The sequence below is a fragment of the Comamonas brasiliensis genome (assembly GCF_018292285.1).
Classification (GTDB): Bacteria; Pseudomonadota; Gammaproteobacteria; order Burkholderiales; family Burkholderiaceae_C; genus Comamonas; species Comamonas brasiliensis.
The window spans coordinates 280166-337836 of the sequence record NZ_JAANES010000006.1 but is presented as its reverse complement, the minus strand read 5'-3'; the positions used below and the strand labels follow the sequence as shown (position 1 = coordinate 337836).

Genomic DNA, 57671 nt, shown 5'->3' with positions numbered 1-57671 from the left:
ATCGCAACAGGTGCAAACCAGATTGCGACAGGCAACACAGACCTGAGCCAGCGTACCGAAGAGCAAGCGTCCAACCTTGAGGAGACTGCGGCGTCGATGGAAGAGATGAATTCCACGGTGCGCCAGAATGCCGACACCGTGCGCACGGCCGCTCAGCTCGCAAATGCCGCCAGCTCGACGGCAGGCCGTGGTGGTGAGGTGGTGCGTCAGGTCGTGCGCACCATGGAAGACATCACCGCCAGTTCGCGCCGCATCAGCGACATCATCGGTGTCATCGACTCCATTGCCTTTCAGACCAATATTCTGGCCCTCAATGCCGCAGTGGAAGCGGCCCGTGCCGGTGAGCAGGGGCGTGGTTTTGCCGTGGTCGCCAGTGAGGTTCGCACCCTGGCCCATCGCTCGGCACAGGCTGCCAAGGAAATCAAGGATCTGATCGGAGAAAGCGTGTCCAAAGTTGACGCCGGCGCCCATCAGGTGGATCAGGCTGGCACAACCATGCGGGAAGTCGTCGAGCAGGCTAGGCGCGTCGCCGAACTCCTGGACGAGGTGGGTGCGGCCACGCAAGAGCAGGTGCAGGGCATCTCTCAGGTCAATGTTGCAGTGAACCAGTTGGACCAGGTCACGCAGCAGAATGCGGCCCTGGTAGAGGAATCCTCTGCCGCTGCCGACAGTCTCAGCAGCCAGGCAGCGCGTCTGGTCGAGCTGGTCAGGGTCTTTCGTTTGGGTGGGGCAGTCACTGACACTGCGGTTCCCGTTCGCCCAGGCGCGTCCGTGACGGTGACGCCGCAACAGGCGAAGGCACTCGCTGCTTCAGCTCGTACATCCGCCATCCCACGCGTTGTCACCAAGGCCACGATGCTGGCGCCCGCCGCGGCACCTGTTCGGGCGCCCAAGGAACCCGTAGCGTTGAGCGGTTCATTGGACGACTGGGAGAGGTTCTGACTCACGGGTTGACCTGGGCTGGCTGAAGGCCAAGGAGCGGCCAAGGAGTGCAGCAAGGCGCCTTGTTCCTGGTTTTCAGTTCTGGTTCAGGGCCTGGCTCGAAGGAGAAGCTCGCCGACAGCTCCTGGGTGATCAGCAAAGCCCGGCAAAGATGGACAGGCCTTTTCGGCACCGTGCCGATCCAGCCGGCGCGGCCCGGTTTGGCCGCGTCCTTGAACTCCCGTTTCTCCTTCTTGCCTTTGGCGCGATGTGTCATGAATCGCTTCGAGGCGCATATCTATCAAGAGCAAGCAACCATCTCTATGACCCAGGCTGTGCTGCAAGGGCCATGAGTTGTTGGTGGTTGCGAGTGGCGTGCGTGGAATTTCATTGGGACAAGGAAAAAGCCCGCGAGCGGCTGCTGCGGGCTTGAATAGAGCGCCGACGACCTTGCGGGTCATGCCTGGGGAAATTGGTTGAGGGAGGGAGGGCCCAGGCTCGGCAAAACTGTTGGATTGCGTCGAATTCTGCTTGAGGCCTTTGGGGCAAACAAGACGAGTTCGGCTTACCTAAAAGTGGTGATGTGTTGTCTGGCATGGCCACCGTCGCTCACGATGCGGAATCTGCTCCGCGCTCTCAATCGGCGGTCGCCTTGGCGCACTCCTAAGCGACTCACCTGCACCAGTCGTCAGGCAGGATGGCTCCACTCAGCTTTGCGCAGGCGCGCCACAGTTGCCGCATGCTGGCTAATTGCTCACGTTTTTCGTCTTCAAGGTGAGTGCCATCTTTGGTTGATAAAAAAAGCGCCTCTTTGGAGGCGCTTTGCCGAGCGATTGACTGGATCAGCGCTGCTGCTGCTTGAAATCCAAGCCTTTCTGTACAGCATCTCGCATGCGCTGGTCCCGCTCGTCGCCAGAAACAGGCTTGCTGAGGCGGTCCTCAATTTTCACTTTGGACTCAGGGAATGCAGGAAGCTCTGAGCGAGTGGCAGCGCCTTTACCCGCTGGAACTTTTGTTTGGAATTGCCGTTGTGAGCAATTGATAACGTGTAAGGGTATCTACCACATAGATGCCCAAGCTAGTCCCACGGCAGTCAACCTTCACAGCGTTTACCTTTGAACCAAGGCCGCAGTTCGTGGCCTTGTTCATAAGGAGAACATCATGAATACTGATCAAGTCAAGGGCACGTTGAAGGACGCAGCAGGTAAGGTTCAGCAGAAGTTTGGTGAACTCGTTGACAGCCCCGAGCAGGAAGCCAAGGGCATCGCAAAACAGGTTCAAGGCACTGCCCAGAAGAAAGCCGGTGACTTGAAGGAAGCGATTCACGACGCGGCCAAAAAGTAAGCTTCTCAGGTTGCAATGAACACAGCTCGCTTGGTACGCCAGCGGGCTGTGTTCATTCTCTGGTCAAGGTGTAGGCCACTGAATAAAGATTCATGCTGTAAATTTATACATATGTGCTAGAATACGCCGGTCGGGGAAAGAAGCTGGCGCCTAGGAATGGTGGTCGGCCCCCGACGCGGAATATCGCGAGGTGGAGCAGTCTGGTAGCTCGTCGGGCTCATAACCCGAAGGTCGTTGGTTCAAATCCGGCCCTCGCAACCACTCAAAGCCCTGATCGGAAACGGTCGGGGCTTTTTGCCATCTGGCTGTCATATCTCGAGCAAAAGATGCGTGTCGCTGGGTTCAGGCTGAAGCACTGAAAGATGGCTTGACCCCTGGCGCTAATTCCCAAGCCTTGGTCATCATGCCGAGGCTTCTTTGTTGCTCCGGTGCGCTTGCAGGTGCGGCTGTCGGTACTCGGTTTGACGGGATGCGTCGAGGCTTCTGAGCGACATCCGCGGCCAGCGCTGGTTCATGTCCAAGAACGCGTGATGCCTGGTCATCATTGAAGAGCGAGGCGCACCGCCGTCGCCAGGGTGGCACCGGGTGAACGGGTGCTGGCGCTGGGAGCGAGACTAGTGGGTTTGGCATAAAGGCCACTGGGTGGCGAGCGCAGTCCCTCCCATGCCGCAGGGCATCGTCGAAAACAGACCGCAGGCACCGAGCCCGACCCACTATTGGGTTCCTGGTCACTGGATATGGCGTGGAGAGGTGGGCAACTGGTTCTGGATCAAGGGCCAGTGGCACCAGCATCGAAGCTACCCAGTTCCGCAAGCTGCCTTGCGACGGAACTGAGCGGCAGCCTCTGAGTTCAGTGGCCGACTCCGCTGACCCATTGTTTGCGATGGGCCTTGGCAATCTCGGTCGGCTGGCAGCTCAGTCAATCTGCCGTGATTTTTCGTTCACGGATGATACGACTCCACTTTTCATTCTCTGTCGAAATGAATTTGGCTAGTTCTTCACGTGAGGTAGGGGCTGCAGTTTGACCGTGCTTGAGCAGGTTCGCCCGCACGTCAGGCGCATTCAGCACCTTTACGAGTTCAATGTTCCATCTGTCCAGCAATGGCTTGGGTGTTTTTCCAGGCGCGACGAACGCATACCAATTGGTGGCATTGAAGCCGGGATAGGACTCTGCAACGGTGGGTACATTGGGCAGGTAGGCCGGGCGTGTCAGGCCGGTGGTCGCCAGCGGAATGAGCTTGCCGGACTCGATATGCGGCAGTGCCGTAGGCGGCGCGGCGTAGAAAGAGCTCACGCGTCCTCCCAACACGTCCTGCAAAGCCGGTGCTCCGCCCTTGTAGGGAATGTGAACCGTATCGATCTTGGCAATGTCGTTCAGCAATTCTCCCGCCAGGTGAGCTGCAGAGCCGGGGCCCGTGGAGGCAAAGTCCAACTTGCCCGGTTCGCGTTTGGCCGCGGCGACAAACTCCCCCAAGGTCTTGATGCCTTTGCTTGCAGGCACGACAAGAACATTGGGAAAGGTCACGCCCATGGTGATGGGGGCGAGATCTTTGAGAGGGTCGTAGCTCACTTTCATGAAGTGAGGTGAGATGCTCAAGGGGCCGATGGAGCCAAACAACAAGACGGAGCCATCGGTGGCCCCATGAGCGACCTGGGCATGTGCCAGGTTGCCGCCTGCGCCAGGTTTGTTATCTACGACCACGCTTTGGCCGATGTTTTCGCCGAGTTTCTTGGCAATGATGCGGGCCGCGATGTCCGCCGAGCCACCGGCGGCAAAGCCGACCACCATGGTGACAGGCCGTTTGGGCGGGAATTCCTGGGCGTAGGCGCCGGCAAGCGGCAGGCAGGCTGCCAATGCGGCAGCCAGGACGAGAGGGCGTCTTTGCATGTTGTCTCCTGGTCGAGTCGTAATCAACTCTGTGCAAGCAGCCATCGTAAATTTCAGAGACTATTCTGTGAATTGCAAGATATAGGTAGACTATTGCATGCTGCGCATCAAATTCGATATCTCCGAGTTACAGGCCTTCGTAGCCACTGCTGAAAATTCAAGCTTTCGCATCGCTGCAGAGCGTCTTTGCCTATCAGCGCCGGCGTTGAGCCGAAGAATTGAGCGCCTGGAAGACGCTTTGGGAACCAGGCTGCTTGAGCGCACAACCAGACACGTTCAGCTGACCGCAATTGGCCAAGAGTTCCTCACTGAAGCGCGCGCTGCGCTAGAGGGGCTTGAGACTGCAGTGCAGCGGGTTAACGATCAGACCCTACCTCGTCGGGGATCGGTGACAGTGGCTTGCATCCCATCGGTTGCAAACCATCTCCTGCCGAATGCACTGCGTGCCTTTGCTGCCGAGTACCCGGAAGTTCAAGTCCATGTCATTGATGAGAATGCAAGCCATGTCCTGGATGCCGTAGTACGAGGTCGAGCAGATTTCGGCGTGAGCTTTACTGGAAGCCAGGAGCCCGGAATCCAATTCGAGACCTGGACGCGTGAGCGATACGTGCTGGCGATGCTGCACAGTCATGCATGGGCATGTCGCTCAGAGATTGCATGGACCGAGCTCGCCGGAGAGCGCCTCGTATCGGTATCGCATCAGAGCAGTAACCGCCTGCTATTGGACCAAGTCATGGCAGGCTTGCCGGATCAGCCAATGGCCTGGTATGAATGCAACCACGTCACCGGTGCACTCGCTCTTGTAGAGGCAGGGTTGGGCATGGCAGCCATTCCGCAGCTTGCACTGCCAGAGAATCATCCGAAGATCCGTGGTGTGCCGCTGACCGAGCCTCAGTTGTGGCGCACTTTAGGCTTGATAAAGAAGCGAGGGCGTGTGCTTAGTCCTGCCGCTGAATCTCTGAAGACTCGCTTGCTCGCTGCCCATGTGGATCTCTGAATCTCCATGCTGTTGATTTCCATCCGGAAGAGATGCGTCAGGCCCAAACACACGGGCCTGCAATTTGCCAGAAACTCTCAAAAGTGGGGATACTGGAGGACGTCAAATGGGGGCTACTCATAAAGCTTGGGCCCACTTCGTGAACGCATCCAAACGGCGCTGCATATCTCTTCGGTAGAACACAGCGATCAATGGTTCAACGATCCATCCTAGAAGAGCAGGACGGGCCTTGAAGTTGTAGATAAAGCGAACTTCCGTCTTTCCGTCCTGTAGCGGTTTAAAGCGCCACGTCCCACCGAAATTGCTGAGGATCCATGGCCCCTTGGTCATTTGGACCGCGGCGTGCGTAGGGGGAGAAAACGCTATGTACTTCGATTCAATGACTGAGCCACTTCGATTCTTGCAATAAGACATGATGCCAACCGCCGCAGTTTCATGGCCCCCAATGAGGTATGCCTCGCAAAGATATCTATCCCATTCGAGTCTGCGTGTGTAGTCCTGAGAAAGCCAGAAGAGCACTGCAGCTGGCTTTGCGATGATGGAGGAAACGAAGACGCGCATATTCAGAGGGACAGTTCAATTCAGACGAACGCTGTCGCTGGCGATGCCTTCCAATATTTGAGTGGGCTTGAGCTTGGAATTCAGTCCCGGCGGTGGCTTCTGAGCGCGAGCAGAAGTTGGAGATCAACTGCTTCAACCTATGACTACAGGCGAGTTGTCAAGTCGCCACTCCAAACTGGCGCACCTAGATAGTGATCGTGCCTGTCAAATAACGAGCACAGTGACCGGCCACTTTGACGTTTGAATCGGTCACCTCGCAAAACAGGGTGCCTGTGCGCTGTGATGCCTGGTGCGCAATCAGGACCTTCTTATGGAGTTTCTCGGACCAGTATGGAGCAAGTGCTGCGTGTATGGAGCCGGTAACCGGATCTTCATCACCGCCGTTTGCCGGCCAGAAATAGCGGCTGACAAAATCGTAGGGCGCACCAACATCCGCAGGTGCCGTAACCACCACGTCCAATGGGCCCAAAGATTGGAGCAGTTCCAGGTTGGGTTTGACCGACCGGACGCTGGCTTCGGACGTATAGACAGCCATATAAGCCTGTTGATTCACCCAGACATTGTCGGGCGAGGGGCTTAGACCCTTAAGCAGGGCAGCAGGAACTTCGCTCAAGTGGCGCGCATCTCGGCGTGGGAAAGTCATGACGATGCGTCCCGTGTCCTCTTGTGTAGCGGTGACGTTGCCGACTGCCGCGGCCCAGAATGTGATGTTGCGTAGCTCTGGGTCAGGTTCAAAGAGAACAAAGGCGCTGGCTAGCGTTGCATGGCCACAGAATGCGATTTCCTTGAGCGGAGAGAACCACCGGATCTCATAGGCATTTCGCTCAGCGCTCCAAACCAGGAAGGAAGTTTCGGAGAGGTTGTTTTCCGTCGCGATGGCCTGAAGTGTGGGTGCCGCGAGCCAATCTTCGAGCAAGACAACTGCAGCCTGGTTGCCTTTGAACTGCACGGATGTGAATGCGTCAACGATGTGGATGGGAAGTTGCATGGTGAACGGGCCGATGAGGCGATTTGGGTGATCTGCTTGGTGCATGAACTTGCAACTGCGCTTGCTGACCCGCACTGCATCATTCCTGCGCCCAGCATGATAGTCGGGCCAGGCGAGGCCACTGTCGGCCGTCAATGGCGCTGGATGAAGCCGGTCATCAATTCCTTTGCCGAGGGGGCTGTGAACTCTCGGTACGTTGCCCCTGCAGATAGCTGCGCGAAGCTGGTTCATCACGCTACCGGCATCGTGGCACGTCGCTCCACACATCGGAACGGAACTCTAAACATCGAGGAGGCCATTCATTGCTGGCTGCACTAATCCGCAATGAAAGCTTGTTCAACCAGGCTCTCGAGCGCTGTATTGCGAACGTCTGCTGTTGGCCGCCAGTATCACTTTTTGCCCGCCACCAATAGCAGCCTTTGAGCAATTGGCTGATGCCGGTCGAGTGACCGTTGTCGTGGAGCGGATCAAGCTCACCAAGCCCGCCAAAAGCCGACTTGAGAAACACATAACGAGCGACTGCCTGCACTTCGAAGGACTCCGCTTCGAGGCCGCGACCCTAGACCGTTCCACAAGGTCTGAGGTCAAGGGCAGGGTTTGCCAAGACAGCCAGGCGCACTTGTATCAGTTCCAGCAGCGCCCTGACACGCCCCGTCACGGAATGGCGATGGCTGTATGCCCCCAGCAATTGCAAAGGTGCAGGACTGAGGTCCAGTGGTACTTCCTGCAATCGGCCCGCAGCAAGGTCTTCCTGGCAAGGATAGGCCGCCACAATCGCGAATCCTATGCCTTGCCGTGCGCCAGCCACGGCCAGTTCTCCGCTGTTGACGCGGTAGCGGCTGCGGACCGGTACCTTGACGATTTCGCCCGCAGCATCCTGAAACTGCCAGGGCTGGCCCTTCAGTGCACTGAGGGTGGTGATGCAGGGCAGAGACTTCAGTTCGCGCACATGGCGTGGCATGCCGGTCCTGGCCAGCAAGGAGGGGGCGGCAACCACGATGCTGAGCAGTGTGGCCAGTTCGCGGGTGATGAAAGCGCTGTCCTCCTGATGGCCTCGGTGGAAGACGATGCAGAGATCAACGTCCTCTCGAAGCACCTCCAGTCCTGTCATCCGGGTATCGCATTCGAGCTCGATGCCTGGATGGAGGCTGCAGAATTCGGCGAGGATGGGAGCAAGCAGTCTTGGTGCCTCCCCGGGCATGCATATCTTCAGAGGGCCACGCAGTTCTCGCTGTACCGCAGCAAGCTCATCCTGCGTGGCAAGCAGCGTGTCAAGCAAGGGCTTTGCGCGTTCGTAGAGCAGTCGGCCGGTTTCCGTCATGCGCAGATGGCGGGTGCTTCGCTCCAGCAGGCGTGTGCCAAGTCTGCGCTCCAAGGCGGCAACGTGGCGGCTGACGTTGGACGATGGCATGGCCAAAAGACGTGATGCGCCGGCAAAGCTCTGCTCATCAACAACTGCCGCATAGACACGGACAGTATTCAGATCAAGTGCATCGCGCATTGATTATCCCGATTCAGGTATGAAAACGTTCCATTTTTGCATGCTAGTTCTCTGCAGTGGCGAAATCTAAGATGCTCTTTTGCCCGATGTGAGGAGGTGGGGCGTGCACCGGGCACTGTATGAACAAGGAGATCTTCAGCGTGGAAATTGGAATACTTGGCGGCGGCATTGCGGGCCTGAGCGTGGCATTGGCTTTGCGCAAGCAGGGTCACAACCCTAGGGTCTATGAGCGCCGTGCGGAGCCGGCAACCATGGGGGCCGGCGTGACGCTCTGGCCCAATGCCAGCTTTGTGCTGGAAGAACTGGGACTGCAGCAAGACATCGAGGCCATCGGCGGTCGACCGCTGACCATGCGTCGCCAGGATGCTGCGGGAAATCCCCTGGGGGGTCTCGATATCGGCTTGCTTGACCGGACGATGGGATACCCAACCTACACGGTGCTGCGCAGGCACTTGCAGGAGGTGTTGCTGGACCATGCGGCACGGGCGGGGATTCCTGTGGAGTTCGGCCGCCGGGCAGTGGCCATTGAGCTGGATGCCCATGGCAACGCCGTGGCGCATTTCGAAAATGGCGCGAGCATCCGCCCGGATCTGCTCATTGGCGCCGACGGCCGCATGGAGTCGGTGGCGCGCAAGTTTGTCGCGGGTGACAACACACCTGTCTACCAGGGCTTCGTTAACTGGATCGGCGTGGCGCAAGCGCCGCATGCGCTGGTGGACGACATTTCGATTCAGGATTTCTGGGGGGCGGGCGAGCGCTTTGGTTGCGTGCCAATTCGACCCGAGCTGGTGTATTGGGCTGCGGCGCAGGCGCGGCCCCTCTATGAGGCCAAGCCCACTGCAGATATGCGCAACGAGGTCGAGAAGCTGTTCGCGCAATGGTCTGAGCCGGTCTCGGCAATCATCCGTGCCACGCCCGAAAATGCCATTCGGCTGATTGCGGTGCATGACCTGGAGCCGCTGCATACATGGAGTCGATCGAATGTGCTGCTGGTCGGGGATGCCGCACACGCGCCCTTGCCGACGTCGGGGCAAGGCGCCTGTCAGGCGCTCGAGGACGCATGGCATCTGGCCCGGTGCCTGGATGGTGCGAGCGGAGACCTGGAAGAGACCTTCCAGGCGTTTACGAACATTCGCGCTCCTAAAACCACAAGGCTGGCGGAGCAGGGCCGGATCTTCGCACGCGGCTTGTTCGCCATGGATCCTGAAACCTGTCGCATTCGCAACGAAAGAGCCAAGGCGTCCGATCCTGTGCTTGACGTGCAGATTCTGGCAGCCGGATGGGGACAAGGGCTACCGATGCTGGATGGCGCTGATAGCACATCAGCGGAGGGAAGCGGCGTTGGCAGCCTGTACCGCATTGAATGACGGGTGTCCGTTATGCAACTGGGCGTGCTGCAGTTCGGCAAGCGTTATCCGGACGGCCCGCTCCAACTGGCAGCTTCATTACGTCCTTACGCATGTACAGTAAGAGCCTTTGAAGACCGTTGAAATCCAGCAGTGAAAGCAGTTTGTCGTCATGAGCAAAGCAAACTCCGCACAGTCCGTTCGTATACGAATACTGGTGGTCGATACCCCACCTGAAGTTTGGTTCGCAGTGCAGCGCGGGAAGTCGGACTTGCTCGATCCATTGGACGGCCAGCAAGAGTCTCTTCGATTCGAGTTCTCGCTTCGCTTGGGATCACCCCTCGCAACGGGCGCAGTCAATTTCCTGGGTGAGTTCGCGCAGGGCCCTTCTTCCGAACGTTTCGTTTACATCAATTCCGGCACTCTTGCGGGGCAGGTTGGCTCGCCCTGGACTCGTCGCGCCAAGCTGAAGCTGGCGTCTATTCCCCAGGAAGTCGTTGACGCCGTGCTCTCCTCTGGAGGAGTCATTGAGGCACGCGTTCAAGGGACGATGGGAGACGGCGGCCCTGTTTGCGCTTCGCTGAAGCCGCATGCAGTCGTCTGGGCGGTAGCAAACGATGCGGCCTAGCCTTCGATCAATCTGCTCGTGCATGCTTTCTCCAGAATGAGAAAAATCCGCTATTGCGGGCTGTGAGTGTTGGTGGCTGGCGAGGCCGATGTTCGACCTGCGCCTCCTTTGGAGACTAGTCTGGTTTTGTTGTCTGTTTGGATTGGCTGTTTTTTGTCAGCATGGGAATCACGCTCAGGATAAGAAGCGCAAAGATTGTGCTGATGACTGCTGTTGCCTCTTCACCGAGTCCTGCACATACGCCGATGGCAGCCGTGAGCCAAAGTCCGGCAGCAGTAGTCAGGCCCTTTACATGAGGAGCTGAATTCTCACCATCAGATTTAAGGATCGCCCCGGCGCCGAGAAAGCCGACGCCAGTGATGACCCCTTGCACTACTCGTGCAGCATTCGCTGTATCCACACCAGACTGCAGCGACACCAGCACGACCAAAGATGATCCCATTGCCACCAGCATATGGGTGCGCAAGCCAGCAGCTTTTCCGTTGGCCTCACGTTGCCAGCCGAGGAGCCCACCCAGGACGGCCGCCAGAAACAGGCGAACCACGATTCTTGTCGCTTGGGCAGCGTCTGGGACATCTGAAAACTCACTGGCAATGGTGCTGGTGATGGTGTTGAGCGTGTCATTCATTGATGGGTCCTTTGATCGGTGCACAACCGGCGATGAAACGAAGTGCAGGCAAGCATGCAAAGCCATTTTTGTCGGGCTGTAGAAATTGAGGAGTAGGTAGAGGTCTCCAGAAAGCAAAAAAGCCCGCTCAGTGGCGGGCTAAGGGATTGGATGGTTTGTGTTGTTTGCCAAAGGTTTACGCAGCAGGAATGGGCGCTTTACACCGAGGCAATAAAACGGACTCTGCGGAATCAGCCGCGCAGTACAGGAGACCCGGATGCCTTACATCGCAAATTTCTTTGGTGTGCAGCTGATTGCGCTTGTTGTCCTGTATGTCTGGTACAAGCTATCCACGCGTTGAGCGGGTCGGTTGAGTACAGGTCGGTTTCAGAAAGCCAAAGCCCGCTCAGTGGCGGGCATGTACCAGCAACGAAAAGGCTAGATGCGTGCTCTGACTGCTTGTGAATACTTTTCAAGTTGGTCGAGCAGGTGCTCATACAGCGCATCAGTTGCCATTGAGTTCAATACATCTGCCTTCACTGATTCGGCGCGCTGATGGAAGTTGGTTTGCAAAGTGCTCAATTGTTTGTCATCTAGCGTTTTGATCAGTGCAACGAGGAGCGCTTCCTGCGCCAAAAGTTGTCCTTTCATCGCTCTCATTTGAGTACTTTGGTTTCCGAGAAACTCCATTCGATCCTTCTTAATTCGTGATTTGCATCAAGGATCGGGAATTATGGTGAGCGCAACTGTCTTGAAGTTGACACTCTCCCTTTGTTGGGTGACACAAAAGTTGCCATGACGTGTGCAAAGACTGCTGAGGTTGATCCAGTGTTCACGCCGCCATCTTTTTCATCTCCTGCAAGTGGACGTCCAGCCGACCCGTCTTGATGGCCATCTTCTTGCATTGCTGGGCAGCCTCTTGAAGGATGTAGGACTTGCTACGCACTGCAGTGCGCTTGGCAGTGCGAAGCCATGCAGCCTCATCAAACGCTCCGGCCCTTTGCCGCCTGCCTTCCGAAGCCTCTCATGTGCCTGCTTTGCCTCGTCCAGCAGACCGGGCGCGATACCTGAGATTCACCAGCCCTTGTGCATAGACGCAGCATCTGCTTGGCGGCCAGGCGCTCAAGCTCCGCTCCTTGGGCACGCATGGCTGGCATTTGAGTGGCAGAAATAGGATCGCCGTTGTGGTTCACAAAAGTCAGGCTCATGGAGGTCTCCAAAGAAAAAACTGCTCAATGGCGGGCCATTCAGATTTAAAAGTTGGCGGTTGGGGCCACTGAAAATTGCGGCTTAAGCGTTGCGGCTCCCGTCATGGATAACGCGCTGCTTGTTGTGGGCTGGGGTGATGCGGTACCTTACAGGTTGGGTCGATTGCGCCGACATGGTAGGTCTGATCGCTTTGCTCCTTCAGGAGCGAGATTTTGCTCAGACTGCCGTGGATCTCAACGCGCAGGTTCCCAACTAGGAGCTGGCCATGGAAACGATTGAGCAAATGGCTGAAAGACACATACGCGAGTCCGAAGCTGATCTGATTCATATCGATGTGTTGATGAAGCGTGCACAGAAGATGAGTGCAAACGCCGCAGATCAAGCAGAAGCCGAGATGCTTTTAGTGCAGGCCGCCAAGCAGCGCGCAAAGCTAGATCAACATTTGACAGCCCTAAGAAGCCAGCAAGAGTCTGACCACGAGAAGCTGGCCGAGGAAGGGGCGCGCTTCAGAGAGGCGCTTGGGAAAATACGGTCGAATCTCGAAGTAATGCTAGCTTCCTGGCTGTGATTGCGCAGTGCTCGCGCTGACAGACTGTGACTTACACGATGTCGGCGGCTATCGGTCGTGCGGTAGCCCTTGAGCGGCATAGCTCCAGAAAAAAACCACCGAATTGGTGGCGGATGGGGATAGGTGGGTGCTGAAGTCGCGGCAGCACTTTCAGGCATTGCAAAGTCTTGTCATCCAGCCACTCGGCATGCATGCTCAAGCAGGCGAACTCATCGCGCTGGTTCTGGGCGATGGTCTGGGGCTCATCGGCCTGGGCACCCGGAACGGCAAGCCAGACCCAGGCAGATGGCAACGATCAAGATCAGGGCTTCGGACTGATATATTGAAATGCAACAACACTTAAGAAACCATCATGCCCGGCTTTGAAAACTGGATTGCCTTCGGCCTTATTTCCCTTGGTATGGTCCTCACTCCAGGACCAAACATGGTCTATTTGATTTCCCGCTCGATATGCCAGGGACGTACCGCCGGGCTTATTTCCCTAGGCGGAGTTGCTCTCGGTTTCGTGTTCTACATGATGTGCGCGGCACTGGGCATTACGGCAATCGTCATGGCGGTTCCGTATGCCTACGACGCGTTGCGCATTGGCGGGGCTCTGTACCTGATCTATCTGGCATGGCAAGCCGTAAAGCCAGGCGGCCGCTCTCCGTTCGAAGTCAAGAATCTTCCGCAGGACGGCCCAAAGAAGCTGTTCCTTATGGGGTTCCTAACCAACCTTCTCAACCCGAAGATCGCCGTCATGTACCTGTCGCTGCTGCCTCAATTCATCACCCCTGAACATGGCAGCGTGCTCTTTCAGTCCTTGGTTCTGGGCTTCACCCAGATTGTGATCAGCGTGAGTGTGAACGCCACCATCGCCATGCTTGCAGGATCGATAGCAGTGTTTCTCTCCGGTCGGCCGACGTGGATCTTGGCCCAGCGATGGTTGATGGGAACGGTCCTTGCTGGCCTGGCCGTTCGTATGTTGACCGAAGCAAAAAAGTAGCAATTTGACGAGCCACCTTAGGTCGTATTGCGACCGCCACAGATCGGCCTAAAGTGGACTGCGAAGTGAAGGGCAAGCAGTCACATGAAGCACCTTTCACTTCATCCGACTGGCAACCGCAAGGTGACACTTTCCTCGATGCGCTCATTTTGAAAATGACTCATACCGCAGGCAACACACGTATCAATTTATGTTTAGGGCTCACCCACGTTGCCCAAACATCAAGTCAACTCCAGCAGTCAACTCATTGACTGGTAGCCGCCGCAAAGCATTGCGCGCGTCAACAAGGGCCGAGTAGCCGTGAGCTCAATATGTGGGCTGGCTCATGGAACGTGTTCGTTTCCTTTGGCTACTTTTAGCCCGACTTCATGGACTAAAGTCAATCCTTTAGCTGATTATCGAGAGTCAACTGAGGGTCGGCCTGAGCCGGTGCTGCCAGCTAGAAGCAGTCACCTCCGACCATTGCCATGCCTCGATTCGTATTGATCCAAGTGAAAAAATCATTGAACCCTTCATTGAGGGATACCGCATGAAAGCGTTTATCCCATTCTGCATTGCCTCGCTGTGCTCCGTAGTATCTGCTCAGACCAGCGTGCCCTCGGGCCGCATAATCCCGACTCCCATCTACGGCGTCACCGTGGACGATGTGAGCAGGCTTGGCGACATCACGCGCAGTCTATCGTCGCTGGCCTACCGGCCTACCACGCGCATCGTCTTCGATGAGTTCGTGAACCCGGACTATTACCGCAAGCCAGCAGTGGAAATCTCCAAAGTTTCCTATGTGATGGGTGAGATATTGGACTCGTACTACGTCAAGCAGTACAGCGTGGATGGATACATTCAACGGACTAATCAATACCTCAATGCGTTGTCCGATGTAGTGGATATTTGGGAAGTAGCCAACGAGGTCAACGGCGAGTGGCTGGGGGCCAATGCCGATGTGGTGGCGAAGATGACCAACGCCTACAACATCGTGAAGGCACAGAACAAGGCGGCCGCGATCACGCTCTACTACAACCAGGGCTGCTGGTCTCAATCCTCCAATGAAATGTTCAAGTGGGCGGAGGCCAATGTCCCTGCCTATATGAAGCAGGGTCTGGATTACGTCTGGATTTCCTACTATGAGGATGACTGCAATGGGCTCAAGCCCAACTGGCAGCAGGTGTTTGACAAGCTGCGCGTGATGTTCCCCAATTCCAAGATCGGGTTTGGGGAAGTGGGTACCTCACGCAAGACCAAGAAGGCCGAGTACCTGACCCGCTATTACACGATGAAGATCACTACCCCGAATTACGTGGGCGGTCACTTCTGGTGGTACTTCAGGCAGGACATGGTGCCCGTCACCAAGGAGCTGTGGACTACCCTGAATGCGGCGATCAAGGCGGAGCCCCGGTAGGTCGGTGAAGCCTCCTCGTTTTCCTGTGCCACCTGAAACAGAGGGTGGGGAAACGTTTGACACGACACGCGACAGGGGGAATGCGGCCTAGCGATTCATGTGGGCGATGGTGGCTGTAGCGATGCAGTCAGCCATCGGTCATCGAGTGCACTTCCTGCAACGATTCAAAGACATAGCAGTCGATCACCCCCGTTTTTGCAGGTGCGGTTGAAATGGGTGTACCGGCAACATTGATCATCTGTGCCAAATGCTCACTATTAGTGCGCCGACAGTTTCGATCAAGGGTTGACGGAGAAGATGATCATCCCTGGCTAACGAGGTCGTGCCCTGGCAGGCTCCTTTCACAGCCGCTGTGCACCTCCAGGCGACAGCTATAGAGGAAGCGGCGACCAGCATGCCGCCAACGAGAGGTGCAAGAGGGTCAGGCGGGTGCTCTCAAACTGCCATACCTCGCGCTGCCATGAACTGCTGCCCCACAGCCGTGACCACCTCGGCGCGGGCCGCCGTGCGCAGTTGCACCAGGGCGATCTGGCGGCTTTCGGCTGCCTGGGGAATGGGCACTACCCGCAGCTGCGGGTTCCTGTCCCAGGCATGTCTGGCCAGAAGAGGCAGCATGGCCACGCCCATGCCGTCGCTCACGAGTTCCACGATAGTCTCGATCGAATTCAGCTCCATGAACTCCTGGGGCTTGGCGCGCAGTCGGCGCAGCGTGCGTTCGACCAGTTCGCCCGTATGTTCGGTACGGTCAAACCGTATGAACGGATAGCGCTCCACCATGGTTTCAGGATCGGCCAACCGGGAGGAACGCGAGGTCAGCAGCACCATGGGCTCGGCGTACAGCGGTGTCCAGACCAGGGACGGGCGCTTGAGGGCCGGGTCATGGACGACGACGGCAGCATCGAGTTCATGATTTTCCACCTGGGCAATCAGCCGGTTGGACTTTCCCGATACCACATGCAGGTCCACAGCAGGGTGGTGGCGCTTGAGCTCCAGCGTGGCACGCACCAGCTCGCTCAGCGCCGAGACGATGGAGCCGAACTGCACGGTGCCGGCCAGCGGCGCGTTTGCCTGGGTGCCATGCTTGGCCTGCTCGTATAGCGCTACCAGCTGCGTGGCTATGGGCATCAGCGCCCGCCCCTGCTCGTTGAGCGCCACCTGCTTGCCCGCACGGGTGAAGAGCTTGCGCTTGAGGTCGGCTTCCAAGGTGCGCATCTGCAGACCCACGGCGACCTGGGTCAGGCCCACGCGATGTCCGGCAGCCGTGAACGAGCCTTCGGTGCAGACGGCCAGAAAAGTGCGAAGAATCCGCAGGCTTGACATAAATGGTTTTCTTTCAAGAGACGGAAGAAAGTCCAGCTTTCACAAAGTTCTTTCTATCATCAAAATTCTTGTATTCAAACCTGCAAGCTGCATTAAATCTGGAGTTTCCTATGCGTGCACACATGTCCCGCCGGCTTTTCACCTGCTGCGCCACTTTGCTGACCTGCGGCGCCACGGGTCTGGCGACGCCGGCCCTGGCCGCCGATGTCTGGCCTTCACAGCCGATCAAGATTCTGGTGGGCTTTGCCGCGGGCGGTGGCAATGACATCGTTGCGCGCATTCTGGCCAAGGAGCTGCAGCAGAGCCTGGGCCAGGCCGTGGTGGTCGAAAACAAGGGCGGCGCGGGCGGCCTGCTGGCCAACGAAATCGTGGCCAAGTCGCCCAAGAATGGCTACACCCTGCTGCTGGGCTCCATCGGCAGCAACACCATCGCCCCGGTGCTGGCCAAAAAGCTTTCCTACGACCCACGTAAGGACCTGGAGCCGATCAGCCTGGTGGCCGAGTCGGGGAACGCGCTGCTGGTGAACGCCAAGCTGCCCTACACGTCGGTCAAGGAAATGATCGACATGGCGCGCAAGGAACCGGGAACCATCAACTACGCCTCTTCCGGCAACGGCTCGACCCTGCATCTGGCCGGCGCACTGTTAGCCCAGCAGGCGGGCGTGAACCTGGTGCATGTGCCTTACCGCGGCAATGGCCCTGCGATTGCCGATGTCGCCGCAGGCCAGGTCCATGTCATCTTCTCGGGCATTCCACCGGCCATCACCTCCGCCAAGACCGGCAAGACCCGCATTCTGGCAGTGACCACCAAGGAGCGTGTAAAAAGCCTGCCCAACGTGCCCACCGTCGCCGAAGCGGGCCTGCCGGGCTATGCCTTCACTTCCTGGTACGGTCTGTTTACCACTGGCGGCACGGACCCTGCGATCGTAGAGAAGCTCGCCAAGGAAGTGCGCAAGATCATCGCCCGTCCCGATGTGCGCGCGCAGTTCGAGGCCCAGGGGCTGACCCCCGAAACCAGCGACCCCAAGGCGTTCAAGGAACAAATCGACCGGGAGCTCACACGCTGGACCCGTGACGTCAAGGTTCTGGGCATCACCATCGACTGAATCCCGAAGGGTCAGCGCCCGTGTCAGGAACTTCCATGAATCTCCCTTTTTCTCCCGGCAACCCTTACCGCTCGGTGCGGGTTCCCGTTTTTGCACGCAATGGCGTGTCAACCTCCCACCCCTTGGGTGCGCAAGCCGGCTTGCGCATGCTGTGGGCCGGCGGCAATGCCGTCGACGCAGCCATCGCGGCAGCGGCCGTGATGGCCATCGTCGAACCTGTCAGCAACGGACTGGGCTCGGACGCGTTCTGCATTCTGTGGGACGGCGCGCAGCTGCACGGCCTCAATGCCTCGGGCCGTGCCCCCCAGGGCTGGACGCCCGAATATTTCGAAAAGAGATACGGCAAGCAGGCCAAGCCCCCGCGCCGCGGCGTGGACTCTATCACCGTACCCGGCGCCGTCAGCGCCTGGGTCGCCTTGCACGAGCGTTTTGGCAAACTGCCGTTCGCCAGCCTGATGGAGCCTGCGGCTGAAATCGCCGAACGCGGCTACCTGGTACCGCCCGTGGTGCAACAGAAGTGGGCTGCGGGCGCTCCCGAGCTGCAAGCTCAGCCGGGATTCTCCCAGAGCTTTCTGCCCTCCGGCCGGCCACCTGTCGTAGGCGAGCTATTTCGCTTCCCGGCGGCCGCACGCGCGCTGCGCGTCATCGGCGCGAGCCAGGGCAAGGCGTTCTATGAAGGCGAGATTGCTTCGGCGATCACTTCCTTTGTCCAGCAGCACGGCGGTTGCCTGAGCATGGCGGACATGGCCCAGCACAAAGCCGAATGGGTCACACCGGTGGCCAAGGACTACCGTGGCTACACCCTGCACGAGATTCCGCCTGGCGGCCAGGGCATTGCGGCGCAGATCGCGCTGGGCATCCTGTCGAATTTCGATCTGGCCAGCCTGCCCCTTGATGGCGTGGCTTCGCAGCATCTGCAGATTGAGGCCATGAAGCTGGCGTTCGCCGATGTCGACCGCTATGTGGCCGATGCCGGTATGGAAGTGACTACCGCGCAAATGCTCGATGACGCTTACCTGGCGTCGCGCGCCAAGCTCATAGATCCCCTGCGCGCACAAGATTTCAAGGCCGGTAATCCGGTGCAAGGCGGCACGATCTACCTGACCGCGGTCGATGAGAGTGGCATGATGGTCAGCTTCATCCAGAGCAACTTCGCGGGCTTTGGCTCGGGAGTGGTCGAACCCAGCTTCGGCATCAGCCTGCAAAACCGCGGGTATGGGTTTAGCGCCGACCCGGACGGCCCCAACCGCGCGAACCTGGTGGGCCCGGGCAAGCGACCGTTTCACACCATCATTCCCGCCTTCCTGACCAAGGATGGTCAGCCGGTGATGAGCTTTGGTGTCATGGGCGGCAACATGCAGCCCCAGGGCCATATGCAGACGCTGGTACGCATGATCGACTACCGCCAGTCGCCCCAGGCCGCCTGTGACGCACCACGCTGGCGCTACAACACGGGCCTGGCACTCAATGTCGAGGCCGGTATGGATCCGGCCACCGTGGCTGGTCTGCAGGCCCTGGGGCATCGGCTGGAGGTCATTGATGATCCCTACCAGGACTTTGGCGCTGGCCAGTTCATCTGGCGCATGGGCGACCCTGCTGTCGAGGGCTACCAATTCGCCAGCGATCCACGCCGCGACGGGCTGGCTGCAGGCTTCTAGCAGCAGGTTTCCCGCTCCAGGCATGCCAGCCCTGAGTTTTCAGCCTTGATCGCAACGACCTGCGCCAGGGTGGAGCGAAGCATAACCAGGCCCTCAAGCGCAAAAATTGGCTCCTGGAGGAGTACAGGCAGGGGAGGGCAGAGGGGTTGCTGACGTTTGCTGTCCGCAGAAGGTGTACTGCTGGCGCGGCTGTTCAGCCGCAGTTCTTTCTCCTTGGCAGAGGCCCTGTGGCATAAATCAGTTTTGGTTCAGGCAACCCCTGACCCCGGACGTGGCTATGCCACAGCCATCGTTTGCGGATAGCCACGTTCAGTGAGCCGGTTCAGAATGACTGCCCGGATATGCAGCTCATTGACCTGTCGCTCGAATGTGCGTGACGTGACCCGCTCACCCAGTCGCTTGCCTCCACGCATCTTGGTGTCCACCAGGCTGCGTCGGTGATAGCCACTCCAGCTTTTCCATAACTTACGTCCAAAGCGCATGCATGCGGCCATTGCCGCATTGCGAATGCAGTCAGCCAGCAGCAGTCCGCTACGCAAAGGTGGTGACCGACGCCTCAAGGCAGGCGGTCTGGCATGAAAACCCATGTTGAAAAGTCCTTCGTTACTCACGGACACGCGCCGCAGGCTGCTGCGAAGCAGCCAGCAAAGGGCGGGCGACGACTGCACACAGGGAGCAGGCCGACCAGACCAGTACCCAGCCCTGCAGCGACAGCAGATGCGGAATCAGCATAGGGACGGCAAAACACACGATGAACACGCTGGTGTTGGCCATGCCCAAGGCCGTGCCGGCGCGACCGGCTCCTGCTAGGCTTGCAAGCTCGGTATAGGCCACACCATGCCAGGCAGAAACACAGATACCGGCACTGGCCGTCAAGACGAGCAGCAAGAGCGGGCCCGGCGCAAGCCAGCACGCTGTCGCAAGCGCCGCAAAAAGCAGCATGCTCAGCCAGCTGCAGGCACTCAAATAGCTCTGGCGGTTGTGATGGCGGTCCGTCCAGCGACCACTCCATATGCGCATCGCCATGGCTGCGCACTGGACGAATGCCATGACGACGGAGACCCGTGCAAGCTCGGCCTGGGCGAAGTCGTGCAGAAAGACCGTGCCGAAAGACAGCACTGCGAATTGCGGCGCGCACAGCATGCCAATGCCGGCCACGGAGCGCCAGGCGCGAGCATCGCGCAATGGACTGGAGCCGTTGGCGAGTTGGTGCTGTGCATGCAGCGCAGTATGCGGCGGCTCGTGCACCCATGTGGCGACGAGCAGCGCAGAGAGCAGGCAGAAGCTCGCCAGCACGGCGAACACGGCAAGAAAGCCGCCATGCAAGGCCAGCGCAGGTAGCAGCAGCGCACCGATGGCGCCGCCCAGCGGAACTGCAGTCTGGCGTATGCTCATCGCCAGGCCTCGCTCGCCATCCGCAAACCAGGTCATCACGGCCCGCCCGCTCGCACCGTTGAGGCTGCCGCCCAGCAGACCGACCAGCACCAGGCCACCCGCCAGCCATTGCAGATCGGGCACGTGTCCAGTCTCAGGCGTTGCCCAGACGGCCATCGCAGCCAATGCGAGCGCTGTGCCGATCAGGCCGGTGAGCAGCACGGGGCGATCCCCCCAGCGATCGGTCAGCAAACCCCAGGGCAGCTCGCTCAATGCGATGCCCAGGCCCATGAGGCCCAGCATCAGGCCGAGTGTGCTGGTATCGAGCTGATACGAGGAGCGCATCATCACTGCCGTCATAGGGATTCCGCTGAAGGCAGTCGAAAAAGCGGCATTGGCGAGAACGCCTGCGGCCAATACCTTCCAGCGATGGTTTGGAGGATTGACGGACAGCGCAGGCAGTGAGAGACAGTCGAAAGAGTTCATGCCGCGCAGTGTGCTGGCGCTAAATCATTTTGAAAATCAAATAATATTGAAGCAACCATCCCGATTTTTGGGATGATTGAAAGGGCTTCTGTGTCTCGTGTGCTCTACGACTTGGATGTGCTGCGCAGTTTTTCAACAGGGGTCGCGCTTGGCAGTTTCGCGCGTGCCGCGGAGAAGCTGGGGCGCTCGACTTCGGCGATCAGTGCCCAGTTGAAGAAGCTGGAGGCTCAATGCGGCACGCCGCTGCTGCGCAAGGCCGGGCGTGGTCTCGAGCTCACAGAGGCTGGTGAGACCCTGCTGGCCTATGCGCACCGTCTGCTGGACCTCAATGACGAGGCCGTGGCGGCGGTCAGCGGCAGCCAGCTGCGAGGACTGATCCGGCTCGGACTTCAGGAGGACCTCGGCGAAGCACTGTTGCCGGCCGTACTGGGCCGCTTTGCCAGGGCGCATCCCCAGGTGCGTATCGAGGCCTGCGTGGCGCGCAGCGACGAGTTGCGTGAACGCTTTGCTCAGGGACAGCTGGATCTGGCAATGCTCTGGAATGTCGGCGCGGATCTGTCTGGCATCCATGCCGAAACCGTGATGCGTCTGCCTCTGCATTGGATAGGGCCTGCCTCGCCCGAGGTACTGAACAGCCTTGGCTGCTTGCAGCCGGATCAAGAGGGCAAGCTGAAAACACTGGCTCTGGTGATGCTGGAAGAGCCTTGCCCGCTGCGCGAGCTGGTCACAGCCGTGCTGCAGCGAGCCGGGATTGCCTGGCGGCACGCCTTCAGCAGTGCCAGTCTCGGACCGATCTGGGCTGCGACCTCAGCGGGCCTGGGGCTGTCGGTGCGCACGCCCTTCGGCCTGCCGCCACATGTGCGCAGCTACGCGCCAGAGGAAATCGGCTTGCCGCATCTGCCCACCATGGACCTGGTGCTTGGGCGTTCCCACTCTCTTTTGGATCCATCCGCAGAGCGCTTGGCTACTTTACTGGTCGAGGCCGTACGTGCGCACACAATCTTTCCGGCCACTGAGGCTGTGCCATCGTCCTTCAACGAGCTGAGACTCAAACCTGGCCTCCCTGATCCTGCGGCAGTCCAACAGGGTTGCCAATGAGTTGGCAGTATCCGGTGCGTCGTGCTCGATCCTCTGCGGCTGGATCTGCCTAATTCGCTCCGTGTGCTCGGATGACCGCTATGTAGCTAACTGGTAGGTCACGACGCACACATGAGCAGCAACTGCCGTTTGAACTGACTGCTTCAGGCGATTGCCGTCATTGATACAGCCAAGTCCACCAGCCACCCCATGACACTCTCGGCCGCTCGAGCCTGCGAGCATGACCTCTGCGGGGGCGCGCGCTCATACCTTGGCGAGGAAGGCCGCCGCATCACCCGCTTCGCACTTCCAGTCTGCGAAGACCCCAACCAGATTGCATTCCACGCAGCGGCAAGCGATGTAGTACCAGCGCACATCATGTGTGCCCTCGTACACGGAGACGCCGGACATCAGCTCGAATACCTCGTTCTCGCACACGCACTCGTGCGCCTCGGGGGCGGCCTCTTCAATGTAGTCCGCGCTGTCGCCCATCAGGTGTTTCTGCCCGCAGTCGGTGCAGGTGCGGATTGCCACGCCGGCTTCTTCATCGGTCTGCAGCGCAAAAGTCCGGCACCCGCAATTGCATTTGGACGAGGCAAACCGGACGGCCTCATGGCGATTCGCAACGCTGTAGCTGCGCAGCTCGGCTTGGGTGTCGCCGGACGTCGTCCCGTACCAGAACTCGCCTTTCTTCGTCAGTGCCATTGATGCTGTTCCATTCTTCAAGGTGAGTTTCCCGGCAGACCTGACGCCAAGTTTGCCCAATCATCTGGATTTTGCCTGAAGGCGCGGTGAATCGTCGCCGAGGGGCCGGGTCGCGGTGGTCTCCGACAAGGGCTGCGGAAATCCTTGAATACCGATTCTTGGAGATTGCAGCCCAGAGTCCATCAAGTTCAGCTGTTGATCGCCGCCGACATTCGATGTTGAAGCCCCTACGTTAGCTCTCGGCTTGAAGCTGTCGGCCAAGCAGCCTTCGCGAACGGCTGCTTCTGGCCGAAGCCGGGCCTGTCCACTTGTGAGCGCAGCATCACAAAGCCGACCTTCGGGGCTGCGCCTTGAGCGTTCGGTTCAGGCTAGGCAGTCAACGGGTGCGGGCCGTCATCAATCGGCCAACAGTGGACGTTACGATGAGGCGCACAATTGGTGCCCTCCAAATGCAAATGATAGATATAGAAGCTTCTTATGTTCTCCTCTGATGCAATCTATGTTCAGGTCTTCGCAAATCGCTTTGTCGCTAGAAATATTGACTCCGGTGTCGTGCAGGAAACTCAACGGGACCAACAGTTCGCTTCGCCACGTATGTTGATTGCTGACTTCTCGACAGCGCAACACCAGCTCAAAGAACTCGTAAAGTCAGTTCGCCGTGGTCTACGCTCTCCGGAAATTCTCATTCATCCCATGGAGCGCATCGAAGGTGGTGTTACCCAGATCGAATACCGGGTCTTCGAGGAGCTTGGTTCCGGTGCGGGGGCATCGCGTGTTGGGGTGTATACGGGTTTTTCTCTTTCTGGCGAGGATGTGCGGAAGGCAATCCGTGATTACAAACACTAGGACACCAGCTCTCCAATGCCATAGCGGTAATCCTCTCGCAACTCCAGCGCTCTGAAAAATGAAAGTCTGAAGCTGTTGGCAATGATGCAAAGGACCGCTTAGGGTCGTTTACGGATCTGGATTCTGCCGAGGTTCGCGCAAGGCTTTACGCCAATCCCACGACGCGATTGACTCGGGATCTCGCCAAAGTCCAACTTTTCGAGCCTTCGCTTCTTGCTCTGCAAACTCGTCTTGCCGCGCTCCTGAGATGACTGTTCGCGATACCACCAAGCTATGCCCTGCGTGACCATGAGCAGACCTGTATCGAGTGTGCGCGGTCCGCTGGGTGCTGATGCAGGAGCTACCTCAGTTGAGCAGACTTGTCTCTTGTGCCGGTCTATCTTGGTGCAGCGCAGCTCTGCTTCTTTCCGAAATGTCAGCTCGGCTAGTGCTTGCCGGGCACGCTCGCCAAATGGTTGCTTGCGCTTAGGGGCGTCAATGCCCTACAGCCTTACTTTGACCTGTTCATATTGGCCGGGATCGCCACATCGGGCGGTCAGGGTGTCGCCGTCTGAGATGCCTACGACAAGGCTGAGGAAGGTGGCAGCAAGCATCGCTACACTTTAGCTGCAGACGAAAAAGGGGCAGCTTCTTTAGAAGCTGCCCCTTTTGGCCCCAGTTTTCTCGCGGAACCCGCATGAAAACTAGTTATTTTGGTGCCGGAGACATGAATCGAACACGCGACCTTCTCATTACGAATGATTGGGTATTGGTATTTATCGGCGTAGAATGAGGCTCATTGGCACAGCAAAAACAAGGACTTACGGTATTTTTGGATTGCGAACCTGTTTATTTGTACATATCGATATTTGCTGAATTTGCCTACAGATTGCCTACAGATTGCCTACAGATTGCCTACAGATTTCCAGAAGGGGACGAGGGCACGCCATGAACGCAAACAGCAACCGTGTACGACTTACCGCCGGGCGCATCGCGGCATTCACCTGCCCTGTGCAGAAGTCGCAGGCATTCCTATGGGACACCGAGGTTCCCGCCCTGATGCTGCGCGCGACGCCGTCGGGGCGCAAAACCTATGCCTTTGAGTCGCGGCTGTTTGGCAAGACTCTGCGCATAGGCATCGGCCCGGTGGAATCTTGGACGCTGGAGCAGGCCAGAGAGCAGGGGCGCAATTACTCCGTTCTGGTGGACAAGGGGCAAGACCCGCGTGAGCTGGAGATCGAGCAAAAGGCGCAAAGAGAAGAACAGCGTCAGCGGGCAAAGGCCGAAGCCATCACTGTGGGAGATGTGTGGCCCCGCTACCTTGAGAACGGAAGACCTAAACGTCGCGATGCCTGGAAGCCGCGTTATTTTGAAGACCTGCAGAAGATGGCGGCCCCAGGGGGAGTGCCCAAGAAAAGAGGGCAGGGCCTCACCCGGCCCGGCCCGCTCTACCCGTTGCTGGCGTTGCCGTTGGCGGCTATCAATGAGGACTCGCTCAAACGGTGGCATGACAAAGAGGCCAAATCCGGCAAGCACCAGGCCGCACGCGCCTTGATGATGTTCCGTGGCTTTCTTCGCTGGTGTGCCTCACAGCCAGAGTACCGAGCTATGACCGACCGCGAGGCAGGGCAGGCGCCGGCCATCGTGCAAAACCTGCCGGCCATGACCCGCCGCACCGATGCGCTGGAAACTGCGCAGGTCGAGGCGTGGTGGTCGGGCGTGGAGCAACTGGACAACCGCACCGCCAGCGCTTATCTGCGAGCACTGCTACTGACAGGCGCCCGCCGCGAGGAAATGGCGGCTCTGCGCTGGAAGGATGTTGATTTTCGTTGGCGCAAGCTGACTCTGTCGGACAAGGTGGAGGACAGCAGAACCATTCCATTGACGCCATACCTGCGTCACCTGCTGCTGGCGCTGCCCAGAACGGGCGAGTTTGTTTTTGCCAGCTCCGGGGATAAGGGCCACATTGTTGACGTGCGGGCCAGCCACGCAAAGGCATTGAAATCTGCCGCCATTGAGCGACTGACCTTTCATGGGCTGCGTCGCAGTTTCTCGCTGCTGGGCGAAGCCGCCGGTGCGCCAGCCGGTGCGATTGCCCAGGTGATGGGGCACAAGCCAAGCGCCACAGCAGAAGGCTACCGTCCCCGCAGTGTCGATGCTCTGCGCCCGTTCCTAGAGCGTATCGAGGCATGGATTCTGGACCAGGCCGGAGTGCAGTTCGACACCAAGGCAGAACCTGGGCAGTTGCGCGCAATGCACTAGAGCGGGCTAAGCCTGGTGAGTGAGTCACGGCGACCAGCGCCAGCCAGGAGAATTTACGCGCGCGACCTTACTATTTTTAGGTGGTACAGGTGGTACAGGTGGTACATCGTTGATTTATAAGGAGTTTTCTGTACCACCTGAGAAAATTTTGGTGGTACATGGTGGTACAGGCAATAAATACATAGCTCTATAGCTATCAATGCACTAGCAAAAACACCGTTTTCGGCATTTACATGCGCCGATTCAGCATCAAATTGACGATGCCGTCGCCATGAAGCAGAGGCCGCATCCAACTGGCTGCATTCCTTGGTGAGCAAGGGCTCCAGCGCACCAGCTTGGACGCATGCGAGAAGCACCTTTGTCGACGATGCGCTGCTTGCGTCAACTTGGAGTGGTTGAAGCAATACGTGCCTCATGCCAGATATGTTTATTGTGGTCCCCGGCATTCATTGACCATCATTGCGCTACGCGATGACCGGCCTACTTCTCCTGGCCACCGGCCGCAAACGACACGTTGCAGCCATTAGTTCCTGGTCAGCCGGTGTCCGCTGTGTAGCGTTTGAAGCCCGTCGTTGCGACTGGCCGAATTCACGCTAATCGCCACAAAGCGGTCGCTGGATTTTGCGACCGCGGAACGCACGAAGGTCAACTGCACAAGGTTTTGGGGCCGAAGAACTTGTGCACGGCAGCAGCGCCGCACCGCTGACTGGACCTGCCGAGGGCTAACTCGCGCTTTCGACCCTGAGCTGACATTGAGCAACATGATCCCAAAGCGACCGTTCAGCCTTGAACCTTTGCCTGAAATGTTGATGTCCACGCCGAAGTGACCCTGCGGCATTGGGTACCGCAGTCGGGCACCGTGCAATCAAGCTTGGCAAACCGCAACAGACTCTCGGCCAAGCCTGCGACTTGACTCCATCGAACGATGTAGCGACACCCTAATTGACGAAGATCAATCGGAAATACCCATACTCTGACCATACTTGTATTGATGCGACAGCAACAATAATGTACAAACTGTCACAAACGACGAGATGAAGGGGGGAGAAACCTATGATGAACGCAATCCGCAGTAAAACGCAAGGAATAGCCGAAGTAACAAGCATCTTGGCTTGGGATAGCAGCTTTAGCTCCTAAGCTATAGCCTGCAATGATTATCCCCGCCACTCGCCTCAAGTTCTATCGACGCGTCAAAGCATTGACGCCGCTTGTCGAAGACAGTCCCGATTTGGTAGAGCGTCTTGTCAAAGGCCTGTTGCACCTCTGGCAGCAAGTCTCCTATCCAAGCCTTGTCGCTGACCGTATTCCCTACGGGAGCAGCGGATTCCTGGTGGAAGAAGCAGTCCAAGACTTCGCCAAATGGCTTTCTGAGGAGCCTTTCAACGAGGCAGCCTACTGGCTGGCAACTGCGTATGCCATCCTAGTCGGTGATGAAGTGCGTACGGAGCGCGCACTGTACTTCACGCCACCTCTTCTTGCCGAACGAGTCATCGACGACCTGCTTCAGCATGGTGCATCGCTCACGGCGCATCACTGGCATGACCCCGCCTGCGGCGGCGCAGCGTTCCTCGTGCCGATCGCGCAGCGAATGTCTGCTGCGCTGGCAAAGACCGACATGTCCGCATCCAAAAAGCTCGCACACATCGAGAGCCACCTCAGCGGCAACGACCTGGATCCAGCTCTTCTCGAGGTCTCGCGCGAGTTCTTGAGGATGGCGCTCTCTGATTTGGTGACCGAGCTGGGACGTCCCCACGAGATCACGCTGACCAAAGGCGATGGGTTGACCTCGCCTGCGCTGGAAGCGCTCAAGCCCGATGTTTTGGCCTGCAATCCACCTTACCGAAAGCTCAAGTCGGCCGAGGTCGACCCATACCGCCGGGCACACGGGGATGTCATTGAAGGGCAGCCGAACATCTACGGTTTGTTCATCAACCGCACCTTGAAGCTGACAAAGCAAGGCGGGTTCATCGGGCTATTGACACCAACGAGCTTCCTTTCGGGGCAGTCATTTTCCAAGCTGCGGACGAAGTTGCTGCACTGCTCAGATGTCCTGCAGGTGGACATGCTCAGCGATCGCACCGCGATGTTCATCAACGTCGAGCAGGAGACCGCCATCACGGTGCTCCGTCCGCGCGAACCGGGTGTGATTGATGCGTATACGCGCGTCAGCGTGCTCAAGCCCGATGGCGAATTTGAAGACGTTGGTAAGTACCTTTTGCCCAGTTGCGGTCGCGCTTGGCCAATTCCGCGGGGTACAGGTGACGCCGAGTTGCTCCAGTACGCAAGACTGACTGGATTCAACCTTTCAGACTATGGATACGTCGCTCGCGTTGGCAATCTCGTGGCCTATCGCGATGATCGTCCCAGATATGAGGAGATGCCCGTCGCCAGTTCAGAGGGCCTTGTCGTCCCATTGGTGTGGGCCACAGACATAACAACGGACGGACGTTTCGAGCACGGGCGTGATTCCCGCTTAGACCGTGGTGGGCGGTTTGTTCAGCTTCGTGCACTGACCGACCACGGGGTGATCACCAAGCCTGCGGTCATATTGCAGCGCTTGACCTCAAGCGATCAGAAGCGACGGTTGATAGCAGCAGCGGTACCACAGGACTGGGTGGATCGCTATGGTGGATTCATCTGCGAGAACCACATCATCGTGCTCAATCCCGTGGAGGCCGATGCCCTTGCACCTGATCGCCTCGCGGCACTTCTCAACACCCCTGTTGTTGATCGGGTGTTCCGTTCGATATCTGGTGCAAGCAATGTGGCGGTCTCGGAACTGAACGAGCTCCCCCTGCCTGAACCAGGGTGCCTTCAACGGATAAGGCCAGGCGCACCTGGACTCGATGAGGCCGTGCTGGCTGCGTACAGTGCTGGGCGGCAGACGCATTGCGCGCATCGCTGACTCTCCTTCTACACCCGGATGTTCAGGACCGACAAAGGAGCGCGGCAGCTTCCACGCAATAGGCTGGAAGACTGGCAACGCGCAGCCGAACAAAAGAAGGCCCTTGCGGCGAAGCTGCCTTGGCTGCGTGCACGAAATTCCAGCCCAGACACTGCTCATACTGATGAGCCAATCGCGGCGGGTGACGTCTCTTCAGGTGTGCGGCACGCGATCTCGGCCGCTACGTCCTCGGCTTCTACGCCGCCGACCGCCGCGGCCGCAGAGACCCGCCCGGCTCCTCAGAAGGCGGCAGCAGTATCAGCAGGGCTGCCGCTGTGGACTGGCGACTCCGATACGGAAATGAAGGTGATCTCGGCTGTAGAAGGCCTTGCCTCGCAGCTTCTTCACGTAGCTCAGACCAGGGTGCCAAGCGTTGTCCTTTTGTGGCCTGGCTCCTTGAAGTCGCTGAGCATGGCGCACGCAGTTGCAACAGCCGCACGCTGGCAACAGGGTGACAAGCAGGGCGTGCGTTCGCTGCTCTACCCAGCGAAGGCGAACTTTCTGCAGGCCCTCAACGATGCGCGCGTTGACCGCACGGCACTCGTTCGACTTGCTCAAAGGCTGGCTGAAGTCAATCCGAATCCGTTGGTCACGGTCTCCATGCCGGGAAAGGATCCCTTCTGGCTGGCGCTCAACAGCATTAAGAAGGACACAGCGGGGGCGATACATCCAACGTTGGGTGAGCTGCTCCCGCACTTCTTCGCTGACAAAGACTTCCAGTCCTGGCGGGCTTGCGATGGAGACCTTCTGCGGTTCGTAAAGGCGCGCATTACAGATGCAGGCCATCGACGTGCCTTGAGCCAGAACTCCATCCCCGCGCTGGGCGACATCAAAACCGCACCAGATGCGCTGCTTGCGATCAGCTGGAGATCCTCCACAGAAGACATCCGCCAATCGTTACGGGGTCTACGGCAAGCTCGGCCGCCGGACGTCCTGCTGCTAGATGCAACCCGACGGATTCGCAAGGGCAACCCGTCCTGGAAAGCAAACCTCGTCAAGTTCATCGACCGCGCTTGGGAGGTTTGGCGTGAGCGCATTCCTCCGGTGCTGTTGGTCATCGACGAACCCCACCTTCGGACTCAGTTCCATAAAGAACTTGAGAAGCGGGCGAGAAAAAACAGTGCAGCGGCGGCCTGGCTGCTCAAATCACATCTGCCCACACACGGCATTATCTGCACGATGAATGGTGGAGGTCTGATGCAGGTGTCCAAGCCGGAGCAGCTCCACCCCGAAGCCAAGCAGATTGTCATTGACGTCGTCGACAAGGAGGCAGCAGCCGTTGTGGACGGCCTCAACAAACTCCGCGCTGCTGTTTCCACAAATGAGGATTGGGCGCAGGCGATGGATGAGGCCGCGGCCTATCTGTCTCGTCTGGCAGCCCTTCCGTCGAGCACACGTGTCCTTGCGACCTGGTTGAGCGAGGCCGATGTCTCGATGGCCGTTCGTCAGAACTACGCCTGGCCCGTCTACAAGTCTAAGCTGGAAGTCATCCGCAACGATGCGACCTTCGGTGGACGGGCTCGCCTTGAGCAAATCATCGTCCTGGGCGATGCGATGTGGCACAACTATGAGAAAGGCACTCCGCTTGCGAGACGGCTTGCCGAGCTCATCGAGCAGCGCACAAGAGGTACAGAAAGGTGTTGCCTGGTTTTCACCAAACCCACCGCCAGGCGCCTGGCCGAGCGCTATTTCGAGACCTATGACGGGTATCCGGAAGGCGCCGGATTCGAGGTTCTTCGCGACCACGTTCGGTTCACCGTTCCTCGGACTCTTGAAGCCGAAATTGACTCGCCGGTCAAGGAAACCCTGATCTTTGTCGGCCTGGATGAAGTGTCCCTGCGCCTTCTCGTTCTGGAGCCACGTCTTTCGTCGCCTGCGTACGTGCTGCTCACGCGCCGCAACGCCGCGTATCTGAAGGCCACCATCAAATCAATTCAAGGGCTATCGGGCTTCGCAAGCTTGCGCGGTCGGCTCGATGCAATATCGAGGCAGCTTCCGGACTTCCCGAACATCGATGAGGCCACGCTGCTCAGGCGTGACGACTTCGTATTGCCGACCTTTTCGTTCGAGCAAGGCCTGTCGAGTACGCCCAACGCGTCCGAGGAAAACGACCCCAATGCCTGGGAGTTGGTATTGGACGGCGGCACCTCGATCAAGCGCAGCCCTGGTGCCCGAGCCTATGTCTACGACCAGGGCCTTACGCACACGGTCACACGCGGATTCAAGGGGGTTGAAGTATCTGACCTTCAAGAAGGCGATCGGCTGTTCGTCATGTCACTTGAACTCAGAGAGATCACCGAGGCAGCCTTGAAGGAGGCAGGGGCCCCAATTGGCCACGATCGAAGATTTGAAGGAGATCTGCGTGAGTACCACCGACGGGTGGGAGAGCTTGCGGCAACGGTGCCTGGCATCAATCTGACCATGAAGGCCAGGCAAATCCTTGCGGCAATTTCCGAGTCTCTGGACCCGCAATGGGTTCCACCGTCGGAAGGATCGGTCCGCACGTGGCTGGACGTGGAACGGTACGCAGGCAAGTCATTTGACGATGCCAAGCCTGGAGCGCCTCGCCACGGTGCCCATTTCGAAGCATTTGCGAAAGGCCTGGGGATGGACAGACTTGAGTGGACCTATTTTTGGAAGGCAGTCATCCAGCCGCTGCGAGGCGTGCGCAGGGCGGACGGACGGCGTGTGTCCGATGTGTACGCAGAAATGCTCCTGGAACCGGAGTCCTCAGTCGTGCACAGGCACCTTAAGCCCTCTGTCGTGCAGATGTTCTTCGAACGAGCCAAGGACAACATCCACACCATCGATGCCATTCGCAGACATCCAACGAGGAGTGAACAATGACTGATCCTGTCGTCCGCGCAGACCCAGCCAAGATCTCGACAACGCTGAAAGAGGCGGCAGTCGATGCGCTGCTGAACCTGACCTTCTCGCGAATCAGCGGGCACGGGACGGAGGGGCAAGTGCTCTTCGGATCCCGCCCCCGGTCCATACTCGCCGCGGGATTTTTGCTCCCTCCACTGCGCGCTGAAGGGGGCGGGGACGAGGTAACGCAGCCAATCCGCATCACCGCTCACGGATTGGATTGCCAGATTCACCGGGAAACGAGTGGCATTGTGACGGTGCAGCCTCGGTTTCAGATCTATATCCGTGTGCTGCCGTCCACCCAGGACATGAAGCGGTCCGATTGCGCGCCGCGCTTTCGCCTCAACGACGAAGTCCGCAAGCTCCTGCAGGCGCAGAACAAGCAGGCCCTCAAAGAGCGCTGGGCTGTTGAAGCGGCCGGCAAATCGTACAAGCACCGCAGCGACCATCCGCAGTGGCGCGAGATCGAGAAGGAAGTACGGCAAGAGGTCCTCGAGAAGCTGAAGCTACCCGCGAACATCACCACGCTGTTTTCGGTAGAGGACGACAGCACGGTCACCCCAAAAGGCGATGACGATGAGGGGGCAGCGGACGGCGTGCTCATCACGGGAGGGGCTCTCCCGGAGATTCGGGACGATCTGTTCAAGCCGATGGATCTACCCCATAAATGGTTGCGAATCTCCATTGACCAAGCACAACTGCCTGCCCTTGAGATCAACCCTGGGCTGCCAGTTGCCGAGCTGGCGGCAAAGGTCAAGGAAGCGTCCGCCAGCCTCACTGCTGCGGCCCAGCTTGCCATTCTCCAGTGGGCCGATTCAGAAGAAGGCAAGCTGTGGTGCGTGCGCAAAAACACGCTGATCCGCCCATCTGAATACCGGGAGTGGCCGAAGTTCCTTGAACAATTGCGAACCGATCCAACGAGGGAAATGGCGCTTCCAGATATCGCTCTGTCATGGTTGGTGAAGCTCTCCCCGGACTGGTTGAACCCTGGGCGATCCAACCTGCACATCAGCCTTGAGAATGTCTCGAAAGAGCCAACGCGACAAGCGGACTTGACGGATCAAAGCATCTTTCAAGTTCATTTGGAACTTGCCATGCCAAGGTCGCTTCACGCACCGCTGCGCCTTGGCCGCGTCGAGGCCTCCTACCGCTACAACAGCCATCTCGAATACCCCGCCATGGGCTTCAACGGCGGCGTCCAGATGCAAGAGTCGGGCGAACCGCACCTTCTCAAGCTGCGCACCACCTGGGCGCCACGCTATATCCAGCCGCGCATCACGCCCAATGACTACACTGGCATTGATCCCAACATGCGGCACCTCTCCAAGCCGGAAGGAATCGGAGCCGTGCTGCCGCTTGGGAATGCGCTTGATCAGTGGTTGGTCGGCCTGGAAAAGGCGGTTGACCTCACGGCTGGCCTGGATGCAGGCGATGCAGCCGGGCTGCAGCGGGAAAAGAGTGGCTTCGCCGCCGACAAGCAGGGCTGGCAAAAAGAAATCGAGGCAGTGAAGGCTGGCCTCGCCATCCTTCAGGAGTCGAAAGCGGCCTGGGACACAACTGGCAAGCGCGGCCCTCAGGCCGATGAGCGGGCAGTGGTTTATGAAGCCTGGCTGTGCATGAACGAGACGATGGCCAACTTGATGCGTGATAGGCTCAAGAACGACAAGGGGGCATGGCGTCTGTTCCAGATTGCCTTTGTGATTGCCCATGTCCCGACCGTGGCAAGCCGTATGAAGTGCTTTCGCAGCAGCTACGTGCGCGAGCGCGACGACACCGTCACGCTGCTCTACTTTGCTACCGGTGGGGGGAAATCTGAAGCCTTCTTTGGCCTGCTGGTCTTCTCTCTGTTCCTAGATAGGCTTCGCGGCAAGCACGTCGGTGTGACCGCCATGATCCGCTACCCCTTGCGCCTGCTGACGATTCAACAGGCCCAGCGGTGCATGAAAGTGCTGGCTAAGGCAGAGCTGACGCGGCGGCACTATGCAATTGCGGGCGATGCGTTCGCAATCGGCTTCTGGGTGGGCAGCGGCGGCTCACCGAACAATCACTCCGCCCCTGGCGTAGACGACATCCCAGACATCAAGGATGTCTCTGCGAACTTGCAATCAGAGCGCGCGTTGGAAGCACGCGAGGTGAACTATGAACTGCAGAAGGCTGCCTGGAACAAGATTCCGGGCTGTCCCTTCTGTGCAGCGGAGACCGTCCTGCGGCGGTTTGCCGACATGGGTGGAACACTGGCCCATGTCTGCTCCAACGCGGAATGTGAATCGAATCGAGACGGGTACAGCCCTCTACCCTTCTACATCTGCGATGTAGACATCTACGACCTAGCCCCCTCGGTGCTTCTTGGCACTGTGGACAAGTTGGCACTCATCGGCCAGTCATCGAAAACGCTTCGCAGGATCTACGCGATGTTTGGTGCGGCACCGCTGCGCAGCAAGGCGACGAAGCGGCTGGTCATGCCAAATGAACCGCGCGACTTCCGGAGTGACCTGGATGAACAGGGCTACGAAAGGCTCTATCCCGCTTATCCAGACGGGACTCGGTTGTTTCATGACCCATTCCCAAGTCTGCTGATCCAGGACGAGGCCCACCTACTTGACGAATCGCTTGGCACATTTGCGGGGCTGTTCGAGTCTGCGTTGGACGCGATCTTGACGGCCATTTCCAAACCGCTGCACGAGCTGGTGGCCTATGAGCCTGATGGCACCACTCGCCGCCGTGCTAAGGTCGTTGCCGCCTCCGCTACCGTTGCTGATCCCGAACGGCAACTGGAGCACCTCTACCAGCGGCCGGTCCCCGCGATGCAGTTTCCCTACCCAGGGGAAAGCTTGTACGACTCCTTCTATGCGAGCCCGACAGCACCCAATCAGGATGAGTCGCAGCGTGCCGCGCTTGATAATGTCGAAGAGTGGTCGAAGTGGGGCCGTGTCTACGCGGGGTTCATGACGAACGGCCGCGCCCATACCGCGACGACCGTGGCGGTCCTCTCCAACTTCCATACGATCATTACGGAGCTCTTGCTCGCCCTCACGTCTGGGGATAACGTGCAAGCGGCCAGCGCCCGCAGCAAGCTGGTGGACAGCGTCTCTTCCGGCACACTCGAGCAGCTCTATCGGGGCAACCTTCAAGGGGCAACCCCCTCGGAGCTTGCCACCATCATCGACTTGCATCGCATCGCGCTGACCTATGTCACCAACAAAAAGGGCGGTGACCAGATCATGGCGGCGGAGTTCGAGGAGACACGCAAGCGGCACGCAGAGCGTCAGCTGCCAATCACGGATTTGCGCACCGACCTCATAACCGGCTCGGTGTCTCAGGGCGAAATCCAGAGAACTGTGCAGGAAGCCCAGTCACGGCCCGCACCTGGTCAGCCCCTGGAGCCACTCACCGATGCCCTTCGCTCGGTCATCGCCACCTCTGCGGTCTCCCACGGCGTCGACGTCGAGGAGTTCAACTCGATGTTCTTTGCGGGGATGCCCTCCGACGTGGCCGAGTACATCCAGGCCTCCTCGCGGGTCGGCCGTACGCATGTGGGCTTCGTCGTCCTCATCCCGACGCCCCAGCGCCGCCGCGACCGCTACATCGTCGAAGTGTTCGATAGCTACCACCGCTTCCTGGAGCGCATGGTGTCGCCGGCCGCCATCGACCGATGGGCAGGCCGTGCCATCGAACGTGTTTTGCCAAGCTTCATCCAGGCATATCTCGCTGGCGTGTGCTACATCAGGGACTTCTACAACCTAGATCCGGACAAAAAGCACACCCTGCGAGACCTCTCCTGGATCCCTTCCATCGTCGACCTCTACAAGAACCCGTCAAGCAAGGCCCCTTTGGTCCGAGGCATCTGCGAGTTTGTCGAGAAAGCCGTCGGCTTGGAGGCAGAGTTTGCGCCAGGCGGGAAGCAACACTACCAGGAACTCATCCGAGAACGGGTGGAGACGCTACTGACGAACTGGGCCCGTGACGCATTGGGCGAGCAGCGCAGCCTGATGGGCTATTTCAGCGCGCAACCCAGCGTGATGCACAGGCCAATGACTTCGCTGCGAGATGTCGACGAAGCGGGAGTCATCACCTTCGGCCACCGCGACCTCGATGGCAGGTACGGTGTGAACGACGCAGTCGCACGACGGGTGATGCAGTTCATTCGGGGCGGGGTGGTTGAAGGCACGGATTTGGAAGATTCACATGGCGACTAAACGAACACCTCGCGACGGTACCGAGCCACGCGAGAAGCCTGCGGCGAAGATGACGCGCTCACGGGGCCAGCTTGCTACTGCGTACGCTCCTGGCGCCCTGTTCACGTTCGAGGGTGGACTTGGAGCCTGTCTCTCCATTGCCGATCAGAGTCAAAGTCCTTTGAAGGCCAACATCAGCCCAGAGACCGAAACGCAGATTCATCTGCGGTTGCGAGAGCTTTGGCAAAGCTGGTACAGCCGCGCGATGCAAGGCGGTACGGACAAGCATCCAGCACTTGCCGTGCAGTGCTTGGACCCCGCCTTGCTGCCTGATGGCACATATCGAGCGCCAGTGCCAGGCAGGTTCCAATTCGTCGACCCGAAGGCGATGAGCTACATCCCCGCGCCTCTGGACTTTGTGTGCAATACATGCGGTCGCTTCCAGAAGTTTGACTCCATACGAGATGCCTCTGCTGGGATGGACGCGCTCAAAAAGGATCGATGCGATACCCGCTCTCCCGAACACAAGGGCAAGTGCCGCTGGCGCCAGCTCGATGTCATCTTCGTGCACTGGTCAGGTACGTGGATTGCTCCGACGCCCGGGCGATGGGAGTGGAGCCAGCCCGATCAGGAGGTGAAAGCCCCCATCCTGGCCTGCGGTGTATGCCAGAGTCGAAAGTACTATCTCAACGACACGTCGCCGCGGATTGGGGAGTGGGTTTTCGAGTGCGAGAACGGACACAAGGATGGGGACAGCTGGCTGCAAAACGATCCTGAAACCACGCAACTCTTGGGCGACGAGTGCTTGCTGCGCCCACCACGGTGGCGGCGCATGGAGCCAATCTCGTACCGCGCAACTCCTGCCTTCTATCCACACACTGAGCAGTTCATCATCTTCGCGCCAGATGAGCGTGACCTGCTGCTGATGCTGCAGGAGGGCAATGAGTCGGAGCTGGCGAGTTTTGCGTCAGGACGATTTGGCCTTGGTGCCACACCGCCCACTGATACTGAAATCCTCGAGATGTTGAAGAAGGCGGGGCAGTCCGCCAAGGTGTCTCAATACGAGCGGCTTGACCGCATGCGTCAAGCGATGCCGGGCACTCAGATGGCCGACGAGCTCTCCGCCAACCTGCGTGAAATGGTTGCCGATTGGAAAGCTACTCCCGGACTTATCCCAAGCAAGCATGAGGCTCCTCCATGGCTGATGGGGCAGATCAATCGGCGCGCCGAATTTGGCAGCCGATACGACCCACTGGTCCTGGCCGTCGAGCATGAGGCCCTTCGGCGATCCAAACTCAGCAAACTTAGCCTGGCGGATGGGCGCTCGCCCTTTGTGCGATTCAACGAACCCGACGTCGACCTTGCGCCCAGGACGCCGGAAGAGCTCAATGCCCAGAAGGCCACCACATTGCGTCTCTTCTCGGCCCTTGGAGTCGCTGAGATGGGCCTCATTCGCGAGTTTGACCTTTGCCGCTTCACGCACGGATTCACCCGCATGTCGACCGATCCACTGATCGAGAAGAGCGATCAGCAGACACTGCAACTTCCTGTGCGGCTTAACCTGTTCCAAGCGCTGGGCAACAGAAAAATCCCGATCTATGTGGTCACCCAGGTGAACGAGGCCATCTATGTTCGGCTCAATCCCGAAGTGGTCGACGAATGGCTGCGGACGGTGGGTGTGACAGATCTTCCCGACTGGGATCCATCCGGAGATACGAAGCTTGGGGCTCACATCCTGCAGAGCGCTGCACCATTCGGCAAGTACTTCTCCGAGCTGCTACCAGGCCCAGCCAACACCTACCGGTACGTCTACACCCTTCTGCACACCTACGCCCATACCCTGATGAAGGCGATTGCTGAGTTCTCGGGGCTGGACATGGGAAGCATGGGTGAGTACCTGTTCCCTGCGGACTTGGCATTCGTGGTTTATCGCAATGGAACCACGATGGACCTTGGAAACCTGTCAGCACTCTGGCGCAACTACAACACAGTCTTTCTTGAGCACCTTCTGGAGCCAAGAACGCTCATGTGTGGTGCAGGAAGTTTGTGCGATGAGCACGGTGGAGCGTGCCCCAGTTGCATTGTCATTCCAGAGACCTCTTGCATCGCAGCAAATCAGCTCCTGACCCGTTCCGTACTTCGCGGCGGGCCTGCACCTCGTGAAGACGCACAGCAGCAGGGATCACGGATCGGAGGGTACCTCGACATTGCTAGCGCGCGGGCAACTGTCTGCACTCAACGCGTCAGATGATCTTTCAATCTCAACACTCAAGGAATCATGGCTGAAACAATAAACATAGCCAAGATGGCGGAAAAGCTCTCCAAAGGGATTTTCAATGAATTCCTTTGGGGCAGGATGAAACACACCAACATCAACTGGCCTTGTGAGAATGAGGAGAAGCATGAGGTTAAGACTCATCCTTCTGATGTTGTCTTTTGGTACGACGAGCCCTATTCACAGTCAAGAACCTATGTGAACTGTGACCTCAAGAGTTATGCCAAAGGTTCCATCACAGTTGGAGCAATCCGGGAGGCCATTGAAAGCTTGGCCAAAGCCCTGACTTGCGCTGAAGTTAGCCAAGAGTTCAGTGATACCTTCATTCACCAAGATGTTTCCCCGAACATCCAAGGAATGCTCTTTGTCTACAACCACGATAAGGAATATGACAAGGACTTCTCCAAGATCCTTGATAAGGTGAAGAGTGAAGACCTAGATATTCCCAAGGGGGCAAAAATTGTTGTGTTTGGCCCTCACGACATCTTTTGGTTGAACAATGTCCACCATGAAATCATTCACTTGAGAGGTGGATCAGGACTCTTGCCAGAGCGAAATTTCTGCAAATTTTTCTACCCACCCCTCATCAGGAAAAAGAATGTTCAGCCTGAACATGCCAAGGCAGCCACCTTGGAAATGCTCACCGCACCTTGGATTATTCTTTCCTACGTTCACCCCAAGAAGAACAATCAAAAGGGATTTGTGGTCTTCATGAGAAAACGAGGCCACACCGTTGATGAATTCTTGTATCTCATTGAGTACCTGACTCATCATCATGTTATTGAAGCTGGGCATGAGGTGACGATCAGAATTCTTGACCCTCATCCTAATTCTTCTGCTAACTTCGATAAGGCGAAGGACCAATACATCGAAGGCTATGACGGTGGAGAGGAGTTCAAGACGCTTCTTGATGTAATAGACATCGGAAAGCTTGAAGATGTACGCACTGACTTTTGCGATAAGGAGTTGTCACGGCAATGATCAACAGCACACTCCAATACTGTGCGACTGACAAGGAAATCTACGATGCCTTGATGTCAGCAAAACAGAAGATCAGCGAAAAGGTTCTTCTTGAACTCGCCAAGGACAGGGGAATCTTCTTCTCGCCCAAAGACAGCCGAGAAGACCTGATCGGTGCAATCTCACTTTTGCCTCACGACTACCATGATCTCAACACTTTGCTTGAGCAACGTGAGCATCAAGGACGGCAGGAGAAGCTGACGTCAGTCACCTTACCAGAAGCCCTGACCATCGAAGAGATCAAGGAAGTCTTGAAGGAGTACACCGCAGATTCGCCACCCGACGAGAAGGTGACTCACCATGCCAAGGGCAACGACCAGGTCGTTGCCACGGTTAAGTATTCCGATATCGATTATGGGAAAACTCGACTCATTCAGCGAACACCCAAGGAAGCTGGCATTGAGTTCCACATAGAGAACAACAAGACAGTCATTCGCATGCCAGCGAATGACCGAGTCAAGGGCATTTTTGGCAAGCTCAAGGACAAGCTAGATGCCAAGCGGAAGACCGAGATTCCAGCAATTCGAATCGAGATCGGAGAGTTCGAGTCCCCAGCCCTTCGAACTGAGTTCTTCACGATACTCATCAGTGACCTCAGCGGCTTCTCATTGAAGAACGTCACCAGCGTCAAGGTTGAGCGGTTGAAGCATGAGCCCGAGGAAGGAGAACTTCAGCTTGAGGACGATCAAGAGAGCGAGGAGGCCAAGCAAGAAGCTCTTGCACTGGTGAAGAAAGTTGCTCTCAAAGGTGAGACTTTGCTTGCGTCTGAGGAGTACCAGAGTCTTGCCAAGAAAGGCTTCTTCATCACGTCCATTATCTGGCGCTCAATGCTGGCGAAGCATCCCTATCCAACGATCGAGTTTGAAGCAGCCTTTGAAGAACCAATCCTTGGAAAGGGGTTCAAGTACTTTGTCCGAGGGGCTTACAACGTCGTTGACAAGCAGTACACCAAGACCATCAGGCCGGTGGACATCGAGGACAGAGAGAAGTACCTGAGCGTCATCGAAGACACAGCCGCGAGCGCGATCAAAGCACTTCGGAAGAAGGCTCAGATTGATGCTGGAGCCCAAGGAGGTCCTGCATGAACAGGATTAGATGGCTCAATGCTCAGTGGCCCTCTTCAATAAGGACGATTGGCAGTAAGCTCAAAGCTATGCCGTTCTGTGAAGACAGCATGGATGGCTTTGCTATTGAGCGAGTAAGGGATGACTTTATTGAAGGCAGGTACATTGAAAAATACACCTATCAGGAACTCAATTCAGACCCCTTTGGCAAAGAAGAAGTTATTGAAAGGATTGGCTACCGATCAACAGGCTTCACCCTCTTTGCTCAGTTTCCATACATTGAACTGAGAGATGGTCAGCGCAGCATCAAGGAGTTCGTGAACAAGCTACTTCAAGCTTGCAACTTCAACTTGGTTGTCTCCCCAATTACTGCGAGCCTTCTTGACTGGGTGACATCTTTCCAAAAAATCACAGGACAGAAGATTGTGGTTGACTCTCTTCAAGTGTCTGGTGTCGCTTTGGAAGACGGGATCACAGGGAAGATTCTGCTGAAGGGCGACAGGGATGTCCGAGAAGCAATTGACAGCTTAGTCGGTGGAAAGAAGTACACCTTGGAAAAGATACAAGTCAGGATGACCCTAGGGGGCAAGAGCTTGTCTGTCCACTTAGCCAACAACGGCACAGCCAAGATTCCGCCCGAACACATATTAGACCTGCTCCCCGTGCTTCGACAGTCCCTCCCCAAGGGCAAGCTTTGAAGCATGCATGGCGGCGCTTCAGACGTGTCTTCGATAAAGGTCGGCAGAAGCCTTCGCAGGGCGGACAAGCGGTCGCTTGAGCCAGTAGGCAGGGAACTGCCGGCTCCGGAGGCGAAGCGGCCAATCAGGATAGCGGCGTTCGACGACAGGTGTTGGCGTTTGCAGCCATTCAGGCACAGGATTGCGACTGACTCAAATCAGCCTGGGCCGGCTGCTCGCTGCCACGCGCTGGACGACTGCTTCTGGCAGAGATGCTGAGTTCATGGCTATGCTAGGAAGCTGACTGTCATGAGGCTGAGGCAGCCGACCATCGCTAATCGCTCAGGTTGTCTGGGGTACTGAGACCCAGCAAAGCTCGGTCTATGAAGCAGGCCAGATCAACGAAACTCGAAGTGTTCCCTGTGCAATTGCCAGTCAGACGCAGGCAACGATTGCCTGAGTGCCTGCTCCAGTTGCTTGCCCATGGCTGCGGGGCCACAGAACCAGACTTGCAGCTGCTTGTCGGGTTGACAGCGTTTAAGCACCTCTTTGGGCGTCCAACGACGGCCGTCGGCAAAGATGTCCAGGCGTACATCTGGATGACGGGCAGCAGCCCGTTCCAAAGATTTGGCAAGCGGATCATTCGCATGCTGGCAGGCATATTGGAGCCAGGCCTGTGGCGCATGGCCTTCATGATGGAGCTGGCCGAGCCAGGAGAGAAACGGGGTTGCTCCCACTCCGGCACCAATCCAGACATGTACTGCCCCATCGTCGTGGTCGGGAGGAAGAAAGCGTCCATAAGGGCCGTCGAGCTCCACCGCGCAACCTGGCGTTAGCCTCTGAGGGAGGCCGCGTGTCCAGTCACCCAGTTGCTTGATGTGAAAGCGCACGATTTGGTCTTGCTGCCCGGCTTCGGACAGCGTGAACGGATGGGCCTCGTGCTCCCCTGCCAGGCGCAGAAAGGCGAACTGCCCCGCTGCATGGCCGGGCCAGGAACCCTCCATGCGGCATTGCAGTTCCAGCACGTCGCCGAGTTGGGTGCACGAAAGCACGGTGCCTGCATGGGGAAAGGCTGGCCGCAGGTCACGCACCACTTGCAGCACTGCGGCCACGACGCCGAGAGCCATTGTCGACGCCAGCAGCCACCCGCCTAGTCCACCCCAGTACCCGGGAGGGGTCAGCACCACTCCATGGAACACCAAGATGAGGTATGCCAGGGGCATGAATCGGTGCAGCCAATACCATCGCCTGTAGGGCACCATGCGTCGCGCCAGCGTGATGGCCAGCATCAGGATCAGTGCATAGAAGGTCCATTCGCCCAGGGTTTTGGCATAGGGCTTGAGCAGACCGACCCACTCAGGCGCAGGAACTTTGGCCAATCGGCCAGAGGTGCCGATGGTGGTGGCGATCATGGATTTGGATTGCTTGGCGAGCCAGTGTGCCAAGCTCAGCACAATGGCAAGGATACCCAGCCACTTGTGCAGACGGTAAGCTTTATCCATGCCGCCCAGCGGCGACTCGACCCAGCGAGGACGCAATGCCAGGACCATAACGGCCGTCATGGACCCGAGCGCCAGAATGCCGGTCAGCAACATGCCTTCCTGACGTAGCACCCACAGCACATGGCCGGGCGGGGAAGGGGATAGCCAAAAAGCCTCGACGGCCCAGATCACAACGAAGGAAGTCAGGACAAGAAGAATGGAACGGCGCACGAAAGTACTCCAATGCGTTCGACTCCAGCAGCGAAAGAATGCGCAAGCCGGCACTGCGCAGGCGTAGATGCCTGTAACGCGTTCATCACGGCAGCTCGTCGTCGAACTGGTTCTGGATTCATGAGGATGAAGCTAACACGGCATCCGTGATGTCTGTTTTCCGTCGAACAAGTAAAGGTTCAAGGACGACGCTGCAGGCTTGGCACGCCCATAACGGAGAGACGGCAGCGAATGCCAGCAGGGCACAAGGGCAGGCAGTCCACTGAAGATGGCACTCATGAAATGGCTCCTTAAAGAATGCAAAGACAGGGAGGGCTCCGGTCTGCATTGTTCGAAAGCCAATGTGAAGCGAGCCTGAATGCGGCATTCATCTCAGGTTCATCCCGGGATCGAGGGGTATCGAGCAGTAGCCATGTCGCACATAGGCAACAGGGCGCAAGCAAGGGGCCGGGCGCAATGTCGAATCCATCAAGACGCTTTCACCATCGGCATTTGCAGCTATAAAAAAGGATGCAGATTGCCTGCGCTGACACTCTTGATGGAGTGCTCTGCAGCAGTTTTTCGTCCATCTGCACCGACATATTTGGATCTTTGTCGCTAGGTGCCAAAGCGCTCAAAAACGTCTCCCTAGCATTAATAAGCATCGATCAACTTACACAGGTAAGAAAGGTGCTTCGAATGACTGCAAAGACGCTTTCCAAGCGGCCCGAGGCCGCATCTGCGGGCACTGTGTTTCCTCCCTTGGAGACGGTGACCACGCCTTTTGTGGATACGCAGCAGGCCGCTCACTACCTTCTGCGCAAGCCCGGCACGCTCAGGATCTGGGCCTGCAACGAAACGGGGTTGGTGCATCCCAAGCGCGTGGGACGCCGATTGTTCTGGCCGGTTGCCGGTATTCGCGCAGCGCTCGGCATGGGCGATGTGATGGAGGGCTGAGAGATGACAGCCAAAAATTGTGCCTGGGCCCACAAGAGCGCACAGCCTCGTGCCGGCGCCACGGACCGAGACCCTCAGCGCCTCCCGTGCATGACGCCACGCCAAAAACGTGTGGCCCAGGCGCTGGTGCGCTGCCGCGGCTGGATTAGCCGAGAAGCCATTGACCGCATTGCGGGCGCCAGCAATGGTCCTGCGGTGGTTCGCCAATTGCGCCGACGCTTTGGTTATGACGCCATCGAGATGCAGCGTATCTGTACGGTGGACTGTGACGGCCAGCCCGCCCAGCCGGGCCGCTACCGCCTGACCGGAGCGGGCCGCAAGCGTCTGGCAGAAAAGGGGGCCGTGTAATGTTTACCCTCTTTCATCATCGCCAAGCCTCATGGCAAAATTGCGCCAAGCCGAAAGGCCCGGTGCGTAGAAACACCTCTTCCGAAGCGTTTGCAACCCCCACCGAAAAGCGGGGTTTTGTCATGCCCAGATTTTCTGGATGGGTGCGCGTCAGCGTGTCTGTCCGCCGGTTACGGGGCATGGTGGGGACTATCCGTAAGGACGTCCGCACGGCTTCGGACGTGTTTCTAACCACCATGCTCCACCCGCTTTGCGTAGAAACAAAGCGAGTGGCTTTCTTGAATCCCGAAGGAGACGAGAACATGTCCACCACTACAGCAAGCTGCGCTGCTGCATCCACGCCCGCCACGGGCACGCCCAATCCTTTCCACCTGCTGGCATTGCACGCCGAAGCGCAGAAAGCGCTCGACATGGCCGTGTTCTACCTGCGCCAGCCCACCGCCGATGTACCTGGTGCGCGCCTGATGGCCGTCAAGGCGCTGACCGCATTGCGTGGACTGTCGCTGGCGCTGGAGGGCTAAACCATGACTGCGCATCACAACGCTGCCCGTGAGGCAGTGCAGGCGGAGCCTTGCCCAAATATCGCTGCCCAGACCCACTCGAGGGGCGACTTGGACCGCGTGGGCATGGTTGCCGCAACAGCACATGGGGTCAAACACCATGCCGCCCCTGTTCCGGAGTCTGTCACGCCACCGGGCTGCGCGTCTAAGGCCTGCGAGGCCGGCGAACTGCCAACCCTGGACCAGGCCATGGTGCTGGCTGTCGACATGGTCTGCGCCTCGCTGCAGGACGCCATCAATCACACCAGCCTGAATGAGGACTGGGATTCGCCGGACATTGACGCTGAATTCGCGGTGGAGCATGTGCACGAGCAACTCCAACGTCTGCGGCAGAGCCTGCCGACTGATCGTCTGGAGTTCGAGCGCAAGTGGCTGGAGGCGGCCTCCATCGTCAAGGTGGTGACACGCAGCTTTCCGGATCAGAACTGTGTGTTTATCAATATCCTTTCCGCGGTCTGCAAGAAGTTCGACGTGATGCTCGCAGCGGTGGAGTGGATGGATGCGAAAGGAGGGGCAAATGATTGCTGACCACTTCGCCCAGGCCATGGCCGCTGCGGGCATGACGCCTCCCGACAGCATCCATGCAGACGGGCAGTTGCATCGTTTCAGCCCCACCGGCAGGCGCAGTGACTGGGCCGGCTGGTATGTGCTGCATGCCGACGGCTTGCCCGCCGGGGTCTTCGGCTGCTGGCGCACCGGCCTGACCGAGACCTGGTGCAGCAAGGCCGAGGGCAGCTTGACCCCTGCCGAGCGCGACGCCATGCGCCAGCGCGTGAGGGCGGCCAAGGCCCTGCGGGATGCCGCACTGCTGCAGCGCCAGCAGCAGGCCCAGGCTGCGGCAACTGCGCGATGGAGAGCTGCATTGCCCGCTGCCCGGCATCCTTATCTGACCACCAAAGGAATTGCGCCCTATAACCTGCGCGTGGACGGCTGCCTGCTGCTGGTGCCCCTGCGCGATACCAGCGGCATGCTGCACAGTCTGCAAACCATCGCCCCCGACGGCAGCAAGCGCTTGATGGGGGGTGGCCGGGTGCGTGGCTGCTATCACAGCGTGGGCTGCCCCGATGCGGCGATTGTGGTGGGGGAGGGGATGGCGACCATGCACAGCGTGCACGCTGCCACTGGCCTTGCCGTGGCAGCAGCCCTGAGCACCAGCAACCTGACTCCCGTGGCGGTGGCATTGCGCCGCAAATTCCCTCTCCTGCCGATCCTGATGGCCGCCGACGATGACCACGCCACCGAAGGCAACCCCGGCCTGAGCGCCGCCCGCGCTGCGGCGCTGGCAGTGGTGGGTGCCCAGGTGGTGGTGCCGCAGTTTCCCGCGGACCCTCCGCGCCAGGCCACCGACTTCAACGACCTGTTTTGCCTGGCGGGTGCCGGCGCGGTGCGCGCGTGCTTTGCCGAAGTATTGGAGCTGACACCATGATGACCACCGATGCCGAAACCTCGGCCCTGGCGGATGTGTGCCCCATCCCCGCCGAGCAGGAGCGCCCTCGCTATGTCGTACTCGATGAACCCTATACCGCCTCCGATGGCAGCAAGTACCGCCCCGGGGTCTGGTACTTCGGCATCAGGCCCAACAAGGGCGACAGTCCGCCCACGCTGGTGCAGCAGTGGATCTGCAGTCCGCTGCATGTGGATGCCGTGACCTTTGACAACACGGGCGCCAACTTTGGCCGCCTGCTGCGCTTTCGCAATACGCTGGGCAAGTGGGGGCAGTGGGCCATGCCCATGGAGATGCTGCGCGGGGATGGCGCCGACCTGCGCGGGGTGCTGCTGAGTCTGGGCGTACACCTTGACTCGAGCAATGCAGGCCGGCATATGCTGGCGAACTATCTGCAAAGCCAGACGCCATCGCGTCATATGGAGGCCGTTCTGCAAACCGGCTGGGCCGGTGGGCAGTTCAAGGCCTTTGCCTTGCCCGATACCGTCATCGGCCCTCATGCGGCGCGTGTGACCTTCCAAAGCGAATCCAAAGGCTTGGACGAATACACCCAGCGCGGCACGCTGCAGAGTTGGCAGGCGGGTGTTGCAGCGTCTGCCGTGGGCAACCCGGTGTTGGTGATGGCGCTCAGTGCGGCCTTTGCCGGCCCGATGCTGGCGCTGGTGGGCATCGAGTCCGGCGGGGTGCACCTGGTGGGCGACAGCTCCACCGGCAAGACCACCGCCCTGCTGGCAGCTGCGAGTGTGTGGGGCGGCGAGAACTTCCGCCGAAGCTGGCGCACCACGGCCAATGGGGCCGAAGGCGCGGCAGCGCTGTTCAACGATTGCCTGCTGGCGCTCGATGAAATCAGCGAGTGTGACCCGCGCGACGTGGGCGAGCTGGTTTACATGCTGGGCAATGGACGCGGCAAGCAACGCGCCAACCGCATGGGCGGCGCACGTGCCATCCACCGCTGGCGCGCCAGCGTCATCAGCACCGGTGAGCGCAGTATTGCCACCAGCATGCTGGAGGGCGGCCAGCGCGTGAAGGCCGGTCAGTCCGTGCGCCTGCTCGACATCCCTGCGCAGCGGCGCTTTGGCGCCTGGGACGAGCTGCACCAGCACGGCAGTGGCCCTGCGTTTTCCGACGCCATCAAGCGCGCATCCCAAAGCAGTTACGGCACAGCGGGTAGAGCCTTTTTGGAAAAGCTCACACGCGACACCAGCAACCATGCCGAGCGCCTGGAGCAGATCAAGGCTGCTTTGATGCAGAGCCTTGAAGGCGACGACGGGCAACCGGCCCGAGCGGCTGCCCGCTTGGCGGTACTGGCGCTGGCCGGCGAGTTGGCGACAAGCTATGGCATCACGACCTGGCCCGAAGGGGAGGCGACCAAGGCCGCGGTTGTGGGCTTTGAGGGTTGGTTATCCATGCGAGGTGCGATATCGGGCAATGCCGAGCACCACCAGATCACTCAGGCCGTGCTCGACTTCATCGACCGACACGGCGAGAGCCGGTTCTCCGATGCCACGGGCTCCTTTGACGACCGCCAGCAGGCCATGGTGCGCGAGCGCGCGGGCTGGTGGCAGCACGTGGGCAATGGCATGGAGTACCTGTTCACCCCCGGCGGAATGCGTGAGGCACTGAAGGGCTTTGACTTCGACCGCGCTTTGAAGGTGTTGCGTCTGGCGGGTTTGCTGGATGCGCACCACGACGGCAAGAGCTCCAAGCAGCAGCGCATTCATGGGCGTGTTGTCCGTGTGTATGTGGTGCGGCCCGACACGGTCATGGAGGGGTAGGCATGTCGAACGAAATCACACTTATGCGCCTGCGTGAATTCATGCTGGAAAGAGCGATGTGCTACGACCATTTTTTCAAAGAGTCGGAGAGCCGCTCGGGGTGGCTCACACCCGGTGAGCTGCGAAGGGCATGTCAGGAATCCGAGCTACTGTTCGACGCACGCGAGACCTACGTTGCCGCATTGATGGTGCTGGAAGAGTTCGAGCAGTCGATGCGAACGAACAAAGCCACCGGCTCTGAGGCCGGCGGATAAGCCGGGATCAGCCACAGCGAGTCACTGGCATAGGCTCCTGCTGAGCGCTCGCAATGCCAGCAACTGCAATGGCCCTCTCACCGGCATTGCCCGCACGCACCCACCGGCATGCGAAAGCTGATGCACGGGCATAGATTTGCGATGCCGCGGCATCGTTTCGAAACGCGGAAAGCCAATGGCGGCGGGGCTTTTCTGGGAATTGCCATGGTGATTTCTAAACGATTTGCTAACGGGCAGAAGCAGGCGTCCGGCACGAGGACGCAGCTTGGTTGGTCTCAAGAAAATTAAGCCTCGCCAAGCCCGCTTTGGCACCCCAATGTGTCGCAATCCATGGTCGAGGGCGGCCATAGGCTGAGGTCGACCAGGGATCGCCTCCTCGAACCTCGCGTGTCCTGGAGCAGCATCGAAAGCAGGTAGCTGTCATGAAACGGCTGCACTCAGCTGGCGTGATGACTATTCCTGACTTTTCGCTTTAGGCGTACTTGTTACCATTTGCTCACAACGGCCTGGAGGGTGTACGTGAGCAAGGCATTACCGCAGCAAGCTCAGCACAGACAGTCCATGCGATCCACCGTGCGCATGGCCACTTTGGCGGGAGCGCTCGCCTGGCTGGCCTTGGTGGCCAGTCTCGGGTGGTGGATGTCACAGAGAATTGTGGCGTCGGAGCTGGACCGTCTGGCGGACAGCGCTGAGTACGAAGCCAAGACAACCGCACGCATCATGGATCGGCTTTTCACCGAAATGGTAAGTGTGGCCAACATGGTGGCACGTCAGGGACTGGTGATCCAGCTCGCCACCCGCTATCGCACGGATCCACCAGGCCTGGTTCAGCTCACACGCCAACAGCGCGCAGCGCAATTCACGCAAGACCCGTTGGTGCGCAAAGTGGGTGACTTCATGAATGAGCTGTCCAGCGATCTGCGCTATGCCCGCATCTACATGAACAATATGTCGGACGACACGGTCACAGCCAGCAACTGGGCTGAGTCCGACAGCATCGTGGGAATGATCTATTCAGGTCGGCCTTATCTCGTCGACGCATTGCGTGAAGGCAATGGCCATTCGTTCGGTATCGCGCGCCTGAACAAGACGCCATCCTATTTCGTGTCTAGCCGTATTGAGAGCGAGGACGATCAACCTCTGGGTTCCGTCACGGTCAAGTTCGATGCCCCGGATATTGTTCCCTACCTGTCCGGGAGTCACATTGCACTGATCCTGGATCGCCAGGGTCGGGTAACCACGACATCGTCCGCGCCATTCATGCTGCGCAACGCCAGCGTGCTGCTGGCGCCAGGTTCTGCGCCTGCTGCGGCAAGGACCAACGCTTTGGACAGTGATGAACAGCCAGGCGAGCCGCTCGATGCGCGTGCAGTGACCGGCTCAGATCAGTGGATCATTGACGGCAAGCCCTACCTGCTGCGGCATGAACCGCTCTCCAATACCCAATATCAACTGATCACACTGGCGACTTTGGATCACTTGCCACTCATGCGTAGGCAGCACATCGGGTTAGCTGGGCTGGTAGCGTCGGTGGGTCTGCTTTTCATTTTGCTTGGCGGTCATGCGATTGGACTGATGGTGGAGCGACGGCAGGACGAGTGGTACGCGGCCAATCATGATGCACTAACCAATCTGCCAAACCGGCGCAATGTGCTGGGTCAACTGGACCAGTTGTTCGCTCAGGCGAAGCAAATGCAGCAATGGGTAATGGTGGCCTTCATCGATCTGGATGGTTTCAAAGCGATCAACGACACCTATGGTCATGAGGTTGGCGACCAATTCCTTGTCGAAGTCGGTCGACGCATGAGTACCGGTTTGCGGAAGAGTGACGTGCTGGGACGATTAGGTGGTGATGAGTTCGTCGTCATTGGACTGGTTGCCCCGCCAAGCCTCGCAGATCAGGACAAGACCCTGGAGGCTATGCGCGGCCGCCTGGCCCCACTGCTGATTGGGCAGTATGAATTTCCTGAATGCAGCCTCGACTATCCCGGCGCTAGCTTCGGCATTGTGATGGTCGATCCATCCATCAGCTCGACACAGACCGTGCTCAAGGAGGCTGATCTGCGTATGTATGCGGACAAACAGGCAAGGCGGACGTCGCAAAGGGAGTCTGCAAAGAGTGACGCAGCCTGTGCAACATGGGAACTGCCAGAGCACAGCACACGGATGCCGCTGCCAACTTAGCTTCAATGAACGACATGATTTCGGCCAAAAGCACTCGAAAGTGTTTCTAAGATATTGGCCGTCATTGGCATCTTTGAGTTTAGCGACTGCAGAGGGCCGGTAGGGAGAGTGCACGGTTGTGCCAGGTAGCAGACCCCGACACGCGAGCTTAGCTTGAGAAGTCAGCTGGCTACTAAGTTGGGAACTTCTGATGTCGGCCGGAAGTGGTCGATTGCTATCATCGTCTTGTACGGCTGACTCAACCTGAAACGTGCCACTGAGTATCTTTGTGACGGCAGGCACGACAGCTAGCGAGAAATGCACCGTAAAGAGTGCGGTATGGAAGTCAAAAATTCAAAGCCTTGCTTGGGAAGTATGTCGTTTGGCCCGTGATTGACACTGCAGCATCGGCCCTGGTGTAGCTTTCATTTCATCAGTCCTGGATTTTCTGGATGCTGATACTGCCGTCCGCTTCCAGGAACATACATCGTATTTCCTGCTCCTCACAATCTGCCTCTCTCAAGGCTTTCTCCACATCGTTTTGAGAAACCCGATGCTTTTTTCTGACTGCATCGAAAATCTGACCATTCCTGCCGATCAGAATGGCCTCGCCTTCCAATAGCTTCTCTGCACCACGCCACCGCGCTGTGACAAAGCCAATCAACGCGTTTAATGCGATCAGCACAACACAGACAATCAGTCCTCCTGGAAGGGATTGATCAGAGCCAGTCATGGACGGGCCAGCTGCCTCGCTTACAAGCATTACCACCAGAAGGTCAAAGGGCGTGAATTGTCCTACCGTACGTCGTCCCGTGGCCCGCATCATCAAAAGAAGCAGTGCATAAACAACGATAGCGCGTAGCAGCAGTTCAAGCGGATGGACATCAAGATCCAGCATACTGATTCCCTACGAACGTGAGGATCTGTGGCGCGTTCGGGTTGAAGCCCGGACCGAACAATCGAAGGCCCGACGAAGATGCTGCAACGCATACGCTTTCCGAGAGGGGCTTTCAGCAGCCGTGCAATCACTCGGCACCCAGACGTCATATCCAGACATGCGTGCATCGGTAGCACTGAGCATCACACACATGTCTGTTGCGAATCCCACGATGACCAATTTCTTCGCATCCATCCGATTGAGCAGATGTTGCAAAGGCGTGGAATGAAAAGCCGAATGCTGGGGCTTCAATATCACCAGATCTCCTTCGGCAGGTGCCAGGGTCCGTGCTATCACTCCGCGACGCCCCGACAGCCCGCTGCATTCGGCCAGGATATTGGTGAACTCGCTGTGCCAAGTCCCATAGTTGTCGTTGGCATAAATGGCAGGGACGCCACGAGCGCGCAGCCTTGCCTTGAGGCTGGCAATTGTCAGCGCTGCCTTCGAAGCATCCCTTACCAAGCTTGCAGCATTGGGAAATTGCAGGGGATTGATGACATCCACCAGCAAAAGAACCTCTGCGGCACGAGGCACAGCGGTAGGTTTCAGCGCTCGTTGAAGCGACATGTCGGCCGTTAGAGCATTGTCTTGCGCTGCTGCTCTGCTCGAGAAGCGCCGATAGCCGTCTCGACTTGCTTGACTTCTTCGGGTGGGGGAAGGACTGCCGGCATACCGAGACTCTCTATAGCCAGTTCGCGGCACCAGCCTTTGGTGTGATAAAGGTGATGGTCTTCGTCCTTTTCCACTCGGGAATGTGCTTCTTTCAACGCCTTGCCGGTTTCGCCGGTAGCCACTTCCGCGACCTTACCCAGAAGCTCCCAGTTGGCATGATCCTTGGTTTCCGCATGTACGACACACTCACATGCGACCAGTTGCGCCGCAACCGGATTGCCGTCAACCAGCGCCAGTTGCATCGCTTTTACAAGTGACCGGCCGATATGTTTTACCACCTCGCGTGAAGGAGCTGCCTCGTCTGCATCAATGCCTAGCAATTCGCACGTAGTGCGCACCACGTTTTGATGATTTAAAGTCTCCTCAAGGTACTTTTCCCATTCCTCTTTCAGATCATCATTGATGGCGCAGGTGAGGGCTGTCCGATAGACCTGCTCGCCGCCAAGCTCTGTTTCCATCATCTGCAGCAGCAAATCCTTGAGCTGGGATTCGTCATATCGAGTTTTGGCCATTTCATTCTCCAGTTTCAAACGATCGGTCGAAATAAGAAATCAGCAATTTCGATAGATCGGTCTGTAGGTTGAACATTGCAGACATCTGATACGCATAACTCATGCCAGCTATTCCTATAGGGAAACGAAGCTCAAGTGCAAAGCAATTGTATTTTTTACCGCAGAATATTCACTATTGCATGTGTTTTAGATTACTTTTTTGGAATACCTGTCATACAAAATTTGTATTTTTAGATGCCAAAAATTGACTGGAAAATACTATGGAGTCAGGATAACTTTTCGGCAGAAGTCCTGCTGTTTCTCAAATATTTCATACCCCTTGACGATCTCACCCAAATTCATTCGGTGGGAGATGATGACCTCTGGCTTCATCAAGCCATTGGCTATGTGTTGCAACAACTCTGGTAGGTACCTCTGGACATGCGTCTGCCCCATTTCAAAGGTCAGCCCCTTTTCAAAAGCATCTCCAAACAGAAAGCCATGTATGAAGCCTGCATAAACGCCAGGCACGCTCACCACGCCACCGCGGCGGGTTGCAGCAATGCATTGGCGCAGCGCCTTGCCGCTTGAGCCTTCAATTTTTAGATTGGTCAAGACCGTTTCCACGGCACTTCCCTTGGCCTCAAAGCCGACAGCGTCTATGGTGGCGTCCACACCCCTGTTCTGGGTATTTTCGAGAATGTACTCCGCCGGATCATCAACTACCGAGAAATTTATCGGAATAACCCCGTAAGTCTTTTTTGCGAATTCAAGGCGGTAATTGCTTTCATCTACCATAAAGATAGTCTCTGCCCCTAAAAAGCGGGCGCACATGGCGGTCATCAGGCCGACAGGGCCGGCGCCAAATATGGCGACCGTGGAACCACTGGAGATCCGTGCATTGAGTGCTGCCTGGTACCCGGTGGGAAGGATGTCCGACAAGAAAAGCACCTGTTCATCATTCAGGAAGTCGGGTATTAGAATAGGGCCAGTATTTGCCTTTGGAACCCGTGCATATTCTGCCTGTCCCCCTGAATATCCTCCGTACAGATGGCTATAGCCAAAAAGCCCGGCACCAGGTCGTGCTGATTTTTTGTTGATAATTGCCCCTCGCCCTGTATTGGTGTCCTCGCAGGCGGCAAACAGCGATCTATTGCAAAAAAAACATTCCCCGCAAGCAATCACAAATGGAACGACCACTCTGTCGCCCTTTTTTAGGCCTTTGACGTCGTGCCCCACGTCTTCGACAACTCCCATAAATTCATGACCCAGGATATCTCCGGTCTCCATTCCTGGAATCTTGCCGCGATAGATATGAAGGTCAGATCCACATATGGCTGTGGCGGTCACCTTGATAATAATATCTTCAGCGTCTTGTAAGCGGGGGTCAGCCACCGTATCGAAGCGAACATCCTTGGAGCCATGGTAAGTAAGAGCCTTCATAGGATTCTCCGTCTAAAGAGTCAATGCCATTGATAAAGAGTTGCTAGCTCCAGATGGCAATACCTGTGCCCGGTGTTTCGGGACGGAGTCAGTGATACCGGCCACAGACCAAAGGCAGCTTTCAGGCATCAGACGGGACATCGAACAAGGCTCAAGGTGTGCAACTCGTGCTTCACCAAAGTCGAAAGCTGCTACCAGCGAGAAGAGGTTGCAGGCAACGTTACCTGGAGCCTTGCCTCTGAGTCAGTCATTCGCGATTTTCGCTTGGTCACGCAGGGTCCGAATCTGAAGATGATTGCGCTTGGCCCCTTCGAACTGGTGCTGAACGACCGAACGAACATTCGGGGGCAGATCTTTGGTCAGCGCCATGCGGAAGCGCTCTACGGCCGTGTCTTCCCCTCGCTCTGCCTCCTCGAGCATGCTCAGGTCACTATATCCAGCCAGGACGCCCTTGACCGCTACCCAGCCCCGATGTGCAGCCCCCGCCAGCGTGCCATCATCGACAGACTTTCCGCCCAACTGCCTCACCAGCTCCTGCAATTCACGCGCTCCCTTGTGGCAGTCGTCTGCCCTGCTGCGAAACTCTTGCTTCAAGGCTTCGGTTCGGGCGTGCTCGGCAGCACTTGTAAAGCCGTACTCACCATCCTTGCAGTTTTCGATCAGCTCGTTCAGTGTGTCTATCACTGTACTGTTGTCCATATCGCTCACCCTGTTTCAGTCAAGTCATGTAGATCGCCTCTCCCTGGACAAGCCAGAAAACCAGCGCCAAGGTATCCGGCAAGCTGCGTGCCCACAGGGGAAGGGGCAGCCCTTGAGAGACTGCTAGATAAGACGAAGCCTTACGTATCCACCACTCCGAAGGTCCTCAATGGCGTCTGAACATGTGGCGATGTTGGTTGAACCGAGCGCCACCTGAGAGGGCCGTGAAATTGCGTCTTGCGCAGCGCAATCACCTGCTCAGTGCACGACAAAAAGGCGAAGGCCGCTGGGCGGCAGAGCGGCCCGCGGCATTGTCGTCATCGGCTGCACACCTGGACACAGCCGCATGCAGTTTTAGTGAGCGGTCCCAAAGCACTCATTCGGACTTATCTCTAACAGCCTGGAACGGGTGTTGCGGTTGAAGTGAAGGTGATCTAAGCCATTGACCAAAACGGTTCACTTGTCAGTTGCGTGCCGGCCGGTCTGATCGCCAACATATGGCATGTACAACATGCGCAGGCCGTTGCGGCTTCTTGGCATGGCGCGCTTGTATGTTGTACCACCTGTACCACCGGTGTAACACCAGCCAATTCGCCGCAAACCCGCATGGAATAAGGCTGTACCACGTGTACCACCTGTACCACCAAAAAGAATGAAAGTCTGGGTCAATCAAGGCACAGGAACCCGACTGGTGCTGATCCAGATTTATCAAAAATGCCTACAGATTGCCTACAGATCCCAAAAGCAAAAAACCTCGCTATGTTTTCCATAGCGAGGTTTCTTTGTTTAACTTGGTGCCGGAGACATGAATCGAACACGCGACCTTCTCATTACGAATGAGCTGCTCTACCGACTGAGCTACACCGGCGATAAGCTATAAATTATAGCGCTTTTTCGTCGGCTTCGAGATGGTAGCTGGTCACGCGCTCCACTTCGTTCTTGGAGCCGAGGACGACGCTCACACGCTCGTGCAGCTGCGTGGGCTGGATGTCGAGGATGCGCTGGCGGCCGTTGGTAGCCATGCCGCCAGCCTGTTCGACCAGCCAGCTCATGGGGTTGGCTTCGTACATCAGGCGCAGCTTGCCGGCCTTTTGCGGTTCGCGCTTGTCCCAGGGATACATGAAGATGCCGCCGCGGCACAGGATGCGGTGCACGTCGGCCACCATGGCTGCCACCCAGCGCATATTGAAGTTCTTGCCGCGCGGGCCGTCGGCGCCGGCCAGGCATTCGTCCACATAGCGCTTCACGGGGGCATCCCAGTGGCGCATATTGGACATGTTGATGGCGAATTCCTTGGTGTCTTCGGGGATCTTGACGTTTTCCTCGATGAGCACGAACGAGCCTTGCTCTCGGTCCAGGGTGAACATGGAGACGCCGTCGCCCACGGTCAGCACCAGGGTGGTCTGGGGGCCGTAGATGCAGTAGCCGGCCGCCACTTGCTGGGTGCCGGGCTGCATGAAGTCGCTGTCATGCACGCCGGGGTGGCCTTCGGGCTTCTTGAGCACGCTGAAGATGGTGCCGATGGACATGTTGATGTCGATGTTGGACGAGCCGTCCAGGGGGTCGAACATCAGCAGGTACTCGCCCTGGGGATAGCGGTTGGGCACCACATAGATGCCTTCCATTTCTTCCGAAGCCATGGCTGCCAGGTGGCCGCCCCACTCATTGGCTTCGATCAGGGTTTCGTTGGCGATGATGTCCAGCTTTTTCTGCACTTCACCCTGCACGTTCTCGCTGCCTGCCGTGCCCATGACGTCGCCGAGCTCACCCTTGTTCACAGCAAAGCTGATGCGCTTGCAGGCGCGGGCCACCACTTCCAGCAGCAGACGCAGCTGGCCGGGGATGAGCCCGTCCACGCGTTGCTGCTCGACCAGATAGCGGGTCAGGCTGATGTTTTTCTTCATGTTTCAACTCCTTGAAATTCGATGCAAATCTGAAATGGACTGAGGGCAGGGGGCCGATCACTTGCCTGGACGCCCTGCATTGCGCTGCTCCAGTTCCGCCAGCAGCTCCCTGGCGCGGGTTTGCTGCTCGCTGTCTTTGTGGTTCAGCGCGTATTGTTCATAGCGGGCCAGCCATTGGCGGGCCTGCGGTTCCTGCTTTTGCTCATGGGCAAGTACCATGAGCTGGAAATAGCTGTCGTAGACGGTGGCATGGTCTTGTGCCGTTTGTGCAATCTGCAGACGCTCCTGAAGATAGGCACCAGCCTGCTTCAGGTCGCCCAGCTCATAGCAATTTTGCGCAATATTGGTGAGCACACCACGTATCTGCTGCAGATTGCCCATGTCGTTGAGGCGTTCGCGCGCCACGGGCAGCAGCCGCTCATTGGCCTGCCTGGCTTCGCGAAACCGCCCCAGCTCATGCAGCAGATAGCCTTCGTCCTCGTAGATGCCGAGAATCTGCATCTGGCTCGGAAAATCCAGAGCCCGCCCAGGCTTCACGCTTTCATCCCAGCGCATCTCGGCGGGTAGGCCGGCAATCTGCTGCAGCGGGTATTGAGCCTGAAGGGCCTTGACCTGCTTGAGCGCTGCCGCGTGCTGTCCAGCATCTGCCAGCCAGCGGATGCTGGAATAGCGCAGGAAGAACTGTGCATAGGACAGCTCCGGGTCTGTCTGGGTGCCGGGCAAAGCAGCCAACGCTGTGCTGGCTGCCTTGGCAGCCTCCTTGGGCATGCCGCGGCGCGCATAGACGCTGGCCTGTGTGTAATAGAGCCGGAAGGCGTCGCGAGCAACGACTCCGGGCTTTTTCAACAACGGCTCCAGTGCCTGCAGGTCGGCACTCATGGCGCGTCCGCTGAAGCTGCCGCCTTCGCTGAAGACGGTGGCATACAAGGGCGCGAAACGGGTTTCGAATCCTGCATCGGGTTTGGCTGCCGCGCCCAGCGACATGCTCGCCGCAGCGACGGCAAGGGCCTGGAAGCCCTGGGCCGTGCGTCGGGCAAGCATGTGCAGGTCCATCAGTCCGCCAGGGCGCGGGTGATGACCTCGCGCACATCGTTGGACAGATCGGGCTTGGCTGCCACGCGGGCAATGGCTTCGCGGGCTGCAGAGCGGTAGGGCTCGGCCAGTTTTTTCCAGCGGTCCATGACCCGGGCCAGGCGGGAGGCCACCTGGGGGTTGATGCCGTCGATCTCGATCACGCGATCGGCCCAGAACACATAGCCCGCCGCATCGGCGCGGTGGAAGGCGCCAGCATTGTTGCAGTAGCTGAAGATCAGGCTGCGTGCGCGGTTTGGGTTCTTGATCTGGAAGTCGGCGTGCTTCATCAGCGCCTTGACGGCCGGAAGCACATCGCCGCCGCGGTCGCTGGCTGCGCCCTGCAGTGCAAACCATTTGTCCAGCACCAGTGCATCCTGCTTGAACAGCGCGTGGAAGCGCTGCAACGCCTGCTCGGCCAGGGGGCTGGCGCTGTAGACCAGGGCGGAGAGGGCCGCCATGCGGTCCGTCATATTGCCTGCGTCCT

At 58.2% G+C, this 57671-nt stretch carries 48 protein-coding genes, 2 tRNA genes and 1 pseudogene (2 of these 51 running past the window's edge); 29 read left to right on the top strand and 22 right to left on the bottom strand.

The features are described 5' to 3' along the window. Positions 1-942, top strand: partial view of a methyl-accepting chemotaxis protein gene (locus DJFAAGMI_RS22400; protein WP_211459265.1) — the 3' portion only. 828 nt of this gene lie to the left of the window's left edge; the window shows 942 of its 1770 coding nt (coding positions 829-1770); its start codon lies beyond the left edge, outside the window; it ends in the stop codon at positions 940-942. Between the two features lies 1 nt (position 943). Here the strand turns inward: DJFAAGMI_RS22400 and DJFAAGMI_RS22395 are convergent, their stop codons facing one another. Further along, on the bottom strand, positions 944-1198 hold the full coding sequence (locus DJFAAGMI_RS22395) for a hypothetical protein (protein WP_211459263.1): 255 nt from the start codon (positions 1196-1198) through the stop codon (positions 944-946). An 884-nt stretch (positions 1199-2082) separates the two neighbouring features. On the opposite strand from DJFAAGMI_RS22395, the gene DJFAAGMI_RS22390 reads away from it, so the two are divergent. Further along, a complete protein-coding gene (locus DJFAAGMI_RS22390; protein ID WP_003053637.1) occupies positions 2083-2265 on the top strand; it encodes a CsbD family protein in 183 nt (60 codons plus the stop codon). 184 nt (positions 2266-2449) lie between these two features. Beyond that, a tRNA-Met gene (locus DJFAAGMI_RS22385) sits at positions 2450-2526 on the top strand. 658 nt (positions 2527-3184) lie between these two features. Here DJFAAGMI_RS22385 and DJFAAGMI_RS22380 read toward each other — a convergent pair. Next, on the bottom strand, positions 3185-4153 hold the full coding sequence (locus DJFAAGMI_RS22380; protein WP_043008248.1) for a Bug family tripartite tricarboxylate transporter substrate binding protein: 969 nt from the start codon (positions 4151-4153) through the stop codon (positions 3185-3187). 97 nt (positions 4154-4250) lie between these two features. On the opposite strand from DJFAAGMI_RS22380, the gene DJFAAGMI_RS22375 reads away from it, so the two are divergent. After that, positions 4251-5150, top strand: a complete 900-nt coding sequence (locus DJFAAGMI_RS22375) for a LysR family transcriptional regulator (RefSeq protein WP_211459261.1) — start codon at positions 4251-4253, stop codon at positions 5148-5150. 117 nt (positions 5151-5267) lie between these two features. Here the strand turns inward: DJFAAGMI_RS22375 and DJFAAGMI_RS22370 are convergent, their stop codons facing one another. The 3 genes from DJFAAGMI_RS22370 to DJFAAGMI_RS22360 form a co-directional block, all read right to left on the bottom strand. Beyond that, the gene (locus DJFAAGMI_RS22370; protein WP_211459260.1) at positions 5268-5711 is read right to left on the bottom strand and encodes a type II toxin-antitoxin system RatA family toxin; all 444 of its coding nucleotides are present in this window, start codon (positions 5709-5711) and stop codon (positions 5268-5270) included. A gap of 184 nt (positions 5712-5895) precedes the next feature. Beyond that, complete coding sequence (locus tag DJFAAGMI_RS22365) at positions 5896-6744, bottom strand: PhzF family phenazine biosynthesis protein (RefSeq protein ID WP_249334703.1); 849 nt, start codon at positions 6742-6744, stop codon at positions 5896-5898. 514 nt (positions 6745-7258) lie between these two features. After that, positions 7259-8200 carry a LysR family transcriptional regulator gene (locus DJFAAGMI_RS22360; RefSeq protein ID WP_211459259.1) on the bottom strand — a complete coding sequence of 314 codons (942 nt, stop codon included), beginning with the start codon at positions 8198-8200 and terminating at the stop codon, positions 7259-7261. A gap of 140 nt (positions 8201-8340) precedes the next feature. On the opposite strand from DJFAAGMI_RS22360, the gene DJFAAGMI_RS22355 reads away from it, so the two are divergent. Both DJFAAGMI_RS22355 and DJFAAGMI_RS22350 read left to right on the top strand, forming a co-directional pair. Beyond that, positions 8341-9567 carry an FAD-dependent monooxygenase gene (locus DJFAAGMI_RS22355; protein WP_211459335.1) on the top strand — a complete coding sequence of 409 codons (1227 nt, stop codon included), beginning with the start codon at positions 8341-8343 and terminating at the stop codon, positions 9565-9567. Between the two features lie 151 nt (positions 9568-9718). After that, positions 9719-10174: a DUF5990 family protein gene (locus DJFAAGMI_RS22350; RefSeq protein WP_211459258.1), complete on the top strand. Its 456-nt coding sequence runs from the start codon at positions 9719-9721 to the stop codon at positions 10172-10174. A gap of 115 nt (positions 10175-10289) precedes the next feature. On the opposite strand, the gene DJFAAGMI_RS22345 is transcribed toward DJFAAGMI_RS22350, so the two are convergent. Next, a complete protein-coding gene (locus DJFAAGMI_RS22345) occupies positions 10290-10802 on the bottom strand; it encodes an MgtC/SapB family protein (RefSeq protein ID WP_211459257.1) in 513 nt (170 codons plus the stop codon). A gap of 417 nt (positions 10803-11219) precedes the next feature. Beyond that, on the bottom strand, positions 11220-11471 hold the full coding sequence (locus DJFAAGMI_RS22340) for a hypothetical protein (RefSeq protein ID WP_211459256.1): 252 nt from the start codon (positions 11469-11471) through the stop codon (positions 11220-11222). A gap of 784 nt (positions 11472-12255) precedes the next feature. On the opposite strand from DJFAAGMI_RS22340, the gene DJFAAGMI_RS22335 reads away from it, so the two are divergent. The 3 genes from DJFAAGMI_RS22335 (at position 12256) to DJFAAGMI_RS22325 (ending at position 14939) form a co-directional block, all read left to right on the top strand. Further along, entirely contained in the window at positions 12256-12558 is a 303-nt protein-coding gene (locus DJFAAGMI_RS22335) for a hypothetical protein (protein ID WP_211459255.1), read from the top strand. A 352-nt stretch (positions 12559-12910) separates the two neighbouring features. Then, positions 12911-13543 (top strand): LysE family translocator, encoded by a 633-nt coding sequence (locus DJFAAGMI_RS22330; RefSeq protein WP_211459253.1) that lies wholly within the window; start codon positions 12911-12913, stop codon positions 13541-13543. Positions 13544-14072: 529 nt separating this feature from the next. Beyond that, the gene (locus tag DJFAAGMI_RS22325; protein WP_211459251.1) at positions 14073-14939 is read left to right on the top strand and encodes a hypothetical protein; all 867 of its coding nucleotides are present in this window, start codon (positions 14073-14075) and stop codon (positions 14937-14939) included. Positions 14940-15374: 435 nt separating this feature from the next. On the opposite strand, the gene DJFAAGMI_RS22320 is transcribed toward DJFAAGMI_RS22325, so the two are convergent. Beyond that, positions 15375-16259: a LysR family transcriptional regulator gene (locus DJFAAGMI_RS22320; protein WP_211459249.1), complete on the bottom strand. Its 885-nt coding sequence runs from the start codon at positions 16257-16259 to the stop codon at positions 15375-15377. Between the two features lie 122 nt (positions 16260-16381). On the opposite strand from DJFAAGMI_RS22320, the gene DJFAAGMI_RS22315 reads away from it, so the two are divergent. Both DJFAAGMI_RS22315 and DJFAAGMI_RS22310 read left to right on the top strand, forming a co-directional pair. Further along, positions 16382-17365 carry a Bug family tripartite tricarboxylate transporter substrate binding protein gene (locus tag DJFAAGMI_RS22315; RefSeq protein ID WP_249334699.1) on the top strand — a complete coding sequence of 328 codons (984 nt, stop codon included), beginning with the start codon at positions 16382-16384 and terminating at the stop codon, positions 17363-17365. Positions 17366-17400: 35 nt separating this feature from the next. Next, entirely contained in the window at positions 17401-19023 is a 1623-nt protein-coding gene (locus DJFAAGMI_RS22310) for a gamma-glutamyltransferase family protein (protein ID WP_211459245.1), read from the top strand. Between the two features lie 275 nt (positions 19024-19298). Here DJFAAGMI_RS22310 and DJFAAGMI_RS22305 read toward each other — a convergent pair. After that, positions 19299-19529: pseudogene (locus DJFAAGMI_RS22305) on the bottom strand (IS5/IS1182 family transposase); the annotation flags it as partial. A 97-nt stretch (positions 19530-19626) separates the two neighbouring features. Continuing rightward, positions 19627-20883 (bottom strand): MFS transporter, encoded by a 1257-nt coding sequence (locus DJFAAGMI_RS22300; RefSeq protein ID WP_211459243.1) that lies wholly within the window; start codon positions 20881-20883, stop codon positions 19627-19629. 90 nt (positions 20884-20973) lie between these two features. On the opposite strand from DJFAAGMI_RS22300, the gene DJFAAGMI_RS22295 reads away from it, so the two are divergent. Next, positions 20974-21981 carry a LysR substrate-binding domain-containing protein gene (locus DJFAAGMI_RS22295; protein ID WP_211459241.1) on the top strand — a complete coding sequence of 336 codons (1008 nt, stop codon included), beginning with the start codon at positions 20974-20976 and terminating at the stop codon, positions 21979-21981. Between the two features lie 243 nt (positions 21982-22224). Here DJFAAGMI_RS22295 and DJFAAGMI_RS22290 read toward each other — a convergent pair whose 3' ends face one another. Then, complete coding sequence (locus tag DJFAAGMI_RS22290; protein WP_211459239.1) at positions 22225-22665, bottom strand: hypothetical protein; 441 nt, start codon at positions 22663-22665, stop codon at positions 22225-22227. Positions 22666-23142: 477 nt separating this feature from the next. Here DJFAAGMI_RS22290 and DJFAAGMI_RS22285 point away from each other — a divergent pair, with 477 nt between their 5' ends. Then, on the top strand, positions 23143-23511 hold the full coding sequence (locus tag DJFAAGMI_RS22285) for a hypothetical protein (protein WP_211459238.1): 369 nt from the start codon (positions 23143-23145) through the stop codon (positions 23509-23511). A 98-nt stretch (positions 23512-23609) separates the two neighbouring features. On the opposite strand, the gene DJFAAGMI_RS22280 is transcribed toward DJFAAGMI_RS22285, so the two are convergent. After that, entirely contained in the window at positions 23610-23990 is a 381-nt protein-coding gene (locus DJFAAGMI_RS22280; protein WP_419095623.1) for a thermonuclease family protein, read from the bottom strand. A gap of 448 nt (positions 23991-24438) precedes the next feature. On the opposite strand from DJFAAGMI_RS22280, the gene DJFAAGMI_RS22275 reads away from it, so the two are divergent. The 8 genes from DJFAAGMI_RS22275 (at position 24439) to DJFAAGMI_RS22240 (ending at position 40796) form a co-directional block, all read left to right on the top strand. After that, the gene (locus tag DJFAAGMI_RS22275; protein ID WP_211459236.1) at positions 24439-25752 is read left to right on the top strand and encodes a tyrosine-type recombinase/integrase; all 1314 of its coding nucleotides are present in this window, start codon (positions 24439-24441) and stop codon (positions 25750-25752) included. Positions 25753-26902: 1150 nt separating this feature from the next. Further along, positions 26903-28657, top strand: a complete 1755-nt coding sequence (locus tag DJFAAGMI_RS22270; RefSeq protein WP_211459234.1) for an Eco57I restriction-modification methylase domain-containing protein — start codon at positions 26903-26905, stop codon at positions 28655-28657. Positions 28658-29107: 450 nt separating this feature from the next. Beyond that, positions 29108-31543, top strand: coding sequence for a hypothetical protein (locus DJFAAGMI_RS22265; RefSeq protein ID WP_211459233.1), 2436 nt, complete (start codon positions 29108-29110; stop codon positions 31541-31543). Beyond that, positions 31540-35760, top strand: a complete 4221-nt coding sequence (locus DJFAAGMI_RS22260) for a helicase-related protein (protein WP_211459231.1) — start codon at positions 31540-31542, stop codon at positions 35758-35760. Before DJFAAGMI_RS22265 ends, DJFAAGMI_RS22260 begins: the two co-directional genes overlap by 4 nt. After that, positions 35750-37990 (top strand): hypothetical protein, encoded by a 2241-nt coding sequence (locus DJFAAGMI_RS22255; protein ID WP_211459230.1) that lies wholly within the window; start codon positions 35750-35752, stop codon positions 37988-37990. The genes DJFAAGMI_RS22260 and DJFAAGMI_RS22255 overlap by 11 nt, the downstream gene beginning before the upstream one ends. Before the next feature lie 27 nt (positions 37991-38017). After that, positions 38018-38995 carry a PD-(D/E)XK nuclease domain-containing protein gene (locus tag DJFAAGMI_RS22250; RefSeq protein WP_211459228.1) on the top strand — a complete coding sequence of 326 codons (978 nt, stop codon included), beginning with the start codon at positions 38018-38020 and terminating at the stop codon, positions 38993-38995. Continuing rightward, positions 38992-40119, top strand: a complete 1128-nt coding sequence (locus DJFAAGMI_RS22245) for a hypothetical protein (RefSeq protein WP_211459226.1) — start codon at positions 38992-38994, stop codon at positions 40117-40119. Before DJFAAGMI_RS22250 ends, DJFAAGMI_RS22245 begins: the two co-directional genes overlap by 4 nt. Next, the gene (locus DJFAAGMI_RS22240; RefSeq protein ID WP_211459219.1) at positions 40116-40796 is read left to right on the top strand and encodes a hypothetical protein; all 681 of its coding nucleotides are present in this window, start codon (positions 40116-40118) and stop codon (positions 40794-40796) included. The genes DJFAAGMI_RS22245 and DJFAAGMI_RS22240 overlap by 4 nt, the downstream gene beginning before the upstream one ends. Positions 40797-41173: 377 nt before the next feature. On the opposite strand, the gene DJFAAGMI_RS22235 is transcribed toward DJFAAGMI_RS22240, so the two are convergent. Then, entirely contained in the window at positions 41174-42487 is a 1314-nt protein-coding gene (locus DJFAAGMI_RS22235) for a ferredoxin reductase family protein (RefSeq protein ID WP_211459217.1), read from the bottom strand. A 678-nt stretch (positions 42488-43165) separates the two neighbouring features. On the opposite strand from DJFAAGMI_RS22235, the gene DJFAAGMI_RS22230 reads away from it, so the two are divergent. From DJFAAGMI_RS22230 to DJFAAGMI_RS22195, 8 genes are all read left to right on the top strand, one after another. Continuing rightward, positions 43166-43423 (top strand): hypothetical protein, encoded by a 258-nt coding sequence (locus tag DJFAAGMI_RS22230; protein ID WP_211459216.1) that lies wholly within the window; start codon positions 43166-43168, stop codon positions 43421-43423. 90 nt (positions 43424-43513) lie between these two features. After that, positions 43514-43771, top strand: a complete 258-nt coding sequence (locus DJFAAGMI_RS22225; RefSeq protein ID WP_211459213.1) for a hypothetical protein — start codon at positions 43514-43516, stop codon at positions 43769-43771. Positions 43772-44073: 302 nt separating this feature from the next. Further along, a complete protein-coding gene (locus tag DJFAAGMI_RS22220; RefSeq protein WP_211459347.1) occupies positions 44074-44292 on the top strand; it encodes a hypothetical protein in 219 nt (72 codons plus the stop codon). Between the two features lie 90 nt (positions 44293-44382). Next, on the top strand, positions 44383-44859 hold the full coding sequence (locus DJFAAGMI_RS22215; protein WP_211459211.1) for a hypothetical protein: 477 nt from the start codon (positions 44383-44385) through the stop codon (positions 44857-44859). Then, a complete protein-coding gene (locus DJFAAGMI_RS22210) occupies positions 44849-45757 on the top strand; it encodes a toprim domain-containing protein (RefSeq protein WP_211459210.1) in 909 nt (302 codons plus the stop codon). Before DJFAAGMI_RS22215 ends, DJFAAGMI_RS22210 begins: the two co-directional genes overlap by 11 nt. Continuing rightward, complete coding sequence (locus DJFAAGMI_RS22205) at positions 45754-47550, top strand: DUF927 domain-containing protein (protein ID WP_211459209.1); 1797 nt, start codon at positions 45754-45756, stop codon at positions 47548-47550. Before DJFAAGMI_RS22210 ends, DJFAAGMI_RS22205 begins: the two co-directional genes overlap by 4 nt. Before the next feature lie 2 nt (positions 47551-47552). Next, a complete protein-coding gene (locus tag DJFAAGMI_RS22200) occupies positions 47553-47804 on the top strand; it encodes a hypothetical protein (protein WP_211459208.1) in 252 nt (83 codons plus the stop codon). A 561-nt stretch (positions 47805-48365) separates the two neighbouring features. Continuing rightward, the gene (locus DJFAAGMI_RS22195) at positions 48366-49988 is read left to right on the top strand and encodes a sensor domain-containing diguanylate cyclase (protein WP_211459207.1); all 1623 of its coding nucleotides are present in this window, start codon (positions 48366-48368) and stop codon (positions 49986-49988) included. 412 nt (positions 49989-50400) lie between these two features. Here the strand turns inward: DJFAAGMI_RS22195 and DJFAAGMI_RS22190 are convergent, their stop codons facing one another. The 9 genes from DJFAAGMI_RS22190 to pepN form a co-directional block, all read right to left on the bottom strand. Then, a complete protein-coding gene (locus DJFAAGMI_RS22190; protein WP_211459202.1) occupies positions 50401-50865 on the bottom strand; it encodes a DUF421 domain-containing protein in 465 nt (154 codons plus the stop codon). Positions 50866-50874: 9 nt separating this feature from the next. Beyond that, positions 50875-51471: a cysteine hydrolase family protein gene (locus tag DJFAAGMI_RS22185; protein ID WP_211459201.1), complete on the bottom strand. Its 597-nt coding sequence runs from the start codon at positions 51469-51471 to the stop codon at positions 50875-50877. Positions 51472-51479: 8 nt separating this feature from the next. Further along, positions 51480-52088, bottom strand: a complete 609-nt coding sequence (locus tag DJFAAGMI_RS22180) for a hypothetical protein (protein ID WP_211459200.1) — start codon at positions 52086-52088, stop codon at positions 51480-51482. Between the two features lie 258 nt (positions 52089-52346). Then, positions 52347-53510, bottom strand: a complete 1164-nt coding sequence (locus DJFAAGMI_RS22175; protein ID WP_211459199.1) for a zinc-dependent alcohol dehydrogenase — start codon at positions 53508-53510, stop codon at positions 52347-52349. Positions 53511-53753: 243 nt separating this feature from the next. Then, positions 53754-54209: a ferritin-like domain-containing protein gene (locus tag DJFAAGMI_RS22170; RefSeq protein ID WP_211459198.1), complete on the bottom strand. Its 456-nt coding sequence runs from the start codon at positions 54207-54209 to the stop codon at positions 53754-53756. A 792-nt stretch (positions 54210-55001) separates the two neighbouring features. Then, positions 55002-55077 (bottom strand) — tRNA-Thr (locus tag DJFAAGMI_RS22165). Between the two features lie 13 nt (positions 55078-55090). After that, positions 55091-56113: a class 1 fructose-bisphosphatase gene (locus tag DJFAAGMI_RS22160; RefSeq protein ID WP_003061245.1), complete on the bottom strand. Its 1023-nt coding sequence runs from the start codon at positions 56111-56113 to the stop codon at positions 55091-55093. A gap of 57 nt (positions 56114-56170) precedes the next feature. After that, on the bottom strand, positions 56171-57154 hold the full coding sequence (locus DJFAAGMI_RS22155) for a hypothetical protein (RefSeq protein WP_249334695.1): 984 nt from the start codon (positions 57152-57154) through the stop codon (positions 56171-56173). Between the two features lie 11 nt (positions 57155-57165). Beyond that, a protein-coding gene (gene pepN / locus DJFAAGMI_RS22150; protein WP_211459194.1) for an aminopeptidase N crosses the window boundary here: on the bottom strand, positions 57166-57671 show its final stretch. It continues 2197 nt past the right edge of the window; only the last 506 of its 2703 coding nucleotides appear in the window; the start codon falls outside the window, past its right edge; the stop codon is at positions 57166-57168.

Excerpts from the sequence above, each read along its gene's own strand:
- DJFAAGMI_RS22225 (WP_211459213.1), top strand. The coding sequence starts at position 43,514 with ATGACGCCACGCCAAAAACGTGTGGCCCAGGCGCTGGTGCGCTGCCGC.
- DJFAAGMI_RS22250 (WP_211459228.1), top strand. The coding sequence starts at position 38,018 with ATGGCTGAAACAATAAACATAGCCAAGATGGCGGAAAAGCTCTCCAAA.
- DJFAAGMI_RS22155 (WP_249334695.1), bottom strand. The coding sequence starts at position 57,154 with ATGCTTGCCCGACGCACGGCCCAGGGCTTCCAGGCCCTTGCCGTCGCT.
- DJFAAGMI_RS22375 (WP_211459261.1), top strand. The coding sequence starts at position 4,251 with ATGCTGCGCATCAAATTCGATATCTCCGAGTTACAGGCCTTCGTAGCC.
- DJFAAGMI_RS22390 (WP_003053637.1), top strand. The coding sequence starts at position 2,083 with ATGAATACTGATCAAGTCAAGGGCACGTTGAAGGACGCAGCAGGTAAG.
- DJFAAGMI_RS22320 (WP_211459249.1), bottom strand. The coding sequence starts at position 16,259 with ATGTCAAGCCTGCGGATTCTTCGCACTTTTCTGGCCGTCTGCACCGAA.
- DJFAAGMI_RS22275 (WP_211459236.1), top strand. The coding sequence starts at position 24,439 with ATGAACGCAAACAGCAACCGTGTACGACTTACCGCCGGGCGCATCGCG.
- DJFAAGMI_RS22185 (WP_211459201.1), bottom strand. The coding sequence starts at position 51,471 with ATGTCGCTTCAACGAGCGCTGAAACCTACCGCTGTGCCTCGTGCCGCA.
- DJFAAGMI_RS22190 (WP_211459202.1), bottom strand. The coding sequence starts at position 50,865 with ATGCTGGATCTTGATGTCCATCCGCTTGAACTGCTGCTACGCGCTATC.
- DJFAAGMI_RS22395 (WP_211459263.1), bottom strand. The coding sequence starts at position 1,198 with ATGACACATCGCGCCAAAGGCAAGAAGGAGAAACGGGAGTTCAAGGAC.
- DJFAAGMI_RS22330 (WP_211459253.1), top strand. The coding sequence starts at position 12,911 with ATGCCCGGCTTTGAAAACTGGATTGCCTTCGGCCTTATTTCCCTTGGT.
- DJFAAGMI_RS22260 (WP_211459231.1), top strand. The coding sequence starts at position 31,540 with ATGACTGATCCTGTCGTCCGCGCAGACCCAGCCAAGATCTCGACAACG.
- DJFAAGMI_RS22240 (WP_211459219.1), top strand. The coding sequence starts at position 40,116 with ATGAACAGGATTAGATGGCTCAATGCTCAGTGGCCCTCTTCAATAAGG.
- DJFAAGMI_RS22365 (WP_249334703.1), bottom strand. The coding sequence starts at position 6,744 with ATGCACCAAGCAGATCACCCAAATCGCCTCATCGGCCCGTTCACCATG.
- DJFAAGMI_RS22315 (WP_249334699.1), top strand. The coding sequence starts at position 16,382 with ATGTCCCGCCGGCTTTTCACCTGCTGCGCCACTTTGCTGACCTGCGGC.
- DJFAAGMI_RS22290 (WP_211459239.1), bottom strand. The coding sequence starts at position 22,665 with ATGGCACTGACGAAGAAAGGCGAGTTCTGGTACGGGACGACGTCCGGC.
- DJFAAGMI_RS22370 (WP_211459260.1), bottom strand. The coding sequence starts at position 5,711 with ATGCGCGTCTTCGTTTCCTCCATCATCGCAAAGCCAGCTGCAGTGCTC.
- DJFAAGMI_RS22210 (WP_211459210.1), top strand. The coding sequence starts at position 44,849 with ATGATTGCTGACCACTTCGCCCAGGCCATGGCCGCTGCGGGCATGACG.
- DJFAAGMI_RS22200 (WP_211459208.1), top strand. The coding sequence starts at position 47,553 with ATGTCGAACGAAATCACACTTATGCGCCTGCGTGAATTCATGCTGGAA.
- DJFAAGMI_RS22205 (WP_211459209.1), top strand. The coding sequence starts at position 45,754 with ATGATGACCACCGATGCCGAAACCTCGGCCCTGGCGGATGTGTGCCCC.
- DJFAAGMI_RS22180 (WP_211459200.1), bottom strand. The coding sequence starts at position 52,088 with ATGGCCAAAACTCGATATGACGAATCCCAGCTCAAGGATTTGCTGCTG.
- DJFAAGMI_RS22245 (WP_211459226.1), top strand. The coding sequence starts at position 38,992 with ATGATCAACAGCACACTCCAATACTGTGCGACTGACAAGGAAATCTAC.
- DJFAAGMI_RS22335 (WP_211459255.1), top strand. The coding sequence starts at position 12,256 with ATGGAAACGATTGAGCAAATGGCTGAAAGACACATACGCGAGTCCGAA.
- DJFAAGMI_RS22265 (WP_211459233.1), top strand. The coding sequence starts at position 29,108 with ATGGCGCACGCAGTTGCAACAGCCGCACGCTGGCAACAGGGTGACAAG.
- DJFAAGMI_RS22350 (WP_211459258.1), top strand. The coding sequence starts at position 9,719 with ATGAGCAAAGCAAACTCCGCACAGTCCGTTCGTATACGAATACTGGTG.
- DJFAAGMI_RS22270 (WP_211459234.1), top strand. The coding sequence starts at position 26,903 with ATGATTATCCCCGCCACTCGCCTCAAGTTCTATCGACGCGTCAAAGCA.
- DJFAAGMI_RS22310 (WP_211459245.1), top strand. The coding sequence starts at position 17,401 with ATGAATCTCCCTTTTTCTCCCGGCAACCCTTACCGCTCGGTGCGGGTT.
- DJFAAGMI_RS22230 (WP_211459216.1), top strand. The coding sequence starts at position 43,166 with ATGACTGCAAAGACGCTTTCCAAGCGGCCCGAGGCCGCATCTGCGGGC.
- DJFAAGMI_RS22255 (WP_211459230.1), top strand. The coding sequence starts at position 35,750 with ATGGCGACTAAACGAACACCTCGCGACGGTACCGAGCCACGCGAGAAG.
- DJFAAGMI_RS22300 (WP_211459243.1), bottom strand. The coding sequence starts at position 20,883 with ATGAACTCTTTCGACTGTCTCTCACTGCCTGCGCTGTCCGTCAATCCT.
- DJFAAGMI_RS22360 (WP_211459259.1), bottom strand. The coding sequence starts at position 8,200 with ATGCGCGATGCACTTGATCTGAATACTGTCCGTGTCTATGCGGCAGTT.
- DJFAAGMI_RS22340 (WP_211459256.1), bottom strand. The coding sequence starts at position 11,471 with ATGGAGTTTCTCGGAAACCAAAGTACTCAAATGAGAGCGATGAAAGGA.
- DJFAAGMI_RS22380 (WP_043008248.1), bottom strand. The coding sequence starts at position 4,153 with ATGCAAAGACGCCCTCTCGTCCTGGCTGCCGCATTGGCAGCCTGCCTG.
- DJFAAGMI_RS22175 (WP_211459199.1), bottom strand. The coding sequence starts at position 53,510 with ATGAAGGCTCTTACTTACCATGGCTCCAAGGATGTTCGCTTCGATACG.
- DJFAAGMI_RS22220 (WP_211459347.1), top strand. The coding sequence starts at position 44,074 with ATGTCCACCACTACAGCAAGCTGCGCTGCTGCATCCACGCCCGCCACG.
- DJFAAGMI_RS22345 (WP_211459257.1), bottom strand. The coding sequence starts at position 10,802 with ATGAATGACACGCTCAACACCATCACCAGCACCATTGCCAGTGAGTTT.
- DJFAAGMI_RS22325 (WP_211459251.1), top strand. The coding sequence starts at position 14,073 with ATGAAAGCGTTTATCCCATTCTGCATTGCCTCGCTGTGCTCCGTAGTA.
- DJFAAGMI_RS22160 (WP_003061245.1), bottom strand. The coding sequence starts at position 56,113 with ATGAAGAAAAACATCAGCCTGACCCGCTATCTGGTCGAGCAGCAACGC.
- DJFAAGMI_RS22285 (WP_211459238.1), top strand. The coding sequence starts at position 23,143 with ATGTTCTCCTCTGATGCAATCTATGTTCAGGTCTTCGCAAATCGCTTT.
- DJFAAGMI_RS22195 (WP_211459207.1), top strand. The coding sequence starts at position 48,366 with ATGCGATCCACCGTGCGCATGGCCACTTTGGCGGGAGCGCTCGCCTGG.
- DJFAAGMI_RS22170 (WP_211459198.1), bottom strand. The coding sequence starts at position 54,209 with ATGGACAACAGTACAGTGATAGACACACTGAACGAGCTGATCGAAAAC.